Annotated in this window: 53 protein-coding genes (1 of these 53 running past the window's edge); 29 read left to right on the top strand and 24 right to left on the bottom strand. The window is 68.1% G+C overall.

From position 1 onward, the window contains the following. The 11 genes from ACYVKR_RS15665 to ACYVKR_RS15615 form a co-directional block, all read right to left on the bottom strand. On the bottom strand, positions 1-752 hold the 5' portion of the coding sequence (locus ACYVKR_RS15665; protein WP_460481869.1) for an ABC transporter permease. It extends 337 nt beyond the left edge of the window; the window shows 752 of its 1,089 coding nt (coding positions 1-752); it begins with the start codon at positions 750-752; its stop codon lies off the left edge, out of view. Beyond that, positions 745-2,343, bottom strand: a complete 1,599-nt coding sequence (locus ACYVKR_RS15660) for an ABC transporter ATP-binding protein (RefSeq protein ID WP_460481868.1) — start codon at positions 2,341-2,343, stop codon at positions 745-747. Before ACYVKR_RS15660 ends, ACYVKR_RS15665 begins: the two co-directional genes overlap by 8 nt. 1 nt (position 2,344) lies before the next feature. After that, entirely contained in the window at positions 2,345-3,748 is a 1,404-nt protein-coding gene (locus tag ACYVKR_RS15655) for a nucleobase:cation symporter-2 family protein (RefSeq protein ID WP_460481867.1), read from the bottom strand. Positions 3,749-3,840: 92 nt separating this feature from the next. Beyond that, positions 3,841-5,238 (bottom strand): UbiD family decarboxylase, encoded by a 1,398-nt coding sequence (locus ACYVKR_RS15650; RefSeq protein ID WP_460481866.1) that lies wholly within the window; start codon positions 5,236-5,238, stop codon positions 3,841-3,843. Positions 5,239-5,337: 99 nt separating this feature from the next. After that, positions 5,338-6,252 (bottom strand): amidohydrolase family protein, encoded by a 915-nt coding sequence (locus tag ACYVKR_RS15645; RefSeq protein ID WP_460481865.1) that lies wholly within the window; start codon positions 6,250-6,252, stop codon positions 5,338-5,340. A gap of 21 nt (positions 6,253-6,273) precedes the next feature. Continuing rightward, the gene (locus ACYVKR_RS15640) at positions 6,274-7,209 is read right to left on the bottom strand and encodes an amidohydrolase family protein (protein WP_460481864.1); all 936 of its coding nucleotides are present in this window, start codon (positions 7,207-7,209) and stop codon (positions 6,274-6,276) included. 51 nt (positions 7,210-7,260) lie between these two features. Continuing rightward, positions 7,261-8,415 carry a CobW family GTP-binding protein gene (locus tag ACYVKR_RS15635; RefSeq protein WP_460481863.1) on the bottom strand — a complete coding sequence of 385 codons (1,155 nt, stop codon included), beginning with the start codon at positions 8,413-8,415 and terminating at the stop codon, positions 7,261-7,263. Beyond that, positions 8,412-10,700 (bottom strand): xanthine dehydrogenase family protein molybdopterin-binding subunit, encoded by a 2,289-nt coding sequence (locus ACYVKR_RS15630; protein WP_460481862.1) that lies wholly within the window; start codon positions 10,698-10,700, stop codon positions 8,412-8,414. Before ACYVKR_RS15630 ends, ACYVKR_RS15635 begins: the two co-directional genes overlap by 4 nt. After that, positions 10,697-11,188, bottom strand: coding sequence for a (2Fe-2S)-binding protein (locus ACYVKR_RS15625; RefSeq protein ID WP_460481861.1), 492 nt, complete (start codon positions 11,186-11,188; stop codon positions 10,697-10,699). Before ACYVKR_RS15625 ends, ACYVKR_RS15630 begins: the two co-directional genes overlap by 4 nt. Continuing rightward, complete coding sequence (locus tag ACYVKR_RS15620) at positions 11,185-12,054, bottom strand: FAD binding domain-containing protein (RefSeq protein WP_460481860.1); 870 nt, start codon at positions 12,052-12,054, stop codon at positions 11,185-11,187. Before ACYVKR_RS15620 ends, ACYVKR_RS15625 begins: the two co-directional genes overlap by 4 nt. 3 nt (positions 12,055-12,057) lie before the next feature. Continuing rightward, complete coding sequence (locus ACYVKR_RS15615; protein WP_460481859.1) at positions 12,058-12,669, bottom strand: UbiX family flavin prenyltransferase; 612 nt, start codon at positions 12,667-12,669, stop codon at positions 12,058-12,060. 26 nt (positions 12,670-12,695) lie between these two features. Here ACYVKR_RS15615 and ACYVKR_RS15610 point away from each other — a divergent pair, with 26 nt between their 5' ends. Continuing rightward, entirely contained in the window at positions 12,696-13,055 is a 360-nt protein-coding gene (locus ACYVKR_RS15610) for a TIGR02444 family protein (RefSeq protein WP_460481858.1), read from the top strand. 211 nt (positions 13,056-13,266) lie between these two features. After that, positions 13,267-14,244 (top strand): LysR family transcriptional regulator, encoded by a 978-nt coding sequence (locus tag ACYVKR_RS15605; RefSeq protein WP_460481857.1) that lies wholly within the window; start codon positions 13,267-13,269, stop codon positions 14,242-14,244. Positions 14,245-14,325: 81 nt separating this feature from the next. Here ACYVKR_RS15605 and ACYVKR_RS15600 read toward each other — a convergent pair whose 3' ends face one another. Then, positions 14,326-15,252 (bottom strand): LysR family transcriptional regulator, encoded by a 927-nt coding sequence (locus ACYVKR_RS15600; protein WP_460481856.1) that lies wholly within the window; start codon positions 15,250-15,252, stop codon positions 14,326-14,328. 71 nt (positions 15,253-15,323) lie between these two features. Here ACYVKR_RS15600 and ACYVKR_RS15595 point away from each other — a divergent pair, with 71 nt between their 5' ends. Both ACYVKR_RS15595 and ACYVKR_RS15590 read left to right on the top strand, forming a co-directional pair. Continuing rightward, positions 15,324-16,502, top strand: a complete 1,179-nt coding sequence (locus ACYVKR_RS15595; RefSeq protein WP_460481855.1) for a PALP domain-containing protein — start codon at positions 15,324-15,326, stop codon at positions 16,500-16,502. 18 nt (positions 16,503-16,520) lie between these two features. Beyond that, a complete protein-coding gene (locus ACYVKR_RS15590) occupies positions 16,521-17,486 on the top strand; it encodes a tripartite tricarboxylate transporter substrate binding protein (protein ID WP_460481854.1) in 966 nt (321 codons plus the stop codon). An 86-nt stretch (positions 17,487-17,572) separates the two neighbouring features. Here the strand turns inward: ACYVKR_RS15590 and rsmI are convergent, their stop codons facing one another. After that, positions 17,573-18,481, bottom strand: a complete 909-nt coding sequence (rsmI, locus tag ACYVKR_RS15585; protein WP_460481853.1) for a 16S rRNA (cytidine(1402)-2'-O)-methyltransferase — start codon at positions 18,479-18,481, stop codon at positions 17,573-17,575. Between rsmI and ACYVKR_RS15580 the strand changes: the two genes are divergently transcribed. The 3 genes from ACYVKR_RS15580 (at position 18,472) to ACYVKR_RS15570 (ending at position 20,627) form a co-directional block, all read left to right on the top strand. Next, positions 18,472-18,879 (top strand): YraN family protein, encoded by a 408-nt coding sequence (locus ACYVKR_RS15580; protein ID WP_460481852.1) that lies wholly within the window; start codon positions 18,472-18,474, stop codon positions 18,877-18,879. The two genes, rsmI and ACYVKR_RS15580, sit on opposite strands and share 10 nt — an antisense overlap. A gap of 330 nt (positions 18,880-19,209) precedes the next feature. Next, on the top strand, positions 19,210-19,809 hold the full coding sequence (locus ACYVKR_RS15575) for a phosphoheptose isomerase family protein (protein ID WP_460481851.1): 600 nt from the start codon (positions 19,210-19,212) through the stop codon (positions 19,807-19,809). Then, a complete protein-coding gene (locus ACYVKR_RS15570) occupies positions 19,806-20,627 on the top strand; it encodes a BON domain-containing protein (protein ID WP_460481850.1) in 822 nt (273 codons plus the stop codon). The genes ACYVKR_RS15575 and ACYVKR_RS15570 overlap by 4 nt, the downstream gene beginning before the upstream one ends. Before the next feature lie 43 nt (positions 20,628-20,670). On the opposite strand, the gene ACYVKR_RS15565 is transcribed toward ACYVKR_RS15570, so the two are convergent. The 3 genes from ACYVKR_RS15565 to ACYVKR_RS15555 all read right to left on the bottom strand — a co-directional run bounded on the left by ACYVKR_RS15565 (position 20,671) and on the right by ACYVKR_RS15555 (position 23,904). Beyond that, positions 20,671-21,594, bottom strand: a complete 924-nt coding sequence (locus ACYVKR_RS15565) for an NAD(P)-dependent oxidoreductase (RefSeq protein WP_460481849.1) — start codon at positions 21,592-21,594, stop codon at positions 20,671-20,673. Positions 21,595-21,707: 113 nt separating this feature from the next. Next, positions 21,708-22,844, bottom strand: coding sequence for a PilT/PilU family type 4a pilus ATPase (locus ACYVKR_RS15560; RefSeq protein ID WP_460481848.1), 1,137 nt, complete (start codon positions 22,842-22,844; stop codon positions 21,708-21,710). A gap of 16 nt (positions 22,845-22,860) precedes the next feature. Then, complete coding sequence (locus tag ACYVKR_RS15555; RefSeq protein ID WP_460481847.1) at positions 22,861-23,904, bottom strand: type IV pilus twitching motility protein PilT; 1,044 nt, start codon at positions 23,902-23,904, stop codon at positions 22,861-22,863. Between the two features lie 38 nt (positions 23,905-23,942). Here ACYVKR_RS15555 and ACYVKR_RS15550 point away from each other — a divergent pair, with 38 nt between their 5' ends. Genes ACYVKR_RS15550 through ACYVKR_RS15540 form a run of 3 tightly spaced genes read left to right on the top strand, consistent with a single transcriptional unit; the run spans position 23,943 to position 26,263 of the window. Continuing rightward, positions 23,943-24,659, top strand: a complete 717-nt coding sequence (locus ACYVKR_RS15550; protein ID WP_460481846.1) for a YggS family pyridoxal phosphate-dependent enzyme — start codon at positions 23,943-23,945, stop codon at positions 24,657-24,659. Between the two features lie 43 nt (positions 24,660-24,702). Further along, positions 24,703-25,836, top strand: a complete 1,134-nt coding sequence (locus tag ACYVKR_RS15545; protein ID WP_460481845.1) for a pyridoxal-phosphate-dependent aminotransferase family protein — start codon at positions 24,703-24,705, stop codon at positions 25,834-25,836. 19 nt (positions 25,837-25,855) lie between these two features. Continuing rightward, complete coding sequence (locus tag ACYVKR_RS15540; RefSeq protein ID WP_460481844.1) at positions 25,856-26,263, top strand: FKBP-type peptidyl-prolyl cis-trans isomerase; 408 nt, start codon at positions 25,856-25,858, stop codon at positions 26,261-26,263. Between the two features lie 21 nt (positions 26,264-26,284). Here the strand turns inward: ACYVKR_RS15540 and ACYVKR_RS15535 are convergent, their stop codons facing one another. Both ACYVKR_RS15535 and norR read right to left on the bottom strand, forming a co-directional pair. Further along, positions 26,285-26,533: a DUF3297 family protein gene (locus tag ACYVKR_RS15535; protein ID WP_460481843.1), complete on the bottom strand. Its 249-nt coding sequence runs from the start codon at positions 26,531-26,533 to the stop codon at positions 26,285-26,287. After that, positions 26,530-28,134, bottom strand: a complete 1,605-nt coding sequence (norR, locus tag ACYVKR_RS15530; RefSeq protein WP_460481842.1) for a nitric oxide reductase transcriptional regulator NorR — start codon at positions 28,132-28,134, stop codon at positions 26,530-26,532. The genes ACYVKR_RS15535 and norR overlap by 4 nt, the downstream gene beginning before the upstream one ends. Before the next feature lie 147 nt (positions 28,135-28,281). On the opposite strand from norR, the gene hmpA reads away from it, so the two are divergent. Then, a complete protein-coding gene (hmpA, locus tag ACYVKR_RS15525; RefSeq protein WP_460481841.1) occupies positions 28,282-29,460 on the top strand; it encodes an NO-inducible flavohemoprotein in 1,179 nt (392 codons plus the stop codon). Positions 29,461-29,573: 113 nt separating this feature from the next. Then, positions 29,574-30,878, top strand: a complete 1,305-nt coding sequence (locus ACYVKR_RS15520; RefSeq protein ID WP_460481840.1) for a DUF445 domain-containing protein — start codon at positions 29,574-29,576, stop codon at positions 30,876-30,878. Positions 30,879-30,929: 51 nt separating this feature from the next. Here the strand turns inward: ACYVKR_RS15520 and ACYVKR_RS15515 are convergent, their stop codons facing one another. Both ACYVKR_RS15515 and ACYVKR_RS15510 read right to left on the bottom strand, forming a co-directional pair. Then, complete coding sequence (locus tag ACYVKR_RS15515; protein ID WP_460481839.1) at positions 30,930-31,658, bottom strand: OmpW/AlkL family protein; 729 nt, start codon at positions 31,656-31,658, stop codon at positions 30,930-30,932. A 178-nt stretch (positions 31,659-31,836) separates the two neighbouring features. Next, the gene (locus tag ACYVKR_RS15510; RefSeq protein WP_460481838.1) at positions 31,837-32,757 is read right to left on the bottom strand and encodes a phosphoribosylaminoimidazolesuccinocarboxamide synthase; all 921 of its coding nucleotides are present in this window, start codon (positions 32,755-32,757) and stop codon (positions 31,837-31,839) included. A gap of 450 nt (positions 32,758-33,207) precedes the next feature. Here ACYVKR_RS15510 and hpf point away from each other — a divergent pair, with 450 nt between their 5' ends. The 3 genes from hpf (at position 33,208) to hprK (ending at position 35,277) form a co-directional block, all read left to right on the top strand. After that, a complete protein-coding gene (hpf, locus tag ACYVKR_RS15505) occupies positions 33,208-33,540 on the top strand; it encodes an HPF/RaiA family ribosome-associated protein (RefSeq protein ID WP_460481837.1) in 333 nt (110 codons plus the stop codon). A 137-nt stretch (positions 33,541-33,677) separates the two neighbouring features. After that, the gene (locus ACYVKR_RS15500; RefSeq protein WP_460481836.1) at positions 33,678-34,166 is read left to right on the top strand and encodes a PTS sugar transporter subunit IIA; all 489 of its coding nucleotides are present in this window, start codon (positions 33,678-33,680) and stop codon (positions 34,164-34,166) included. 154 nt (positions 34,167-34,320) lie between these two features. Beyond that, positions 34,321-35,277 carry an HPr kinase/phosphorylase gene (gene hprK, locus ACYVKR_RS15495; RefSeq protein WP_460481835.1) on the top strand — a complete coding sequence of 319 codons (957 nt, stop codon included), beginning with the start codon at positions 34,321-34,323 and terminating at the stop codon, positions 35,275-35,277. 70 nt (positions 35,278-35,347) lie between these two features. Here the strand turns inward: hprK and fur are convergent, their stop codons facing one another. Continuing rightward, positions 35,348-35,776: a transcriptional repressor gene (gene fur / locus ACYVKR_RS15490; protein WP_460481834.1), complete on the bottom strand. Its 429-nt coding sequence runs from the start codon at positions 35,774-35,776 to the stop codon at positions 35,348-35,350. Positions 35,777-35,852: 76 nt separating this feature from the next. Here fur and ACYVKR_RS15485 point away from each other — a divergent pair, with 76 nt between their 5' ends. The 4 genes from ACYVKR_RS15485 to ACYVKR_RS15470 all read left to right on the top strand — a co-directional run bounded on the left by ACYVKR_RS15485 (position 35,853) and on the right by ACYVKR_RS15470 (position 38,488). Next, positions 35,853-36,425, top strand: a complete 573-nt coding sequence (locus tag ACYVKR_RS15485) for an outer membrane protein assembly factor BamE (RefSeq protein ID WP_460481833.1) — start codon at positions 35,853-35,855, stop codon at positions 36,423-36,425. Positions 36,426-36,488: 63 nt separating this feature from the next. Beyond that, the gene (dapB, locus tag ACYVKR_RS15480; RefSeq protein ID WP_460481832.1) at positions 36,489-37,313 is read left to right on the top strand and encodes a 4-hydroxy-tetrahydrodipicolinate reductase; all 825 of its coding nucleotides are present in this window, start codon (positions 36,489-36,491) and stop codon (positions 37,311-37,313) included. Between the two features lie 8 nt (positions 37,314-37,321). Beyond that, positions 37,322-38,047 carry a MotA/TolQ/ExbB proton channel family protein gene (locus ACYVKR_RS15475; RefSeq protein WP_460481831.1) on the top strand — a complete coding sequence of 242 codons (726 nt, stop codon included), beginning with the start codon at positions 37,322-37,324 and terminating at the stop codon, positions 38,045-38,047. Between the two features lie 12 nt (positions 38,048-38,059). Further along, positions 38,060-38,488 carry an ExbD/TolR family protein gene (locus tag ACYVKR_RS15470; protein ID WP_460481830.1) on the top strand — a complete coding sequence of 143 codons (429 nt, stop codon included), beginning with the start codon at positions 38,060-38,062 and terminating at the stop codon, positions 38,486-38,488. Positions 38,489-38,573: 85 nt separating this feature from the next. Here ACYVKR_RS15470 and ACYVKR_RS15465 read toward each other — a convergent pair whose 3' ends face one another. Continuing rightward, on the bottom strand, positions 38,574-39,803 hold the full coding sequence (locus ACYVKR_RS15465; RefSeq protein ID WP_460481899.1) for a mechanosensitive ion channel family protein: 1,230 nt from the start codon (positions 39,801-39,803) through the stop codon (positions 38,574-38,576). 380 nt (positions 39,804-40,183) lie between these two features. Between ACYVKR_RS15465 and leuS the strand changes: the two genes are divergently transcribed. From leuS to holA, 3 genes are read left to right on the top strand one after another with little or no spacing between them, the layout of a single operon-like run. Further along, positions 40,184-42,892 carry a leucine--tRNA ligase gene (gene leuS, locus ACYVKR_RS15460; RefSeq protein WP_460481829.1) on the top strand — a complete coding sequence of 903 codons (2,709 nt, stop codon included), beginning with the start codon at positions 40,184-40,186 and terminating at the stop codon, positions 42,890-42,892. A 5-nt stretch (positions 42,893-42,897) separates the two neighbouring features. Then, on the top strand, positions 42,898-43,410 hold the full coding sequence (locus tag ACYVKR_RS15455) for an LPS-assembly lipoprotein LptE (RefSeq protein WP_460481828.1): 513 nt from the start codon (positions 42,898-42,900) through the stop codon (positions 43,408-43,410). After that, on the top strand, positions 43,410-44,456 hold the full coding sequence (gene holA, locus ACYVKR_RS15450) for a DNA polymerase III subunit delta (RefSeq protein ID WP_460481827.1): 1,047 nt from the start codon (positions 43,410-43,412) through the stop codon (positions 44,454-44,456). The genes ACYVKR_RS15455 and holA overlap by 1 nt, the downstream gene beginning before the upstream one ends. A gap of 48 nt (positions 44,457-44,504) precedes the next feature. Here the strand turns inward: holA and ACYVKR_RS15445 are convergent, their stop codons facing one another. Next, complete coding sequence (locus ACYVKR_RS15445; RefSeq protein ID WP_460481826.1) at positions 44,505-44,798, bottom strand: hypothetical protein; 294 nt, start codon at positions 44,796-44,798, stop codon at positions 44,505-44,507. Between the two features lie 47 nt (positions 44,799-44,845). On the opposite strand from ACYVKR_RS15445, the gene ACYVKR_RS15440 reads away from it, so the two are divergent. From ACYVKR_RS15440 to gshB, 7 genes are all read left to right on the top strand, one after another. Beyond that, a complete protein-coding gene (locus tag ACYVKR_RS15440; RefSeq protein ID WP_460481825.1) occupies positions 44,846-46,126 on the top strand; it encodes a glutamate-5-semialdehyde dehydrogenase in 1,281 nt (426 codons plus the stop codon). Positions 46,127-46,238: 112 nt separating this feature from the next. Next, positions 46,239-47,732, top strand: coding sequence for a Trk system potassium transport protein TrkA (gene trkA / locus ACYVKR_RS15435; protein ID WP_460481824.1), 1,494 nt, complete (start codon positions 46,239-46,241; stop codon positions 47,730-47,732). 11 nt (positions 47,733-47,743) lie between these two features. Beyond that, entirely contained in the window at positions 47,744-49,210 is a 1,467-nt protein-coding gene (locus ACYVKR_RS15430; RefSeq protein WP_460481823.1) for a TrkH family potassium uptake protein, read from the top strand. Positions 49,211-49,348: 138 nt separating this feature from the next. Further along, positions 49,349-50,638 carry a glutamate--cysteine ligase gene (gene gshA / locus ACYVKR_RS15425; RefSeq protein WP_460481822.1) on the top strand — a complete coding sequence of 430 codons (1,290 nt, stop codon included), beginning with the start codon at positions 49,349-49,351 and terminating at the stop codon, positions 50,636-50,638. Positions 50,639-50,837: 199 nt separating this feature from the next. Further along, positions 50,838-52,712, top strand: a complete 1,875-nt coding sequence (locus ACYVKR_RS15420) for a potassium transporter Kup (protein ID WP_460481821.1) — start codon at positions 50,838-50,840, stop codon at positions 52,710-52,712. A gap of 89 nt (positions 52,713-52,801) precedes the next feature. Then, positions 52,802-53,989 carry a benzoate/H(+) symporter BenE family transporter gene (locus ACYVKR_RS15415; RefSeq protein ID WP_460481820.1) on the top strand — a complete coding sequence of 396 codons (1,188 nt, stop codon included), beginning with the start codon at positions 52,802-52,804 and terminating at the stop codon, positions 53,987-53,989. A gap of 17 nt (positions 53,990-54,006) precedes the next feature. Next, the gene (gshB, locus tag ACYVKR_RS15410) at positions 54,007-54,957 is read left to right on the top strand and encodes a glutathione synthase (protein WP_460481819.1); all 951 of its coding nucleotides are present in this window, start codon (positions 54,007-54,009) and stop codon (positions 54,955-54,957) included. A 94-nt stretch (positions 54,958-55,051) separates the two neighbouring features. Here the strand turns inward: gshB and ACYVKR_RS15405 are convergent. Beyond that, positions 55,052-55,253 (bottom strand): hypothetical protein (locus tag ACYVKR_RS15405; RefSeq protein ID WP_460481818.1); only part of this gene is annotated, 202 nt, incomplete at its 5' end.

Raw genomic sequence — 55,253 nt, 5'->3', positions numbered from 1 at the left:
CCCAGCAGCCCGAACCAGATGGCGCGGTTGGCCGAGAAGCCCGCGTAGCGCGCCGCATCGGGCGCCTGGCCGCCCACCTGCATCTGGAAGCCCTGGAAGCTGCGCTGCAAAAACACATAGCCCGCGAGCAGCACCACCAGCGCCAGCACGAAGCCCGCATGCAGCCGCGTGCCCTCGATCAGCAGCGGCAGCAGCGCGCTGTCGCCGAAGTTGCGCGTCTGCGGGAAGTTGTAGCCGTCGGGGTCCTTCCAGGGTCCGTAGATCAGCCACGAGGCCAGCAGCTGCGCCACGTACACCAGCATCAGCGAGACCAGGATCTCGTTGGTGCCGAAGCGCGTGCGCAGCCAGGCCGGGATGGCCGCCCACAGCGCGCCGCCGATGGCGCCGGCCACCACCATCGCCGGGATGGCCCAGGGCGCGGACTGGTCGCCCACCTGCAGCGCGATGCCGGTGGCGAAGACCGCGCCGCAGATGAACTGCCCCTCGGCGCCGATGTTCCACACGCCGGCGCGAAAGCCCACGGCCAGGCCCACGCCGATCAGCATCAGCGGCGTGGCCTTGAGCAGCAACTCGCTCACGCCATACAGGTCGTTCACCGGCTGCAGGAAGAACACGCGCAGCCCCTGCAGCGGGTTCTGGCCCAGCGCCGCGAACAGCGCCACGCCGCCCAGCAGCGTGAGCGCCACCGCCAACAGCGGCGACAGCCAGCGCATGCGGCGCGAGGCCTCGGGACGCGCTTCGAGCTTAAGCATGGGACACCTTCCTTTCGTCGGCCTCGGCGGCGGGCGCCGGCACCTTGCCGTCCTCGGGCCACAGGCCGCTCATCCACAGGCCAATGGTTTCCACATCGGTCTGCTGCGTGGGCACGGCGGGCGACAGGCGCCCGTCGGCGATCACCGCGATGCGGTCGCAGACCTCGAACAGCTCGTCCAGTTCCTCGGACACGACCAGCACCGCCGCGCCCGCGTCGCGCAGCGCCACCAGGGCCTGGCGGATGAAGGCCGCGGCCCCCACGTCCACGCCCCAGGTGGGCTGCGCGGCCACCAGCACGCTGGGCGTCTGCAGCAGCTCGCGCCCGACGATGAACTTCTGCAGGTTGCCGCCCGACAGCGAGTTGGCCGGCGCCTGCGCGCCGCCGCACTTGACCTTGAAGTCGGCGATGCAGCGCTCGGCAAAGGCGCGCACCGCGCCCTGCTTGATCAGCCCGCGCTGCAGCAGGCCCTGGCGGTGGGCGGTGAGCAGGGCGTTGTCCGACAGGCTCATCGCCGGCACGGCGCCGCGGCCCAGCCGCTCCTCGGGCACGAAGCCCAGGCCCAGCACGCGCCGCGTGGCGCTGCCCAGGTGGCCGACGGGCTGGTCGTCGAGCCGCACCATGGCCGCGTTGCCGCGCGGCAGCGGCGCCTCGCCGGAGATGGCCTGCAGCAGCTCCTGCTGGCCGTTGCCCGAGACGCCGGCGATGCCGACGATCTCGCCGGCACGCACCTGCAGGTCGATGTGCTTGAGCGTGGTGCCGAAGGGGTGCGAGGCCGGCTGGCTCAGGCCCTGCAGCGCGAGGCGCGCCGCGCCGGGCGTGGCGGGCGCGCCGCGCTGGCAGGCCACCAGCTCCTTGCCGATCATCAGCCGCGCCATCGAGGCCGGGGTCTCGCGGCTAGGCGTGCAGTGGCCGGTGACCCGGCCGTTGCGCAGCACGGTGGCGGCGTGGCACAGCTCGCGCACCTCGTCGAGCTTGTGGCTGATGTAGAGAATGCTGCAGCCCTCATCCGAGAGCTGGCGCAGCGTCTCGAACAGCTTGCGCACGGCCTGCGGCGTGAGCACCGAGGTGGGCTCGTCCATGATCAGCAGGCGCGGGTTCTGCAGCAGGCAGCGGATGATCTCCACGCGCTGGCGCTCGCCCACCGACAGCGTGTGCACCAGGCGCACCGGGTCCACCGGCAGGCCATAGCGGCGGCCCACGGCGTCGATGCGCTGGGCCAGGTCCTCCAGGTCGGGCTTGCCGGGCAGGGCCAGCGCCACGTTCTGCACCACGGTGAGGGTCTCGAACAGCTGGAAGTGCTGGAACACCATGCCTATGCCGAGGCTGCGTGCATGGTTGGGGCTGGCGACGTTGACCGGCTCGCCGCGCCAGCGGATCTCGCCCGAGGTGGGGGCCGTCACGCCGTAGATGATCTTCATCAGCGTGGACTTGCCGGCGCCGTTCTCGCCGAGGATGGCGTGGATCTCGCCGGGCTGCACCACGAGGTCGATGCCGTCGTTCGCCACCACGGAGGCGTAGACCTTGCGGATGCCTTTCAGCTCCAGCTGCGGCGGCGTCGCGCCGCCGGTGTTGCGCAGGTTGGCTGCCATGTCAGGCCGCCTTGCCTTCTGCGGGGGCGATGGCCGTATCTTCGGCCGGCGCTTTTTCGTGCGCATGGAACAGTACGTTCAGCAACACGGCGGTGAAGGTGCCCAGCAGGATGCCGTTCTGGCAGAACTTGGCCAGCAGCTCGGGCAGCTGCGAGAAGAAGCGGTCGGCGACCAGCGGGATCATGCCCAGCGCCAGGCTGATGGCGACGATGTAGGCGTTCTTGCGGTTGTTCACGAAGTCCACATGGCTCAGGATGCGCACGCCGGTGGCGGCCACCATGCCGAACATCACCAGCGCCGCGCCGCCCAGCACGTACTGCGGGATCGAGGCCGCGATGAACGAGATCTTGGGAAAGCTGCTGAGCACGATCAGCATGGCGCCGGCCGCCACGCAGACCCAGCGGCTGCGCACGCCGGTGACCTGCACCAGGCCGATGTTCTGGGCGTACGAGGTGTAGGTGAAGGTGTTGAAGACGCCGCCGATGATGGCGCCCAGGCCATCGGCGCGCAGACCGCGCGCGATGTCGTCCTTGGCCAGCGGGCGCTCCACCACCTCGGCCAGTGCCAGGAACTGGCCCACGCCCTCGATCATGATGACGATCATCACCACGCACAGCGTGACGATGGTCATCGGGTCGAAGGTTGGCATGCCGAAGTGGAAGGGCGTGATGAGCTGGAACCAGCCAGTGGACTTCATGCCCACGAAGTTGACCTGGCCCAGCGCCAACGTGATGAGGAAGCCGGTGACGATGCCGATCAGCACCGCGATGTTCGACAGAAAGCCCTTGCAGTAGGCGATGATGAACAGGATGGTCAGCAGCACGATGCCCGAGATGGCCAGGTGCGAGGGGATGCCGTAGTTCGGGTTGGCGATGGGGCCGCTCGGGCCGGGGATCGTCGGGTTGCCGCCCGCGGCCCAGTTGATGCCCACGCGCATCAGCGACAGGCCGATGATCAGCACCACCGAGCCCGTGACCACCGGCGGAAACCAGCGCAGCAGCCGGCTCACGTAGGGCGCTACCAGCAGGGTGAAGACGCCTGCGGCCATCACACCGCCGAAGACGGCGGGCAGGCCCAGCTGGGGATTGGAGCCGGTGGCGATGATGGGGGCGACCGCGGTGAAGGTCACGCCCATCATCATCGGCAGGCGGATGCCGATCTTGCCGATGCCCAGGCTCTGGATGATGGTCACCAGGCCGCAGCAGAACAGGTCGGCGGCGATCAGGAAGGCGATGTCTTCCTTGGTGAGCTTGAGCGCGCCGCCGATGATGAGCGGCACGGCGATGGCGCCGGCATACATCACGAGCACATGCTGCAGGCCCAGGGCCGCGAGCTTGGGAAGCGGCAGCTTCTCATCCACCGGATGAACCTCGGACCTGCCTGGGGATGTGGTGCTGGTTGTCATGGTCTGTCTCCTGATCTTGTGTGGGGGAGAGAAAGACTGCTGCGGTATGGCTCCGCTTGGATGGGTGCAGTCTTTCGGCGGGGCAGGCCGCGCTAGCGCAGGCCGCCTGGCTGCAGCCAGGCCTGGGCGCGCGCCATGGCCTCGGGGCTGATGCGGGCGCGCACGCCGTCGAAGCGCGGGCCGCGGGTGGCGTCCAGTCCCAGGCGCGAGGTCGTGCCATCGGTGGACGACGAGGGATCGAGCGCGCTGCCGGGCAGGCCGTCGACGATGAACATATCCTGGTGCGGCTGGAAGTGCGTGGCCATGGCCCAGAGCACCTCCTCGTCGCGCGTCACGTCCACGTCCTCGTCCACGGCGATCACGGTCTTCAGGTAGGGGTCCCAGCCGAGCAGGCCCATCATCACCTGGCGCGCCTCGCCCGGGCGGCTCTGCTTGAGCGCGACGTAGGCATGGAAGTGCGTGCCCGAGCTGGGGTAGTGCACGGCGGTGACGCCGGGGAAGCGCTCCTTGAGCTTTTCCACCATCTCGGACTCGCGCGGGATGCGGCCCAGGTTCAGGTGCTCGGCCGAGTTGCCGCCGACCACGTCGAGCAGCCAGGCGTCGTTGCGGCGCAGCAGCGTCTCGACCTTCAGCACGTTGTTGGTCGAGCGGTCCGACGAGTAGCCGGTGAATTCGCCGAACGGGCCTTCCTCGGCGCGGGCGGCCGGGTCGATCACGCCCTCGATCACGAACTCGGCATGCGCCGGCACGGCGATGCCGTACTTGGGCGTGCGCACCACCTCGAGCGGCGCGCCGAACAGGCCGCCGGCCAGGTCGCGCTCGTCCACGCCATAGGGCAGGCGGCCCGCGCCGGCCAGCATGAACAGCGGGTGCGCGCCGATGACCATGGCCACCGGCAGCGGCCGGCCCTTGGCCTCGGCCGCGCGCAGCATGCGCCACAGGTGGCCGCGCGAATGCAGGCTGGTGGCGATCTCGGTGGGCGAATGCACCATCGAGCGGTGGTAGCTCACGTTGCCTATGCCCTCGTCGCGGTCCTCGGCCACGATGACGGCGTTGGTGATGTAGGGGCCGCGGTCGGTGGCGAAGTGGCGGATGGTCGGGATGTCGCGGTTGAGGTCGATGCCGCTGGTCTTGAGCTGCTGCGTCACCGCGCCGGACTGCAGCTCGCGCGGTGCCACCAGGCGCCGGCTGCGGGCCTGGTACTCGGCATGGATGCCGGCGGGCGACACGCCGCCGAGCATGCGCCCCACGCGTTCGCGGGAGGCAAAGAGATTGGTCACCAGGGGCGTCTGCAGCCCGTCGATGCGGTTGAACTTGAGGGCGGGGTGGCGGCCCTGGGCGGCCAGCGACCAGACGGTGGCGGTCACATCCTCGTCGCGGCTGACGGCGTGGTCCACCGTGAGCACGTCGTCGGGGTAAAGGGATTCATAGGCTGCGAAAAACCGGTGCAAATCCTGGCCGGTATCTTCCAGCATGGCTTTCGAATTCATCAGGCAACTCCTGAACAGGTTCCAAAGACGCGGTGCGCGTTGCGGGCTGAACTCCATCCATGCCCCGCCGCCCCGCAGCCGCGGGCGGCGGGGTGGCGCTTACTTCACGCCGGCGTAGGTGTCGGCCAGGCGCGCCTGGGCGTCGGCCGCGTCACGCGGCGGCGGCGTGGTCTTGATGCCGCACAGCCGGGCGATGTTGTTGCCCAGGTAGTCCTCCAGCGTGTTCTCGTCGAGGTTGATGCCGTGGGGCGCGGGCTGGCACAGGTTCTCCAGCTCGCGCAGCCACATGCCGGGCTCGTTGGGCGGGCTGTCGGTGCCGAACACCAGCTTGTTCTTCGGCAGCTCCTTGGCGAACTCGGCGATGCGGGCCTGGAAGCACCAGCCGGACTCGACGTACACGTTGGGCGTGTCCATCGCCATCCAGAAGGTCTCGAACGAGTAGTTGCCGCCGGTCTGGATGCCGAAGTGCGCGATCACGAAGTTCACCATCGGGAACTCGCGGATGATCGGGTAGAACATCGTCGGGATGGTGAACGGGCCGTCGCCGGTGTGGATCAGCACCACGGTGCCGTACTTGGCGCAGACCTTCATCGCGGGGCGCAGCCAGTCCAACGCGCGGTCAGGCCGGTAGCCATGCATGTTGGCGTGCAGCTTGATCATCTTGAAGCCGTATTCCTTGATGTGGAATTCCAGCTCGGCGGCGCCGTTCTCGGGGCCCCAGCGCGGGTTGTAGGTGAAGTTGCCGATGAAACGGTCGGGGTACTTCTGGCACAGCTCGGCGATGTAGGCCATGTAATCGCGGATGCCTTCGCGCCCGCGGCGGTTGCCGTCGCGGTAGCCGGTGTTGCCGGGCGGCGGCTGGATGAAGCCCATGTCAATGCGGCGCGGCTTGCCGTTGATCATGTAGGGGCCGTCCATCAGCTTGAGCATGCGCTCGCCGTTGAAGGGCGTGCCGGTGTGGCGCCAGGCCTCGTCGACCAGGTTGGTGGGGTGCAGATGGGTGTCAATGATCATGTTCTTATCTCCAATTCGTCATCAGTACAGGCCGATCACCGGATGGCGCTCCACCTTGCGGCCCAGCTGCGCTTCGGCTTCCTCGAAAGTCTTCGGGTAGGGGGTCGGCTCGATGCCGACCATGCGGGCGATGTTGTTGCCCAGGTAGTCTTCGAGCGTCTCCTCGTCCAGGTTCAGGCCCTGGGGCGGGTTGGTGCACAGCACTTCCAGCAGGCGGATCCACATGCCGGGCTCGTTGGGCGGCGTGTCGGTGCCGAAGATGATCTTGCTGGGGTGCAGGACCTTGGCGAACTCCACGATGCGCGACTGCAGGCACCAGCCGGACTCGCAGAACACGTTGGGCAGCTCCTGCGCCCACTGGAAGGGCTCGAAGCAGTAGACGCCGCCGGTCTGCACGCCGAAGTGGGCCATGATGAAGTTCACGGTGGGGAACTCCTTGATCATCGGCACCCATTCGGTCGGGATGCTGTAGGGGCCGTCGCCGGTGTGCAGCTTGACCGGCACGCCCAGCTCGGCGCACTTCTGCAGGGCCGGGCGCACCCAGTCCAGCGCGCGGTCGGGGCGGTAGGCGTGCATGTTGGCCTGCAGCTGCACCATCTTGAAGCCATGCTCCTTGACGTAGCGCTCGATGGCCTCGACGCCGTTCTTCACGCCGCAGCGCGGGTTGTAGACGAAGCAGCCGATCAGGCGGTCGGGGTGCTCCTGCACGCACTTGAGCGTGTAGGCCATGTAGGCGTCGATGGACTCGCGGCCATCCTTCTCGCCATCGGTCCAGGTATAGATGGTGTTGCCCTGCGGCGGCTGGATGAAGGCCTTGTCGATGCGGCGCGGCTTGCCGTTGACGTAGTAGGGGCCGTCCATGGTGGCCAGCAGGCGTTCCACGGTGTAGGCCTCGCCCTCGGGCCACCACGCCAGGTCGGCCTGGTCGGTGGGGTAGCAGGTAATGTCGATGATCATGAATGCAGTCTCCTTTGTGGATGACGGGTTGAAGCGCTTTAGGACGTGTGTCTAGGCGGCTTCCAGGGCCTCGTGGGAAACATGGGCAGAGGTGGTGCAGGCGGCGAGCCGCGCGCGCAGCGCATCGGCCTGCAGGTTGCGGCCGATGAAGACCAGCTTGCTGCCCGGGGTCTCGTCCCACCAGGGGATGGAGGCCTTGAGCTCGAGCAGGCGGTGCACGCCCTGCAGCACGTGGCGGCGGTCGTCGCCCTGTGCATGCAGGATGCCCTTGACGCGGTAGATGTCGTCGCCATCCACGGCCAGCAGCTCGTTCAGCGACTGCATCAGGCGCGCGGTGTCGAAAGGCCGGTCGAACAGCAGCGAGACCGAGCCGACGGACGGGTCGTGCGTGTGCGGAGCGAGCATGGCGGCGACCTCGTGCGAGTGCTGCGTGGCCTGCGGGTGGTAGCCGTGGTCGTGCTGGCATTGCTCGCCGCAGACATGGCCATGGTCGTGGTGATCGTGGCCGTGGTGGCCGTCGAGGAAATGCGGGTCCGTCGAGTTCAGCGCATCGCATTCGAAGGACTGCAGGCCGAGGATCTGCGACAGATCGACCTTGGCCTGCACGGTGTGCAGGATGGGGGCGTTGCAGTTCAGCGCGCGGATCCGGCCCTCCAGGTCGGCCAGCTCGGGCGGCGCCACCAGGTCGGTCTTGTTCAGCAGGATGCGGTCGGCAACCACGATCTGCTGCACGGCCTGGTTGTCGTGCTCGGCCAGCGCCGGGTCGTCCAGATGGGGCTGCACGTGTAGCGCGTCGACCAGCGTGACCACGCCGTCGAGCACCACCTGCTTGGCGACCTCGTTGTCCATGAAGAAGGTCGCGGCCACCGGCGTGGGGTCGGCCAGGCCACTGGTCTCGACCAGGATGTGGTCGAACTGGTCCTGGCGCTCCAGCAGCATCTGCAGGGTCTTGACCAGGTCGTTGCGCACGTCCACGGTGCAGCAGATGCAGCCGTTGACGATCTGGAAGATCTCTTCGTCCGAGTTGGCCATCACCAGGTCGGAGTCCACGTCCACCTCGCCGAACTCGTTCTCGATCACCGCGATGCGGTGGCCGTGCTTCTCGGTCAGGATGTGGTTGAGCAGCGTGGTCTTGCCGGCGCCGAGGAAGCCGGTGAGGATGGTGACCGGCACCGGCCTCTTGAGGGAAGTGGTGGATGCGTTCATGCGTTGGCTCCGGAAGTGGGGGTGGATTTCTCGCGCAGGGCTTGCAGCACCTGCTCGGGCTTGATGGGGTAGTGGCGGAAGCGCACGCCGATCGCGTCGTAGATGGCGTTGGCGATGGCCGGGCCGATGGCGACGATCGGGTCCTCGCCCACGCCCTTGGCGCCGAAGGGGCCGCCGGGGTCGGGCGCGGTTTCGAGGATCACCGTGCGGATGGGCGGCATGTCCATGGACAGCGGCATCTTGTAGTCGACGAAGTTGGCGTTCAGCGAACGGCCGGTCTGCATGTCGATCTGGTAGTCCTCGTACAGCGCGTGGCCTATGCCCTGCTGGATGCCGCCCTCGATCTGGCCGGCGGCCGCGATCGGGTGGATCACCTTGCCGATCTCGTGCACCGGCACCACCTGCAGCACGGAGACCTGGCCGGTCTCGGTGTCGACGTTGACCTCGACGAAATGCGCCGCGAACGAGTACGACTTGGTCGGGTGGTAGGTGGCGCTGCCGACGAACTGCGCGGCCGGGATGCCCTTGCGCGGCGCCACCGCGTCGCGGATGCTGAGGCTGCGGTCGGTGCCGCGCACGCGGATCACGCCACCCTCGGATTCCAGGTCCTCGGCCGCCACCTCGAGCTGGCCGGCGGCGCGCTCGTACAGCTGGCGCTTGATCTCCAGCGCCGCGAGCTGTGCCGCCTTGCCGCCCAGGTAGGTGGTGTGGCTGGCGAAGGCGCCGATGTCCCAGGGCACGACGTCGGTGTCGCCATGCGTGACCGAGACCGACTCGAATTGCAGGCCGATCTCCTCGGCCACGATCTGCGCCAGCGCGGTGTGCGCGCCGGTGCCCAGGCCGGCCGTTCCGGTGAGCAGCACCACGGTGCCGTCCTCGTTCATCTTGACGATGGCGTTGCCCTGCTCCTTGATGCCGGGGTAGGCGCTGCTGCCGTGCATCTCGCAGCCCAGGCCCCAGCCGCGGCGCTGCACGCCGGTGTCCTTGGGGCGCTGGCGCAGCGCGGCCCAGCCCACTTCTTCCATGCCGCGGCGGATGCAGTCCGGGAGGCCATGGCCGATCAGCGGGTGGCCCGAGGGCGCGATGTCGCCCTCGCGCACCGCGTTCTTCAGCTTCAGCTCGGCTGGGTCCATGCCCAGCTTCTCGGCAGCCTCGTCCATCTGCGTGTCGATGGCGTAGTAGGTCTGCACCACACCGTAGCCGCGGAAGGCACCAGCGATCGGGCTGTTGGTATACAGGCACCGGCCTTCCAGCTCGATGTTCTCGCAGCGGTACAGCGAGGTCATGGCCGTGGTGCCGACAATGGTCACGCCCGGGCCGTGCGAGCCGTAGGCGCCCGAGTTGAACACCACGCGCGCCTGGCGGGCGGTGAGGGTGCCGTCCTTCTTAAAGCCCTGCTTGAGCCAGATCTTGGCCGGGTGCCGCGTGCGGCCGCCCAGGAAGGTCTCCTCGCGGGTGTACTCCATGCGCACCGGGCGGCGCGTCTGCCTGGCCAGCAGCGCGCACAGGAACTCGCTCTGGAACAGGTCCTGCTTGGCGCCGAAGCCGCCGCCCATGTGGTCGACCAGCACGCGCACCTTGTGCAGCGGCAGGCCCAGCACCTCGGCCATGATGCCGCGCACCATGAAGGCGGTCTGGGTGGAGATCCACACCGTCAGGTTGCCGTTGCCGTCCCACTGGCACATGCAGGCATTGGGCTCCATGTAGGCGGGGGTGGGGCGGCCGCCCTCGTACTCGCCCTCGACGATCAGGTCGGCCTCGGCAAAGCCCTTCTCGATGTCGCCGCGGCTCACCTTCACCGGCGGCAGCACCAGGTTACCGCCGGGCTCGCGGTCGTGGATCAGCGGGGCGTCCGCCCGCGCGGCGTCCTCGGTGGTGAACACGGCCGGCAGCGGCTCGTATTCCACGTCGATCAGGTCCAGCGCGGCCTCGGCGATCTCCTCGCTGGTGGCGGCCACCACGGCCACGGTCTCGCCCCAGTAGCGCACCTTGCTGTCCAGGATGTACTGGTCGGGCGTGACCGAGGCCGAGCGCGGGTGCGGCGAGCCGGCGTGCAGCACGCGCGGCACGTTCTCGTGCGTGAGCACGGCCTTCACGCCCGGCAGCGCCAGCGCGCGGCTGGTGTCGATGCGGCGGATGTTGGCGTGCGCGATGTTGCTGCGCTTGCTGCGCGCATACAGCAGGCCGGGCTGGTGCATGTCGGCCACGTACTGGGCGGTGCCGGTCACCTTAGCCAGCAGGTCGGCGCGCTTGACGCTCTTGCCGATGATGGTGCTCTGGCTCATTGCGCGGCCTCCTTTTCAGCCACAGGTTCGGCGGCCATGGCGATGGCGTCGATGATCTTGGTGTAGCCGGTGCAGCGGCAGATGTTGCCGGCGATGGCGAAGCGGATCTCGTCCACCGTGGGATGGGGGTTCTCGTCCAGCAGCGCCTTGGCCTGCACCAGGATGCCGGGCGTGCAGAAGCCGCACTGCGCGGCGCCGCACTGCATAAAGCATTCCTGCAGCCGGTGGGGCGTGCCGTCGTCGGCCTGCAGGCCTTCGACGGTGGTGATCTCGGCGCCTTCGGCCTCGTACGCCAGCACCAGGCAGGAGTTGACCGGCTTGCCGTTCATGATGACGGTGCAGGAGCCGCACTCGCCCACGTCGCAGCCCTTCTTGCAGCCGGTCAGGCCCGCTTCGCTGCGCAGCGCGTCGAGCAGGCTGCGGTTGGGGCTGGTCACCATGTCGCGGGCTTCGCCGTTGACGGTGAAGGAAACGATCTTCTTGCTCATTGCTGTGCCTCCTGCAAGGCTTGCTCCAGCGCGCGCCGCGTCAGCACGCGCACCATGTCGCGGCGGTAGGCGGCACTGCCGCGCACGTCGCCGATGGGGCGGGATTCATCGCTCGCGGCCTGGGCCGTGGCGGCCAGCAGCTCGGGCGTGGGCTGCTGGCCGAGCAGCAGCGCTTCGGCCTGCGCGGCGCGCAGCGGCGTGGGGGCGACGGCGGCGAGCACGATGGCCAGGTCGGCCACTTCGCCGCCGGCGCCCAGCGTCACGCGCACCGCGACGCCCACCGTGGCCAGCTCCATCTGCGAGCGGCGGCCATGCTTGATGTAGGCCTTGCCGGTGCGCGGCGCGGGCGCCGGGATCTCGATGTGGGTGACGATCTCGTCGCCGGCGAGCACGGTGCGGCCGGGGCCGGTGCAGAAGTCCTGCACCGCCACGCGGCGCTGGCCGCCACCGCCGTGGATGCGCAGCACCGCGCCGTCGGCGATCAGCGCCGGCAGCGTGTCGGCCGAAGGCGAGGCGCGGCAGACATTGCCCACCACGGTGGCGCGGTTGCGCACCTGGATGGAGGCGAAGTCGGTGGCCGCCTTGGCCAGGCTGGCGTAGTGCTTTTGCGTGATCGGCGAGGTCTCGACCTGCCGGGTGGTCACCAGCGCGCCCAGCAGCAGCCCGTGCGACTGGGTGAACGCGAATTCATCCATGCCGGGAATCTTCTTGATGTTGATCACCTGCGCCGGCTGGCGCACGTGCTCCTTTATCTGCACCATCAGGTCGGTGCCTCCGGCGATCAGGCTGGCCGGGGCGGGGCCGCTGCGCAGCAGCGCCACCGCCTCGTCCAGCGAGGCCGGCTCGCTGTAGTCGAAGTGTTTCATGCTTCAGTCCCTTGCTTCTTCGGAAGAACGCCCCGAAGCGGGCCCCGTCCAGCGCCTTACCGCGCCCACGTCGATGTCGAAAAGGTCCAGCACCCGGCCGAGGGTGTGGTCCACCATGTCGTCCAGGCTCTTGGGCATGGCATAAAAGGCCGGCACCGGCGGCGCGACGATGGCGCCCATCTCGGTGACGGTGGTCATGTTGCGCAAGTGCGAGAGCGTCAGCGGCGTCTCGCGCGCCAGCATCACCAGGCGGCGGCGCTCCTTGAGCATCACGTCGGCGGCGCGCGTGACCAGCGAGCTGCCGATGCCGTTGGCGATCTCGCCCAGCGTCTTCATCGAGCACGGCGCGATCACCATGCCCAGCGTGCGGTACGAGCCGCTGGCGATGCAGGCGCCGATGTCCTCGTTCTTGTGCACCTGGGCGGCCAGCGCGGTCAGGTCCGACATGCGCAGCGTGGTCTCGCAGGCCATGGTGATCTGCGCGGCGCGGCTGACGATCAGGTGGACCTCGATGCCGGCCGTGTGCAGCATCTGCAGCAGGCGGTAGCCATAGACGAAGCCCGAGGCGCCGGTGATGGCGACGATGAGGCGGGAGCGGACGGCTGGCGCGTTCATGCGGCGCTCCTATATAGTGCGGCGCCATGGAAGCCGAAACCGCCTGGAACGACATCGTCGCGCTTTACGCCGACCCCGCACTGGCCCGCGAACTGCTGCGGCGCCAGGACGAGGAGGGGCTGGACGTGGTGCTGCACCTGTTCGCGCTGTGGGCCGAGCGCCAGGGTCGCCCGCTCGATGGCGCGGCGCTGGCCGAGGCCGCGGCGGCCGTGGCCGGCTGGCGCGAACAGGTGATCGCCCCGCTGCGCACCCTGCGGCGCGCGATGAAGACCATGGAGGCCGACCCCGTGCTGCGCGACGGCGTGCGCAGCCAGGTGCAGGTGGCGGAGCTGGCCGCGGAGCGGGCCCAGGTGACGATGTTGTGCGATTGGCTGCGGGCGCGATGAGGTTGGGCGAAGCGACCAACCGGTGGGCGTCGAGGCCGGCACATCCCCTGAGAATGCGAGGGATTGGCTCAGCATCTTGGCCTCCTTGAACTGAAGGGCCAACCCGACGAATCCAGTTCCGTCACGGGCATGGCTGCATCCTGACAGATGGCCCTGCTTTCAGAAACCACTGGATCGCTATATATTCGGCCTGCATTTATCCGAATCCACGATGAATCCGAACGTCACCTTGCGCCAACTCGGCGTGTTCATTGCCGTGGCCGACGCGCAGACCATCACGCGCGCGGCGGACGACCTGGGTTTACCCCAGTCGTCGGTCAGCACCCAGTTGCGGGAGCTGGAGGAGGCGCTCGGCCTGCGCCTGTTCGACCGCCATACCCGCATGCTGCGCCTGACCCAGGCCGGCGGCGAGATCCTGCCGCTGGCGCGCAAGACCCTGGCCGACCTCGATGCCATGGTGGGCAGCTCGGCCCAGCTCAAGACGCTGGAGCGCGGCCGCGTGTCGATCGCCGCGTCGTCGCTGCAGGCAGCGCTGGTGCTGCCGCGCATGGTGCGGCACTTCTCGGCGGCGCACCCGGGCATCAAGGTGGAACTGCTCGACGTGGCCCAGGACGAGGTGCTCAGCATGGTGCAGAGCGGGGCGGTGGATTTTGGCGTGGGCACGGCCTTTGGCGAGCATTCGGGCCTGGCCATGCGGCCGCTGTGGGTCGAGCCTTTCTACGCGGTGCTGCCGCCGGGCCATGCGCTGCAGGCCAAGCCCAAGCTGTCGTGGCAGGACCTGCAGAAGGAGCAATTGATAGGCTCGCGGCGCGGCAACCCGGTGCGCACACAGCTCGATTTCGCGCTGGCCAGCGTGGGCATCTCGCTGACCTTCAGCCACGAGACCTCGCTGCCGCTGACCACCGCCGGCATGGTCGCCGGCGGGCTGGGCGTGGGCGTGCTGACCAGTTCGTCGCGCCAGGTGGCCGAGGCGCTGGGCCTGGTGTTCCGGCCCGTCGGCCCGCCGGCCATCGAGCGCGGCGTGGTGCTGGTGCTGCACCCCGGGCGCTCGCTGTCGCCCGCGGCCAAGAAGTTCACCGAGGAGTTGCAGGAATGGGTCGCCACCATGCTCGACCCCGACATGCGGCCGCGCCAGCACGACACCTTCTGCACCGTCTGCTACCAGTTCGATTGCCACACGGTGCACTGATTGTTTGCTATTTAAATAATAGCTATTGGCGCTTGCTGCATAAGCGCTGAAGGCCGATTTGGCTTGAAATGGCCGGGCGGCCTAGCGGGCGGCGAGCAGTTCGCGCACCTGCTGCTCCTCGTCGCGCAACTGGTGGCGCATGGCCGCGAGGCAGTGCTTCGCGGTGCCCGATAGCGGCTGCCCGGCCGGCAGCGCCAGCAGGCAGGTGAAGTCCACCTCCACCGCCAGCCGGCGGATCACCAGCCCGCGCGCCGCGTAGTCCAGCGTGGTGATCGGGTTGACCACCCCCACGCCCAGCCCCTGCAGCGCCATCTCGCAGACGCTGGCCGAGTACGGCGTGTGCACCGACACCGACAGGCCCACGCCCTGCGCAGCCAGCGCCGCTTCCAGCCGGCGGCGCGATGCATCCTCGGGGTTCAGCGCGAGGAAGGGCAGCTCGGCGAGCTGCTCGGGCTGCACCGCCCGGTGCCGCGCCAGCGGATGGCCCCGGCGCATCACCACCACGCCGGGCAGGTGGGCGAACACCGAGGTCTCCAGGCCCTCCAGCGAGGCCTCGTCGGCCATCAGGCCGAAGTCCGCCTGGCCCGACAGCACGCACTCGCGCACCTGCGGCGAGCTGAGCACCTGCAGCGACACCTGGGGCTGCGGCGCGGCCGGGGCGGCGTCGGCCAGGCGGCGCAGCGCGCGCGGCACGAAGCCCAGGCCGAAGGCCGGGTAGCAGGCGAGTTGCAGCCGGTCCATGCCGTACTCGCGCAGGCTTTTGAGGCGATGCTCGATGGCGCTGAGGCCGACGAACATGCGCTCGACCTCGGCCAGCAGCGCGCGCGCCTCGGGCGTGGGCTGAAGGCGGCCGCGCAGGCGCAGGAACAGCGCAAAGCCCGCCTCGGCCTCCAGGCGCTTGAGCGACTGGCTCACGGCCGGCTGCGTCACCCCCAGCAGCGCCGCGGCCTTGCGCGCCGAGCCGCTGTTCATGATGGCGCGGAAGGTTTCTATCTCGGTCACTCGCATATAAGTTTCTGTTATCCACTGATAAGGAGATTATTCAATCTTTTATCGGTGCGTTCCTAGAATCCAGATCCATGCCCCACCACGCACCTTCCTCCAGGCCCCTGTACAACCCGCGCCTTGCCGGGCTGCGCTGCATCTCGTGCGGGCACACGGTGGACATCGGCGACCATCCGCGCGGCTGCCCGGCCTGCGAGGCGCGGGGCCAGCCGTCGAGCTTCGAGGCGGTGTATGCCAGCCTGCCGCGGGCGCTGCGTCCGGCCGCCTCCGGCTTCGCCTGGGGCGACTGGCTGCCTTTCATCGACGGCGTTTCGCTGGCCGAAGGCGGCACGCCCTGCCTGCCGCTGCCGGCCCTCGCCCGCGAACTGGGGGTCGCGCGGCTCAGCGCCAAGCACGAGGGCCTGAACCCGACCGGCTCGCACAAGGACCGCATGTCGGCGCAGGCGGTGAGCCGGGCGCTGGAGGTGGGCGCCGACTCCGTCGTGCTGGCCTCGAGCGGCAACGCCGCCGTGTCGGCCGCGGCCTATTGCGCGGCGGCGGGCCTGCGCTGCGAGGTGGCCACCTACCAGAGCCTGCCGGCGGTGTTCGCCACGGCGCTGCAGCGCCTGGGGGCGCGGCGCGTGGCCTTCGAGCACGGCGCCCAGCGCTGGGAGCACGTGCGCCGCCGCGTCGAGGACGACGGCGCCTTCGCGCTGACCAACTACTGCCGCCCGGCCGTGGGCAGCCCGGTGCTCGGCGTAGAAGGCTACCGGGCCGTGGCGTTGGAGTGCGCGGCCGACGGCTGCGTGCCCGACCATGTCCTGGTGCCGACCGCGCGCGGCGACCTGCTGTGGGGCGTGTACAGCGGCTTCCGCGACCTGCAGGCCGCCGGCCTGGTGGACCGCCTGCCGCGCATCTGGGCGGTCGAGCCCTTCCCACGCCTGGCCCGGGTGCTGCAGGGGGCATCGGCCCAGGCCGAGTTCGCGGGCGCGACGGGGCAGTTCTCCATCGCCGGCGACACGGTGACGCTGCAGCAGGTCCACGCCACCCGCCGCAGCGGCGGCGGCGCCGTGGTGGTGGATGACCGCCAGGCCCACCGCGGCGCGCTGCGGCTGGCGCAGGCCGGCCTGTGGGTGGAGCTGTGCGCCGGCGCCGGCCTGGCCGCGCTGGCCGAGCTGCGGGCCGACGGCCGCGTCGCGGCCCACGAGCATGCGCTGCTGCTGCTCACCGCCAAGGGCGACCGCGATCCGTTCGACCCCGCCTCCCTGCATTGACCCCGAAAGGAGCCCGCCATGCGCAAGTGCCTGACCTCTCTCTTTCTTGCCGCGGGCCTGGCGCTCGCCGGCGCCGCTCACGCGGCCTACCCGGACAAGCCGGTGCGCCTGATCGTGCCCTGGGCGCCGGGCGGCAGCACCGATGCGATCGCCCGCGCCATCGCCCAGCGCATGGGCGCGACGATGGAGCAGAGCGTGGTGGTGGACAACCGCTCGGGTGCGTCCGGCCAGATCGGCACCGACGCGGCGGCCAAGGCCGCGCCGGACGGCTACACCATCGCCATCGTCGAGCTGCCGCATGCGATCCAGCCGGCGGTGGTCGCCAAGCTGCCCTACGACCTGCTGCGCGACTTCACGCCGGTGAGCCTGGTCGGCACCTCGCCGCTGGTGCTGTTCGCCACGCCGGGCGAATTCCAGGCCGGCGGCATGCGGGGCTTCGTGCAGCGCGCCAAGAGCGCCCCCGCGCAGCTGTCGATCGCGCACAGCGGCGCCGGCTCCAGCAGCCACCTCGCGGCCGAGGTGCTGGCGGCCAAGGCGGGCTTCCGCTACGTGGCCGTGCCCTACCGCGGCTCGGCCCCGGCGCTGACCGACGTGGCCGCCGGCACCGTGGCCGGGCACTTCGCCACGCTGGCCAGCGGCAGTTCGCTGTACGGCTCGGGCCGGCTGGCGCCGCTGATGGTCACCGGCCCGGCGCGGCTTGCGGCGCTGCCCCATGTGCCGACCGCGCGCGAGGCGGGCATAGAGGGCATGGACTTCCAGCAATGGTGGGCGGTGGTGGCGCCGGCCACGACGCCGGCGCCGGTGATCGAGCGGCTGCGCACCGAGATCGCCGCGGCGCTGGCCCATCCCGCCACGCGCGAGCGCCTGGGCACGCTGGGCATTGCGCTCGAAGGCTCCACCAGCGGCGAGCTGCGCGCCTTCCTTCGCAGCGAGGTCGAGCGCTGGGGCGCCATCGCGCGCCAGGCCGGGATCCAGCCCGAATGACGCGCGGCATCAGGTGTTGATGCTATTTAAATAATAGCTGTCAGCGCTTTCTGGATGGGCGCTGGAGGCCAATTTGGCTTGAAGCGCTATTCGCGCTTGAGCTCCAGCGCCGCGTCGTACAGCTCGTTGCGCGACTGGCCGGTGATCTCGGCCGCCAGCCGCACGGCGGTCTTCAGCGGCAGCTCGGGCAGCAGCAGCTGCAGCACGCGCAGGTCCAGGCCCGCGCTGGCGGCCTTGGGCTGCGGGTGCACCAGCACCGCGAACTCGCCCTTGGCGCGGTTGCCGTCGGCCGCCAGCCAGGCGGCCAGCTCCTGCGCCGGGCAGGTGGCCAGCTCCTCGAACTGCTTGGTCAGCTCGCGCCCCAGCGTCACCAGCCGCTCGCCCAGCGCCGCCAGCGCCTGGGCCAGCGCGGCGATGCGGTGCGGCGCCTCCAGCAGCACCTGGCAGCGCGCGTCGCGGCCGATGGCCTCGACCGCCTGCTGGCGCTCCCTGGCCTTGGTGGGCAGGAAGCCGATGAAGCTGAAGCCGCTGTCGTCGCCGGGCGCCACCGCGCCAGCGCAGCTCAGCAGCGCCGTCACGCTGCTGGCGCCGGGCAGCGGGCTGATGCGCAGGCCGGCGGCGCGCACCGCGGCGCACAGGCGCGCGCCCGGGTCGCTCACGCCAGGCGTGCCGGCGTCGCTCACATAGGCCACGCGCTGGCCTTGCTGCAGCCGCGCGATCACCTGCTGCGCGGCCTCGGCCTCGTTGTGCTGGTGCACGGCCAGCAGCTGCGCGCCGCCCTTGTCGATGCCATAGGCGCGCAGCAGCGTATGGGTGTGGCGCGTGTCCTCGCAGGCGATGGCATCGGCCAGGCGCAGCAGGTGCAGCGTGCGCAGGCTGATGTCGGCCAGGTTGCCGATGGGCGTGGCCGCCACGTACAGGCAGGCCTGCGGATAATGCTGGGAGCCGGCGGCGTCCTGGGCAGCCTGCAATGCGAGGGAAAAAGATGCGCTCACCGAGGGAGATCCTTGAAAAAATGCGGGGCCTGGCAGCGGCCGTGCCCACCACGCGCGCGGCCGGACAGGCGGCCGAGGACGCGGCCCTGCATTATCTCCAACGCCAGGGCCTGCGCCTCGTGGCGCGCAACTGGCGCACGCCGGGGCGAGGCGGCGGCGAGATCGACCTCATCGTGCAGGAGGCGGACGGCACCGTGGTCTTCGTCGAGGTGCGCCAGCGCCGGCGCGCGGACCACGGCGGCGCCGGCGGCAGCATAGGCGTGGTGAAGCAGCGGCGCATCGTGCTCGCGGCCCGCCACTGGCTGGCGCAGCAGCCCCGCCTGCCGCCCTGCCGCTTCGACGCGGTGCTGCTGGAGCCGGAGATCCGCTGGCTGAAGGCGGCCTTCGATGCCGAATAGGGCCTGCTCGCCTCAAACTGGGAGATGCGTTGCCCCGCCGTGGGGATGGATGCGCGAAGCCCGGTATGCCCCATAGCCGTAGCTATGGGGCATACCGGGCGACAAAGCAGGCGCCCCACGGCGGGGCAACCCGAAGGGAAGGACGAATGCCGACCTGGGCGGCCCCGGCGGATCGCGGTGTTGCGGCACCCAACCAATAGCTGCGGCTATTGGCTGGGCACCGCGCCTAGCGCTGCATCCCGGCATCCGTCCTTCGCACTCCCAGTTTGAGGTGAGCAGGCCCTTATGCTTCATGAAAGGCCAAACTGGCACGGTTATCATCGGGCCTCCATGCTAGAGCAATACATCCAACAGCAATTCATCGACAGCGCCGATCTGCAATACCAGGTAGCCCAGGAGATGGGCGAGGGCATTGCCAACGCCGTCCATGTGCTGCTGGCCTGCGTCACCAGCGGCAACAAGATCCTGTGCAGCGGCAACGGCCTGTCGGCCGCGCAGGCGGCGCAGTTCGCCGCGATCTGCGTGGGCGGCCTGTCGCGCGAGCGGCCCGAACTGGCGGCCGTGGCGCTCGACACCGGCGCGCTGGCCTGCACGCAGCAGGGTCTGAACCTGTCGCTGGACCTGGCGCCCTGGGCGCTGGCGCGCCAGGTGCGCGTGCTGGGGCAGGTGGGCGATGTGCTGCTGGTCATCTCGGTGGACGGCGACGACGCCTCGCTGCTGTATGCGGTGCAGGCCGCGCACGAGCGCGAGATGTCGGTGCTGGCGCTGACGGGCCGCACCGGCGGCGCGCTGGCCGATATCTTGATCGAAACCGATGTCCTGCTGTGCGTGCCGCACGATGCCATGGCCCGGGTGCGCGAGGTGCACCAGCTGGTCCTGCATTGCCTGGCCGACGGCATCGACATGCAATTGTTAGGAGAAGAGGAATGAGGTCTGTCCCCGTTGCTTCGCTGAAGCGTCTCACTTGGCTGCTGGCCGCTGCCGGCGCGCTGGCTGGCGCCGTGTCCGGCTGCGTCCCCGTCGTGGTGGGCGGCGCCGCGGCGGCCGGCACCGTGATGGCGGTGGACCGCCGCACCACCGGCTCGCAGGTGGAGGACGAGGGCATCGAGCTGCGCGCCGGCAACCGCATCAACGAGGCGGCAGGCCAGGGCGGCCACATCAACATCACCAGCTACAACCGCCAGGTGCTGCTGACCGGCGAGGTGCCGAACGAGGCCTTCAAGCAGAAGGCGCAGGCCGCCGTGGCCGGCACGCAGAACGTCAGCTCGGTGGTGAACGAGCTGGCGGTGATGGAAAGCTCGACGCTGTCGCAGCGCTCGGAGGACGCCTACATCACCGGCAAGGTCAAGGCCAGCCTGATCGACGCCAAGGACCTGTCGGCCAGCACCATCAAGGTGGTGACCGAGCGCAAGGTGGTCTACCTGATGGGCCGGGTGACCGAGCGCGAATCCAAGCGTGCGGCCGAGATCGCCCGCGGCGTGAGCGGCGTGGTGAAGGTGGTGCGCGTGTTCGAGATCCTGTCGGAGCAAGAGCTCAAGCAGATCAGCGTCAACCGCACGACTGGCACGAACGCCGCGCCGGTGATCACCGACACCAGCGCCGGCCCGGTGGGCGGCGCGAAGGCGGCGCCTGCCACCGTGGTCCCGGCACCCGCTGCTGCACCGGCCACGAGCACGGGCGTGACCACGTCGCCGGTGACCAGCTCGCCGGTCAAGCCGACGAACGACGGCTTCACCACCAAGCCCTGAGCGGCGCAAGCGCCCGAAAAAAAGGCCGCTGCTGCGGCCTTTTTCATTTCTTGCCCAGGCGGGCGATGAGGCTGGAGGTGTCCCAGCGGTTGCCGCCCATCTGCTGCACGTCGGCGTAGAACTGGTCGACCAGCGCGGTCACCGGCAGGCGCGAGCCGTTGTGCTTGGCCTCGTCGAGCACCAGGCCCAGGTCCTTGCGCATCCAGTCCACCGCGAAGCCGAAGTCGAACTTGCCCTGCAGCATGGTGGGGCCGCGGTTGTCGAGCTGCCAGCTCTGCGCCGCGCCCTTGCCGATCACGTCGAGCACCTGGGCCATGTCCAGGCCCGCGTTCTGGCCGAAGGCGATGGCCTCGGACAGGCCCTGCACCAGGCCGGCGATGCTGATTTGGTTCACCATCTTGGTGAGCTGGCCGGCGCCGCTGGCGCCCATCAGCGTGAAGGCGCGGGCGAAGGCCATGCCCACGGGGCGGGCCAGCTCGAAGGCCTCGGCATCGCCGCCGCACATCACCGTGAGCTGGCCGTTCTGCGCGCCGGCCTGGCCGCCGGAGACCGGCGCATCGACGAAATGCAGGTCCAGCCGGCGGGCCTCGGCGTGCAGCTCGCGCGCCACCTCGGCCGAGGCGGTGGTGTGGTCGACCAGCACTGCGCCGGGCCGCATGCCGGCAAAGGCGCCGTCCGCGCCCAGCACCACCGAGCGCAGGTCGTCGTCGTTGCCCACGCAGCAGAACACCAGGTCGGCGCCCGCGGCGGCCTCGCGCGGCGTGGCGGCGGCGCGGTGGGTGCCGGTGGCGCCAAATTCATCCACCCACTGCTGCGCCTTGGCGGCCGTGCGGTTGTAGACCGTGACGCTGTGGCCCGCCAGCGCCAGGTGGCCGGCCATGGGGTGGCCCATCACGCCCAGGCCCAGGAAGGCCACGGTGCGCGCGGGAGTGGGTTCGTAGCTGCGGGCGTTGGTGCTGGAGGTCATGGGTCTTTCAAAAAAGTGAGCTGCTGGCGCTAATGTATCAATGCTTTCGAATGGTTTTGTATTGAAAGCGTAATAGGGACGAGCGCTGGCAGCTATCGTATTGGAACCATGTCTCAGACGATGGTCAGGTGCTCGGTGCCCTCGGCCAGGTCGGAGCGCTTGGCGCGCTGGCTGTTAAGCTTGATCTGCAGGCGCAGGTCGTTGACCGAGTCGGCGTTGCGCAGCGCGTCTTCATAGGTGACGAGGTTGGCCTCGTACAGGTCGAACAGCGCCTGGTCGAAGGTCTGCATACCGAGGTTGCGGCTCTTCTTCATGATCTCCTTGATCTCGGCCACCTCGCCCTTGAAGATCAGGTCCGAGATCAGCGGCGTGTTCAGCATGATCTCGACCGCGGCCACGCGGCCCTTGCCGTCCTGGCGCGGCAGCAGGCGCTGCGACACCATGCCGCGCAGGTTCAGCGACAGGTCCATCAGCAGCTGCGCGCGCCGCTCCTCGGGGAAGAAGTTGATGATGCGGTCCAGCGCCTGGTTGGCGCTGTTGGCATGCAGCGTGGCCAGGCACAGGTGGCCGGTCTCGGCGAAGGCCACGGCGTGCTCCATGGTCTCGCGGTCGCGGATCTCGCCCATCAGGATCACATCGGGCGCCTGGCGCAGCGTGTTCTTCAGCGCCGCGCCCCAGTCGTCGGTGTCGATGCCGATCTCGCGCTGGGTGACGATGCAGTTCTTGTGCGGGTGCACGAACTCGATCGGGTCCTCGACCGTGATGATGTGGCCGAACGAGTTCTCGTTGCGCCAGTCCACGATCGCCGCCAGCGTGGTCGACTTGCCCGAGCCGGTGGCGCCGACCATGATGCACAGGCCGCGCTTGGACACGGCCACTTCCTTGAGCACCTGCGGCACGCCCAGTCCGTCGATGGTGGGCACCGTCAGCGGGATGGTGCGCAGCACCATGCCGACCTGGCCCTGCTGCATGAAGGTGTTGACGCGGAAGCGTCCGATGCCCGCGGGCGAGATCGCGAAGTTGCACTCCTTGCTGCGCTCGAACTCCGCCACCTGCTTGTCGCCCATGATGGAGCGCGCCAGCGCCAGCGTGTGCGAGCCGCTCAGCGGCTGGTTCGATACCTTGGTGACCTTGCCGTCGATCTTGATCGCGGGCGGGAATTCGGCGGTGATGAACAGGTCGCTGCCGCCGCGGCTGACCATCAGCCGCAGCAGGTCGTTGATGAACTGGCTGGCCTTGTCTCTTTCCATGGTGTCTCTCCTTCGCTCAGCCGGGGAAGTTCTCGGGCGCCTTGGCCTTGCCGCGCGCCTCGGCGGCGCTGATGACGTTGCGGCGCACCAGCTCGGTCAGGTTCTGGTCCAGCGTCTGCATGCCCACGTTCTGGCTGGTCTGAATGGTGGAGTACATCTGCGCCACCTTGGCCTCGCGGATCAGGTTGCGGATGGCCGGCGTGCCCAGCATGATCTCGTGCGCCGCCACGCGGCCCTGGCCGTCCTTGGTCTTGCACAGGGTCTGCGAGATCACGGCCTGCAGCGATTCGGACAGCATCGCGCGCACCATCTCTTTTTCTTCGGCGGGGAAGACGTCGATGATACGGTCGATGGTCTTGGCGGCGCTGCTGGTGTGCAGCGTGCCGAACACCAGGTGGCCGGTCTCGGCGGCGGTCATCGCCAGGCGGATGGTCTCCAGGTCGCGCATTTCGCCGACCAGGATCGCGTCCGGGTCCTCGCGCAGCGCCGAGCGCAGCGCGGCCGAGAACGAGTGCGTCTGCGGGCCGACCTCGCGCTGGTTGATGAGGCACTTCTTGGATTCGTGCACGAATTCGATCGGGTCCTCGACGGTGAGGATGTGGCCGTACTCGTTCTCGTTGAGGTAATTCACCATCGCCGCCAGCGTGGTCGACTTGCCCGAGCCCGTGGGGCCGGTCACCAGCACCAGGCCGCGCGGCTTGAGCGACAGCTCGGCGAAGATCTTGGGCGCGTTCAGCTGCTCCAGCGTCAGGATCTTGCTCGGGATGGTGCGGAACACGGCGCCCGCGCCGCGGTTCTGGTTGAAGGCGTTGACGCGGAAGCGCGCCAGCCCCTCGATCTCGAACGAGAAGTCCACCTCCAGGAATTCTTCATACACTTTGCGCTGCGCGTCGGTCATGATGTCGTAGACCATGGCGTGCACCGTCTTGTGGTCCAGCGGATCGACGTTGATGCGGCGCACGTCGCCATGCACCCGGATCATCGGCGGCAGGCCTGCGGACAGGTGCAGGTCCGATGCCTTGTTCTTGACGCTGAAGGCCAGCAATTGCGTGATATCCACTCTTTTCCCCCCTCGTTTTTGATACGCTGCGTTGCATTATGAACAGGATTTTGCAAAACATGGAGCAGGTGCGCCGGCTGATCGCCGACGCCTGCGCGCGAGCCGGGCGCGATCCCGCGGGCGTGCAGCTGCTGGCCGTCTCCAAGACCTTCGGCATCGAGGCGATCGCCGAGGCCATCGCCGCCGGCCAGCGCGCCTTCGGCGAGAACTACATCCAGGAGGCGGTCGAGAAGATCGTCCACTTCCGTGCGCAGCCCGAGGCGGCGGCGGGCCTGCAGTGGCACTGCATAGGCCCGATCCAGAGCAACAAGACCCGGCTGGTGGCCGAGCACTTCGACTGGGTGCACACCATCGACCGGGCGAAGATCGCGCAGCGCCTGTCCGAACAGCGCCCGACGCACCTGCCGCCGCTGCAGGTCTGCCTGCAGATCAACCCCGACGGCGGCGCCACCAAGTCCGGCATCGCGCCGGCCGACGCGCCCGCGCTGCTGCGCGAGCTGCTGGCGCTGCCGCGGCTGCAGTGGCGCGGCGTGATGAGCATTCCCGATATTGCTCCTGATTTTGAAGCGCAATGCGCTGTTCACAAGCGCGTCAGAGCCGTTTTTGACCAAATCGCCGCGCTGGGCCTGCCGGGCCTGGAGCGCTGGGACACGGTCTCGCTCGGCATGACGGCCGACCTGCAGGCCGCGATCAGCGCCGGCAGCACCATGGTGCGCGTGGGCACCGGTATCTTCGGACAGCGCCACTACGCCTAGGCGTGCTAAGCTGCGACGCGAAAATTTTTCAGGAGTGATGCATATGCCCGGCTTGCTGCCCGATGTCGATCCCGATGGCCTGCTCGAGTTCTCGGTGGTCTACACCGACCGCGCGCTGAACCACATGTCCAAGCGCTTTGCCGGCGTGATGCAGGACATCCTCGGCATGCTCAAGGAGGTCTACCACGCCCACACCGCCGTGCTGGTGCCGGGCAGCGGCACCTTCGGCATGGAGGCCGTGGCGCGCCAGTTCGCCAACCGCGAGAAGGTGCTGATCGTGCGCAATGGCTGGTTCAGCTACCGCTGGACGCAGATCTTCGACGAAGGCGCGCTCGGCGGCGGCTCGGTGGTCTGCAAGGCCCGCCAGCAGGGCGACGGCCCGCAGGCGCCCTGGGCGCCGTGCCCGGCGCAAGAGGTGGCGGCCGCCATCCGCGCCGAGAAGCCCAAGGTGGTGTTCGCGCCGCACGTGGAGACGGCCAGCGGCATCATCCTGTCCGACGACTACCTGCGCGCCGTGGCCGATGCCGCGCACGAGGTGGGCGCGCTGTTCGTGCTGGACTGCGTGGCCTCGGGCGCGATGTGGGTGGACATGGAGAAGACCGGCGTGGACGTGCTCATCAGCGCGCCGCAGAAGGGCTGGAGCAGCTCGCCGTGCTGCGCCATGGTCATGCTCTCGGCGCGCGCCCGCGAGGCCATCGAGCACACGCGCAGCTCCAGCTTCTCGTGCGACCTGAAGAAGTGGATGCAGATCGCCGAAGGCTACGAAAAAGGCCAGCACGCCTACCACACGACCATGCCGACCGACGCGCTGGTGCGCCTGCGCGACGTGATGCTGGAGACCCGCGAGTACGGGTTCGCCAAGGTGCGCGAGGAGCAGATGGCCCTGGGTGCCCAGGTGCGCGCGCTGCTCGAGTCGCGCGGCTTCCCTAGCGTGGCCGCCGAAGGCTGGAAGGCGCCCGGTGTGGTGGTGAGCTACACCATCGATCCCGGCATCCAGAGCGGCAAGAAATTCCTCGACGTGGGCCTGCAGACCGCCGCCGGCGTGCCGTTGCAGTGCGACGAAGGACCAGATTTCAAGACCTTCCGCATCGGCCTGTTCGGGCTGGAGAAATGGCACAACGTGGAGCGCACCGTCGGCCAGTTGCGCACCGCGCTCGACACCATCGCCAAGGCTTGATGCAACAGGAATCCAAGAAATGAGCAAAACCCTATTCGCCCTCGCGGCCTGCGCGCTGCTGGCCGGCACGGCCCATGCCGCCGAACCCGTCAAGACCGCCAGCGGCCTGGTCTATGAAAGCCTGAAGGACGGCACGGGCGACAGCCCCAAGGCCAGCGATACCGTGAAGGTGCACTACCGCGGCTGGTTCCCCGAATCGGGCAAGGAGTTCGACAGCTCGATCGCGCGCGGCCAGCCCATCGAGTTTCCGCTGTCGGGCGTGATCGCCTGCTGGACCGAGGGCGTGCAGAAGATGAAGGTGGGCGGCAAGGCCAAGCTTACCTGCCCGCCGGCCATCGCCTACGGCAGCCGCGGCGCCGGCGGCGTGATCCCGCCCAACGCCACGCTGAACTTCGAGGTCGAGCTGCTGGGCATCAAGGGGCGCTGAGCCCCATGATGCGGGGGCCGGTCAGCGGTAATACGCCTCGACCGTGCCCTTGAGCTTGATCAGCAGCGGGCGGCCCTTGCGGTCCAGGGTCTTGCCGGCGGGCACCTTGACCCAGCCTTCGCTGACGCAGTATTCCTCCACGTCGAAGCGCTCCTTGCCGTTGAAGCGGATGCCGATGTCGTGCTCGAACACGGCGGCCACGTGGTGCGGGCTCCTGGGGTCGATGCTCAGGTGGTCGGGCAGTTCGGGGCGCTCGGCGGTGTCGGTCATGCTCGGGGTTCTCCGTTGGGCAAAGGCGCCATTGTCCCGGATTTGCGCGGCCCCGGCGGCGTGATGCCCAGGCGCCGCGCCAGGCGCTGCAGGTTGGCGCGGTCCAGGCGCAGCTCGCGCGCGGCCGCCGCCCAGTTGCCGGCATGGCGCTGCAGGCTGGCCTCGACCAGGCCGCGCTCATAGGTATCGACGGCCTCGCGCAGGCCCTGCTGCGGCGCGGCCTCGGGTACGGGAGCCGCCAGCGGCGCAGCCGCGGCGGAAGGGAGCGCATCCCACAGGTCGCCCAGGCCCAGCGTGACGATGCGCGGCCGTGTGGACGGGCCGTGCGGCGCCCGGCTCAGCGCCTTGAGCACGCCGCGGCTCAGCAGGTGCTCCAGCTCGCGCACATTGCCCGGCCAGGGCTGGGCCAGCAGCGCGGCCTGCGCGGCGGCATCGAGCCGCAGACCGCCGAGCTGCAGGCGCGAGCGGTTGTCCTCCAGAAAGAAGCCGGCCAGCAGCAGCACGTCGCTGTCGCGCTCGCGCAGCGGCGGCACGGTCAGCGGGTAGACGCTGAGGCGGTGGTAGAAGTCGGCGCGCATGCGGCCGGCCTGCACCTCGGCGGCGAGGTCGCGGTTGGTGGCGGCGATCACGCGCACGTCCACGTGGTGCTCGCGGTCCGAGCCCAGGCGCTGCAGCTGGCCGCTTTGCAGCACGCGCAGCAGCTTGGCCTGCACCGGCAGCGAGAGCTCGCCCACCTCGTCGAGGAACAGCGTGCCCTGGTGCGCCTGCTCGAACTTGCCGCGCCGCTCGGCCAGTGCGCCGGTGAAGGCGCCGCGCACATGGCCGAACAGCTCGCTCTCGACCAGGTTGTCGGGCAGGGCCGCGCAGTTGATGCTGACCAGCGGCCGGCCGGCGCGCGCCGACTGCGCGTGCACCGCCTGGGCGACCAGCTCCTTGCCGGTGCCGGTCTCGCCGCTGATGAGCACGCTCAGCTCGCTGGCGGCCACGAGCGCGATGTCCTTCTGCAGCTGGCGCATGGCCGGGCTGTGGCCCAGCAGCGGGCGCAGGCCGGCCGGCGAGGGTTCGGGCGCCGGCGCGGGGCGGGCCTGCGCCAGCGCGCGCAGGCGCTCGGCCGTGGTGACGGTGGCGGCCGCCAGGTTGCTGAAGGCCTGCAGCGCGGCCAGCGAGGCCGGGTCGGCAAAGCGGCCGGCGTCGAGCGCATCCAGCGTCAGCAGCCCCCAGGGCAGGCCGCCGGCATGCAGCACGCAGCCCATGCAGTCGTGCACGTGCAGCACGGCATCGGGCTGGGCGATGAGGCCGTCGTACGGGTCGGGCAGCGGGCTGTCGGGCGCGAAGCGCATGGCCTGGCCGGCCGCCAGCAGTTGGGCGAAGCGCGGGTGCTCGGCGAGGCGAAAGCGCCGGCCCAGCGTGTCGGGCACCAGGCCGTCGATGGCCACGGGGCGCAGCCATTCGCCGTCCAGCCGCAGCAGCGCCGCGGCGTCGGCCGGCAGCACGGCGCGCAGCGCGGCCAGCAGGCGGCGGAAGCGCTCGCGCTCGGGCAGGTCCTGCGCCAGGTCGGCCACCAGCGGAACCAGTGCATGCAGCATGGCGGATGTGGTCATTTTGACTTTGTTTGAGTCAGAAGGACTGCATTTTAAATGGGTTGATTTGACTCGTTACCTTGCAAGTGATTGATCTGCAAGCGGCGGCATCCTGGCACGGGGCTTGCAGTAAGGAAAGAGAGTCCATTGACCGCAAGGAGCTTTTCTGTGCTGACCGACCAACAACGCGCCATCGTCAAATCCACCGTACCGCTGCTCGAGACCGGCGGCGAGGCGCTGATCACCCATTTCTACAACACCATGCTGGGCGAGCACCCCGAGGTGCGTCCGCTGTTCAACCAGGCCCACCAGCAAAGCGGCGCCCAGCCGCGCGCGCTGGCCTTCAGCGTGCTGATGTACGCCAAGCACATCGACAAACTCGAAGCCCTGGGCGACCTGCCCGCGCAGATCGTGAACAAGCACGTGGCGCTGCAGGTGCAGGCCGAGCACTATCCCATCGTCGGCGCCTGTTTGCTGCGCGCCATCCGTGAGGTGCTGGGCGCAGAGATCGCCACCGACGAGGTGCTGGCCGCCTGGGGCGCGGCCTACCAGCAGCTGGCCGACATCCTGATCGCCGCCGAGCGCAGCGTCTATGACCGCACGGCCGAGGCCGAGGGCGGCTGGCGCGGCGAGCGCGCCTTCACCGTCGAGAAGAAGGTGCAGGAAAGCGCCGAGATCACCTCGTTCTACCTGGTGCCCGCCGACGGCGGCACGGTGATCGCCCACCTGCCGGGCCAGTACATCGGCCTGCGCGCGGTGGTGGACGGCGAGGAGCAGCGCCGCAACTATTCGCTGTCGGCGCCGGCCAACGGCCGCAGCCTGCGCATCAGCGTCAAGCGCGAGGCGGGCGGCAAGGTGTCCAACTTTTTGCACGACCAGGTGCAGGTGGGCGGCACGCTGCAGCTCTTTCCTCCGGCCGGCCACTTCACGCTGCAGGACAGCGACAAGCCGCTGGTGCTGATCAGCGGCGGCGTCGGCATCACGCCCACGCTGCCCATGCTGGCCACGGCCCTGGCGGCCAAGCGGCCCGTGACCTTCATCCACTGCGCGCGCGAGCGCTCGGTCCATGCCTTCCGCGAGCGCATCGACCAGTTGGCCGCCGAGCACCCGCAGCTCACGCGCTACTACTGCTACGACCGCGCCGTGCCCGAGGACCAGGTCGACGCCGAAGGCTACCTGACCGAAGAGCGCCTGGGCCAATGGCTGCCGGCCTCGCGCGATGCCGACGTCTACTTCCTCGGCCCGCGTCCGTTCATGCATGTGCTCAAGCGCTCGCTCAGGAACCTGGGCGTGCCCGACAAGCAGGTGCGCTACGAGTTCTTCGGCCCGGCCGAGGCGCTGGCCTGATAAATGGATAGCTGCTGGCGCTTGCTGTGCAATGCTTTCAAATATGAAAGGCATTGAAGTGCATATGTAGCAAGCGCTGGCAGCTATTGTTTTTGCTGGCCTATAGTGGCGGCATGCTGACCGCCGAACAACAAACCCTGTTGCGCCGCGCCAAGCGCGTGCCGCTGTTGCTGCTGCTGGCCGCGGCCGCGCTCTTCCTCGGCGTGAGCTGGCTGCTGCCGCAGCCCGGCGTGCAGGCGCCGTCGTGGCAACTGGCCCTGCGCTGCACCAAGGCCGTGGCCGAGGCGGCCATGGTCGGCGCGCTGGCCGACTGGTTCGCGGTGGCGGCGCTGTTCCGCCACATCCCCATCCCCTGGATACAGCGGCACACGGCCATCATCCCGCGCAACAAGGACCGTATCGGCGAGAACCTCGCCACCTTCGTGCGCGACAAGTTCCTCGACGCCGACTCGCTGGTGCGCCTCATCCGCCAGCACAGCCCGGCCGACAAGTTGGCGCAGTGGCTCAAGAGCCCCGCCAACGCCGAGCTGCTGGGCCACCAGGTGGCGCGGCTGGCCGCGGCCGCGCTCGACACGGCGCAGGACCAGCAGGTCGAGCGCTTCATCAAGACCGCGCTGCGCACCCTGCTCGGGCAGATGGACCTGTCGCAGACCCTCTCGAAAGTGCTGGCCGCGCTGACCCAGGACGGCCGTCATCAGGTGCTGCTGGAGCAGGCGCTGGGCAAACTCATGGAACTGCTGCACGAGGCCGAGACCCGCACGCTGATCGCCCAGACCATCGCCCACTGGCTCAAGACCGAGCACCCGTGGAAGGAAAAGATGCTGCCCACCGACTGGCTCAGCGGCAAGGGCTCGGACATGGTGGCCAGTGCGCTGGAATCGCTGCTCGAAGCCATCGCCGACAACCCGCAGCACCTGCTGCGCGCCAAGTTCGACGCCAGCATGCACGAATGGGTGGACCGCCTCGCGAACGACCCGGCGTGGCTGGCCAAGGGCGAGGAACTGCGCCGCTACCTGCAGCACGATCCGCAGGTGGGAGCCTACGTGCAGGCGCTGTGGCAGAGCCTGCGCGCCGGCCTGCAGCGCGACCTGGCGAGCGAGAACTCGATGCTGGCGCGCAACGTGCGCGCCATGGGCCTGTGGCTGGGCCGCTCGCTGGCCGGCGACGAGGCGCTGCGCCGCTCGCTGAACCAGCGCATGGAACTCTGGGTGCAGGGGCTGGCGCCCGATATCTCGCAGTTCCTGGCCGCGCACATCCAGGAAACCGTCAAGCGCTGGGATGCGCGCGAGCTGAGCGACCTGGTCGAATGGAACATCGGCCGCGACCTGCAGTTCATCCGCATCAACGGCACGCTGGTGGGCGGGCTGATCGGGCTGGTGCTGTTCTGGGTCGACCAGGCGATCAAGCACCTGATGTAGGCAAAAAAAGGCGCCCCGCAGGGCGCCTGAATCTCCGCTCCAGTTGAACGTTCAGAACTTGTAGGTCAGGTACAGGAAGGGGACGATGGGGTCCAGCGTCACGCGCGTCTTCGAGACCGCCACTTCCTTGCCGCCAACCCGGGTGGTCAGGGTGGCATCGGTCTTCATCGGGATGTAGGACACCGAGAAGGTCAGGCCCCAGTTCTTGTCGAAGGCATAGTTCGCGCCCACGTTCAGCACCGGTGACCACTTGGCATCGATCTTCGCCGTCGTGCTCGATGCGCCCGGCGGCAGCCGGAGCGCGCCACCCAGCGTGTTCTGCAAACCATTGGTCAGGCTGACGCTGTGGAAGGAGGTATAGGTGAGACCGGCGCCGACCGACAGGCGGAACTTGTCGTCGGCATTGCCGAAGAAGTACTTGGCCAGCACCGACGGCGCATACAGCCTGGCGCTGCCGAGTTCGCCGATCGGCGCCAGCGTGCCGGCGCCCTCGATCTTGATCTTGGGCGGCACGCCCAGCACGCCTTCGATGGCCCAGTTGTCGGTCAGGAAGTAGTGCACGTTCAGGCCCAGCGTCGTAGCGCTCTTCACGTCCGCGCCCGAACCGGGGATCTCGCGTTCGAAGGGGCTCACGAAGCGCAGCGGCGTGGTGCTGTCCTGCGGCGCGTAGACCAGCGCGCCGCCGCCGACCACCCAGTCTCCGGCCTTCTGGGCATAGGCGCTGCCTGCAGTGGCAGCCAGCAGTGCGAGGCCAACGGCCCGGGTTTTGGAAAATTTCATTGGCTTGTCTCCTTGCTTGGTGAATGGGTTATGGAGCTATTTTCAACCGAGCTTGCAGAAAAAAGCACGACCGTTCGTATCAGATGTGTATAAAAAAGTACATTCGTTCGAATTTGTCGCTTGTTCAAAAAAAAACCTGCCGGGCAGGCAGGTTTTGCTGTATTTGGAAGCGAGGGGCTCAGGCCAGCAGGCGCTGCAGGGCCTCGCGGTACTTGGCGGCGGTCTTCTCGATCACGTCTTGCGGCAGGCGGGGCGCCGGCGCGGTCTTGTCCCAGGGCTTGCCGTTCACCTTGGCCTGCTCCAGCCAGTCGCGCACGAACTGCTTGTCGTAGCTCGGCGGGTTGGCGCCCTGGGCCAGCGCGTCGGCGTAGCCCTCGACCGGCCAGTAGCGCGAACTGTCGGGCGTCAGCACCTCGTCCATCAGCACCAGCTGGTTGTTCTCGTCCAGGCCGAACTCGAACTTGGTGTCGGCAATGATCATGCCCTTTTCGAGCGCGATGGCCGCAGCCTTCTGGTAGATGGCGATGCTGATGTCGCGGATCTGGGCCGCCAACTCGGGGCCGACGATCTCGACCGTGCGCTCGAAGGTGATGTTCTCGTCGTGCTCGCCGGCCTCGGCCTTGGCCGCCGGCGTGTAGATGGGCTGGGGCAGCTTGGCCGCGTTCGTCAGCCCGGCGGGCAGGGGTACGCCGCAGACCGACTGCGAATCCTGGTATTCCTTCCAGCCGCTGCCGGCCAGGTAGCCGCGCACCACGGCCTCGATGGGCACGGGCTTCAGGCGCTTGACCAGCATGGAGCGGCCCTGCACCTGCGGCACCTCGGCGGGCGTGACCACGCTCTCGGGTGCATCGCCGGTCAGGTGGTTGGGGCAGATGTTGCCCAGCTTGTCGAACCAGTACAGCGCCATCTGCGTCAGCAGCGCGCCCTTGCCGGGAATGGGCTCGCCCATGATCACGTCGAAGGCCGACAGCCGGTCGGAGGCCACCATCAGGATGCGATCCGTGCCCACCGCATAGTTGTCGCGCACCTTTCCGCGCGCAAGCAGCGGCAGCGAGGTGATCTTGGAAGTGTGCAGTGCGGTCGTGGTGGCTTGGGTCATGGTCGGGAAGAGGGCTCGATTGCGGAGGTCTGGCCAAGGCTGGCGCGGACCCAACAGGGGATTTTAGTCGCCAACGGATAGATGCCTGCCGCAGGTGGCCTTGTACCGGGGCAGGGCGGCCGGCCTGCGCAGCAAAGCACGTAGTCCGATAAGTGAAAAGCAACGGCCCGGGCCTGCTGGGAGCCTGCACTTTTAGGAGCGGCACAGGCCATGCCCATCACGGCCAGAACACAATTGCTTGCAGGCCGTCGGCCACGGTTTTGTAACAAACGCGACCGTAGCCGAAGCAAGGGGCCGGGCAATACCCGATCCACAGCACTGTCATGGGCTTGCAATTTTGCAGAGCCGGGCGCATAGTGGTTTCCACGCATGCATGTGTTTCCGCCCTCGTAATGCCTCGGTTTTTTCAAAATCGGCGCATGTTTCTGTCCTGCAGAAGGAGACTTGTTCATGAATCTGACGATCAGCGGTCACCACTTGGCCGTCACCCCCGCGCTGCGCGAATATGTAACAGCCAAGCTGTCTCGCGTGACGCGCCATTTCGACCAGGTGGTGGATGCAAAGGTTTTGCTTTCCGTCGAGAAACAGAAGGAAAAGGAGAAGCGGCAGCGAGTGGTTTGCAACCTGCGCGTGAAGGGCGACGACCTGTGCGTGCAATGCAGCCACCACGATCTCTATGCGGCCGTCGATGCACTGGTCGACCGTCTCGACCGCATGGTGAACCGTCACAAGCAGCGTGTTCAATCCCACCACAGCGATGCCCTCCGGCAAGCCATGGCATGAGCCTTCCTACGGGCGTTAAAGCCGAGTAAAAAGCTTGAACGATCCGTATCCGATAATACGGGGCAGCTACGCCACTGCTGTGGCGTAGCTGCGTTTGTCCGAGCATGCCGCGCCGATTGCCAGCTGACACACACTCCATGAACTGTCTTGCCTCCATATTGCCTCCCGCCCAAGTGTTAGTGAGCGTTGATGTCACCAGCAAAAAACGCGCATTCGAGGAAGCTGGCCTCCTGTTTGAAAGCCTGCATGGGCTGTCGCGCGCCCTCGTCACGGACAGCCTGTTTGCCCGTGAACGCCTGGGATCGACCGGCCTCGGGCATGGCGTGGCCATTCCGCATGGCCGCATCAAGGGGCTGAAGTCGCCGATGGCGGCGGTGTTCCAACTGGCGCGTCCCATCGGCTTCGATGCACCGGACGAGCAGCCGGTCAGCCTGCTCATCTTCCTGCTGGTGCCCGAGGCGGCCACCCAGCAGCACCTGGAAATCCTGGGCGAGATCGCCGAGTTGCTGAGCAATGGCGCACTGCGCGACCAGATGAAGGTGACCGCCAATGCCCAGGAACTGCACGACATGATTGCCCACTGGCAGTCGGCCTCCCACGTTTCCTCCCACCAGGTATCCGCCTGAGCTCTGCACGGCTTGCGCCCATCCAGCCCGGGCCAGGCGTCTGCCCTGGGTAAATGCCATGGGCGCCTTCTTGTGGGCGGAAGTCCTGCTCTGTTAACCTCGGCGGCATGCCTGCGCGCGGCCCGCGGCAGGTTGAATCGGAAGGATCCGGATCGTGAAACCCAATGTCGTCAGTGCCGACGTCCTGTTCGAGGCGTTCCGCAGTTCCCTGCGCTGGGAGTGGCTCGCCGGCCTGGGCGCGTCGGAGCGGCGCTTCGACGAGGTGGCGGTGCGCAGCGCGCGCTCCAGCGCCGACCTCGTCGGCTACCTGAACTACATCCATCCCTACCGGGCCCAGGTGCTGGGTGAGCGCGAGATCGCCTACCTCACCAATTCCACCACCGAGGACTGCAAGCGGCGCATCGCCCGCATCGTGACGCTGGAGCCGCCGGTGCTGGTGCTGGCCGACGGCCAGGGCGCGCCGCAGGAACTGCTGTCGATGTGCGAGCGGGCGCAGATCCCGATGTTCTCCACGCAGGAGTCGGCCGCTTTCGTCATCGATGTGCTGCGCGCCTACCTGTCCAAGCATTTCGCCGACCGCACGACCATGCACGGCGTGTTCATGGACATCCTGGGGCTGGGGGTGCTGATCACCGGCGAATCGGGCCTGGGCAAGAGCGAGCTGGGGCTGGAGCTGATCACCCGCGGCAACGGCCTGGTGGCCGACGACGCGGTCGACCTGTACCGCATCAACCAGACCACGATCGAGGGCAAGTGCCCCGATTTGCTGCAGAACCTGCTCGAGGTGCGCGGCATCGGCCTGCTCGACATCCGCGCGATCTTCGGCGAGACGGCGGTGCGGCGCAAGATGCGGCTCAAGCTCATCGTGCACCTGGTGCGCAAGGAAACCATGGAGCGCGACTACGAGCGCCTGCCGTCGGCGCCGCTGACGCAGGACGTGCTGGGCATCCCGGTGCTCAAGGTCGTGATCCAGGTGGTGGCCGGCCGCAACATCGCCGTGCTGGTCGAAGCCGCGGTGCGCAACACTATTTTGCAACTGCGCGGTATTGATACCTACCAGGAATTCGTCGACCGCCACCGCAAGGCCATGGCGCGCGGCGTCGAGATTTAAATACCCATAAAAATAGCTGCCAGCGCTTATCCATTAAGCGCTGGCAGCTATTTATTTGGTAGTGAATGGGCTAGCGGTGCAGCTTGGCTGCGCACTCGGCGCACTGGCCGTACAGCGCCATGGCGTGGTCGTGCACCGTCCAGCCCTTCTGCTGGGCGATCAGCTGCTGGCGCTTTTCGATCTCGGGGTCGAAAAACTCTTCCACCTTGCCGCAGGTCGTGCAGATGAAGTGATCGTGGTGCTGGCCTTCGTTCAGCTCGTAGACGGCCTTGCCGCCCTCGAAGTTGCTGCGGATCAGAATGCCGGCCTGCTCGAATTGCGTGAGCACGCGGTACACGGTGGCCAGACCGATGTCGGAGCGCTCTTCCAGCAGCACGCGGAACACGTCTTCGGCCGTCATGTGGCGCTGGCTGCCGGTCTGGAAGATGTCGAGGATCTTCAGTCGTGGCAGGGTCGCCTTGAGGCCGGTGCTCTTGAGTTCGTCGATATGGTTGTTCATGGCTCCTGGAGTGTTTGCGGGGCTTGGCGACAGGCCTGCCGCTACAATGGCCGATCATATCGCTATGTATATAACCATGCCCGTTCAAGTCACCTCCAGCGTCCGCCTCGCACTGATGCTGGCGCTCGGAGCCAGCGTCGCGGCCTGCGGCACCTTCAACGATGCCAGCCGCAAATTCGCCAGTGCCATCACGCCCTACAAGGTCGAAGTGGTGCAGGGCAACGTCGTGACCAAGCAGCAGGTCGAGGCCTTGCAGCAGGGCATGAGCCGCCAGCAGGTCAAGGATGTGCTGGGCACGCCGCTGCTGACCAGCGTTTTCCATGCCGACCGCTGGGACTACGTCTTCACCATCAAGCGTCCCGGCGTGGCCGAGCAGACCCGCAAGTTCTCGGTCTTCTTCAAGGAAGACGCGCTCGACCGCTTCGAGGGCGACGAGATGCCGAGCGAGGAGGAGTTCGTCGCCTCGCTGACCACGGCTATCAAGAACCCCAAGGTGCCGGTGCTCGAGGCCACGCCCGAGCAGCTGGCCAAGCACAGCAGCAAACCGGCTGCCGAGGGCGATGCCGAGGCCGCGGACGCCGCCAAGCCCGATGCGCCCACGGGCGTGCGGCCCAGCAGCTACCCGCCGCTGGAAACCCCGGCGCGATAGGCAAGTTGGGGCAGGGCCCGTGCAGGCCCTGCATGAGCATTGATTGACCAGGCGATCTCCAGAATGACCACTTCTTCCACTTCCGCCCGCCGCATTGCCGTGGCCGGCGCCGGCGGCCGCATGGGCCGCATGCTGATCGAGGCCATCGTCCAGGCGGAAGGCCTGGTGCTGGCCGGCGCGCTCGACGTGCCGCAAAGCCCTTTGCTGGGCAGCGATGCCGCGGGCTTCCTGGGCAAGACCAGCGGCGTGGCCATCACCGCCGACCTGCAGCAGGGCCTGGCCCAGGCCGACGTGCTGATCGACTTCACCCGCCCCGAGGGCACGCTGGCCCACCTGGCCGTGTGCGCCGAGCGCGGCGTGCAGGTGGTGATCGGCACCACCGGCTTCAGCGAGGCGCAGAAGGCCGAGATCGCCCGCTTCGCCGAGAAGACGGCCATCGTCTTCGCGCCGAACATGAGCGTGGGCGTGAACGTGACCATGAAGCTGCTGGAGATGGCGGCCAAGGCGCTGGATGCCGGCTACGACGTCGAGATCGTCGAGGCCCACCACAAGCACAAGGTGGATGCGCCTTCGGGCACCGCGCTGAAGATGGGCGAGGTGATCGCCGAGGCCCAGGGCACGCGGCTGGCCGACCGTGCCGTGTACGAGCGCTATGGCGACACCGGCGCGCGCGTCGACGGCAGCATTGGCTTTGCCACCGTGCGCGGTGGCGACATCGTGGGCGAGCACTCGGTGATGTTCATCGGCAGCGGCGAGCGCATCGAGATCGCGCACAAGTCCAACAGCCGCGCCGGCTACGTGCAGGGCAGCCTGCGGGCCGCGCGCTTCCTGGCGGCACACCGCACCGGGCAGTTCGACATGTACGACGTACTGGGCCTGAACGACTAGGCAAGACCATGACCCCCGTGCAATGGCTGGCGCAAACGGACTGGGTGAGCCGCTGCACGGCCGGCGTGCTGCTGGCCATGTCGGTGGCGAGCTGGGTGGTGATCGCCGCCAAGTGGTGGTGGCTGGCGCGGGCCGGGCGCGATACGCCGCGCGCCATCCACGCCTTCTGGCAGGCACCTGACTGGGCGCAGGCCGCGCAACAGGCCTCCAGCCTCGACCGCAGCGGCATCGTCGGCCCCGCGGTCGCCGCGATGCAGGGATTGAGCGCCGGCGCCACCGGCCTGGCGGCCGCCAGCGGCACGCCGGTGCAGGCCACGCGCGTGCTGCGCGATGCGCTGCTGGCCGCGGCGCGGCAGTTGCAGTGGGGCCAGACCCTGCTGGCCACCATCGGCGCCACGGCGCCCTTCGTCGGGCTGCTGGGCACGGTCTGGGGCATCCACCAGGCGCTGGTGGCGCTGGCCGGCACGGCACGCATCAGCATCGAGCAGCTGGCCGGCCCGGTGGGCGAGGCCCTGGTCATGACGGCCGCGGGCCTGGCCGTGGCGATTCCCGCCGTGCTGGCCTACAACCTGCTGGGCCGCCGGACGGCCCTGGTCGAGGAGCAGCTCGAAGGCCTGGCGCACGACCTGTGCGAATGGGCCAAGGGGCGCATGGACGCGGAGGACCCGCTCGCATCCCCCGCCGGCGGCATGCCGGGGGCACACCAAAATCTGGCGTCGGTGGGCGCACGCTGAAGGGGGCTGGCCATGGCATTCGGGCGCTTACGGGCATCGCAGGCCGCGCAGCCGATCAGCGCCATCAACGTCACGCCGCTGGTGGACGTGATGCTGGTGCTGGTGGTGATCTTCATCCTGGCGGCGCCGCTGCTGGCGGCCTCCTTGCGGCTGGACCTGCCGCAGGCGCGCTCGGCCACGCCCAGCGATGCGCCGGCGGCCATCGCCGTGCAGATCGATGCCGAAGGCCGGCTCTTTGCCGACGGCGAGGCCACCGACCTGCCGGCGCTGCAGGCACGGCTCAAGCAGGTGGGCGCGAGCCGGCCCGATACCGAGGTGCAACTGAGCGTGGACCGCGCCGTGCCCTACGGCAGCGTGGTCGGCGTCATGGATGCGGCCCACTCCGCCGGGCTGAGCCGGCTCGGCTTTGTGGCGCAGCCGGCCGAGGGATCGAAAAAATAGGAGCTACTGGCGATTGCTGCATGGGTGTTTGCTATTGAAAGATAGCTGAATTCCTCATGCAACAAGCGCTGGCAGCTCCTTTTTTTCATTGCGAAATGCTACCCGGTCGCAGCGCCAGCGCCAGATCGCTGCCCGAGGGGTTCTGGAAGGCGCGCAGCCCGAACTCGGGCAGGATGGCCACGAGGTGGTCGAAGATATCGGCCTGGATGGCTTCGTACTCCGTCCACGCCGTGGTCGCGGTGAAGGCGTAGATCTCGATGGGCATGCCGTTCTCGGTGGGCTGCAGCATGCGCGCCATCAGCGTCATGTCCTGGCGCAGGCGCGGGTGGGCGCGCAGGTAGGCGTTGACGTAGGCGCGAAAGGTGCCGATGTTGGTGAGCGCGCGCAGGTTCACGATCTCGTGCGCCATGTCGGGTGACTGGCGGGCGAAGTCGGCGTTGTAGGCGGCGATGTCGGCGCGCACCTGGGTCAGGTAGGGACGCAGCAGCGCGATCTGGCCCAGCGCGTCGATCTCGGCGGGCGTGAGGAAGCGCGCGGTGCCGGCGTCCAGGTTCAGCGCGCGCTTGATGCGGCGCCCGCCCGATTCGGACATGCCGCGCCAGTTGCGGAAGCTCTCGCTCATCAGCCGCCAGGTGGGGATGGTGGTGATGGTGTTGTCCCAGTTGCGGATCTTCACCGTGTTCAGCGCCATGTCCACCACCGCGCCGTCGGCGCCGACCTGGTCCATCTGCAGCCAGTCGCCCACGCGCAGCATGTCGTTGCCCGCGAGCTGCACGCCGGCGGTGAAGGACAGGATGGTGTCCTTGAACACCAGCATCAGCACCGCCGACATCGCGCCCAGCCCAGACAGCAGGATCAGCGGCGAGCGGTCGATCAGCGTCGCCACCACCACCACGCCGGCCACCAGCAGGATGACGAGCTTGCCCAGCTGCACATAGCTCTTGATGGAGCGCGTGGGGGCGCCCGTGTCGCGCGCCGCGGCGATCGATGCCTGGTTGTAGTGCTCCAGCGCATCCAGCAGCGCGGTCAGCACCCGTGCCGCCTGCAGCACGGTGACGGCCACCGCCACGTTGCGGATCACGGTGGTGGCCACCGGGTGCAGGTGCGGTACCGCGAAGATGCCGGCCTGGATCACCAGCGACGGCACCAGCTGCGACAGCCGCGTGAGCACCGCGTCGCCCAGCAGCGCCTGCAGCCAGCCGGCGGGCAGGCCGCGCCGAAAGCGCGGCACGGCGCGCAGCAGCACCAGGCGCACTGCCCAGCGCAGCGCGTAGGCCAGCAGCACCAGCGCGGCCAGCGCGATGGCGGTCTGCATCCAGGGATCGAAGGCGTGGAGGGAAGCGAAAACGTCAAAGCTCACGGGGGCGTGTTCCTGAGGTTGGGGGAGGGCGGGCATGCCGGGGCCAGCGCGGGCCGGGCGCGGAGAGTGCTCTTGAAACAAGAGCTGCTTACGCAATACAGGCAAGCGCTATCGATGGATTTGACGGGTATTTTGACAGCGCGGCCAAAAACCCGGCGCCGCACTGCGTTTTCGGCGCCGCCGCGCATACCATGGCGCCGTGGTTGCATTGGCCGAAGCGCCTACAATCTTCGACCAATTCGGGACGCGCTCCAGCGATGGCCGCGGCCCGCCTGTTTTTTTGCGGGACGCGCCCCCTGCCGGTGGCGCGTCCGCCTGTTTTTCCGAGCCGTTCCATGCAAGACAAATACAACCATATCGAAGTCGAGCGCGCCGCGCAGGCCCACTGGGCCGCGGGCGACGCCTACCGCGTCACCGAAGACAAGACCAAGCCCAAGTTCTACGCCTGCTCCATGCTGCCCTACCCCAGCGGCAAGCTGCACATGGGCCACGTGCGCAACTACACCATCAACGACATGCTCACGCGCCAGCTGCGCATGAAGGGCTACAACGTGTTGATGCCCATGGGCTGGGACGCCTTCGGCCTGCCGGCCGAGAACGCCGCGCTCAAGAACAAGGTGCCGCCGGCCAAGTGGACGTACGAGAACATCGCGTACATGAAAAAGCAGATGCAGGCCATGGGCCTGGCCATCGACTGGAGCCGCGAAGTCGCCACCTGCGATCCCGACTACTACCGCTGGAACCAGTGGCTGTTCCTCAAGATGCTGGACAAGGGCATCGCCTACCGCAAGACCCAGGTCGTGAACTGGGATCCGGTGGACCAGACCGTGCTGGCCAACGAGCAGGTGATCGACGGCCGCGGCTGGCGCACCGGCGCGCTGGTGGAAAAGCGCGAGATCCCCGGCTACTACCTGGCCATCACCGGCTACGCGCAGGAGCTGCTCGACCACGTGCAGCTCGGCGGCGACAAGGCAACCCTGACTGGCTGGCCCGACAAGGTGCGCCTGATGCAGGAGAACTGGATCGGCAAGAGCGCCGGCGTGCGCTTCGCGTTCACGCACGACATCAAGAGTGCCCAAGGCGAACTGATCGGCGACGGCAAGATGTTCGTCTTCACCACGCGCGCCGACACCATCATGGGCGTGACCTTCTGCGCCGTGGCGCCCGAGCACCCGCTGGCGCTGCACGCCGCCGCGACCAACCCCAAGCTCGCTGCCTTCATCGAGGAATGCAAGAAGGGCGGCACGACCGAGGCCGAACTCGCACTCAAGGAAAAGGAAGGCCTGCCCACGGGCCTGTTCGTCACGCACCCGGTCACGGGCGCCCAGGTCGAGGTCTGGGTCGGCAACTACGTGCTGATGAGCTACGGCGATGGCGCCGTGATGGGCGTGCCCGCGCACGACGAGCGCGATTTCGCCTTTGCCAACAAGTACGGCCTGCCGATCAAGCAGGTCGTGGCCGTGGAAGGCCAGGGCGCCTACGACGACAAGCAGTGGCATGACTGGTACGGCGACAAGGAACGCGGCGTGCTGATCCACTCCGGCGAGTTCGACGGCCTGAACCACAAGGATGCCGTGGCCGCCGTGGCCCGCCTGCTGGGCGACAAGGGCCTGGGCGAGCTCAAGACCACCTGGCGCCTGCGCGACTGGGGCATCAGCCGCCAGCGCTACTGGGGCACGCCGATCCCGATCATCCACTGCGAGGACTGCGGCCCGCAGCCCGTGCCCGAGAAGGATCTGCCCGTGGTGCTGCCGCAGGACCTGGTGCCCGATGGCTCGGGCAACCCGCTGGTCAAGAGCGAAGCCTTCCACGCCGGCGTGGTCTGCCCCTGCTGCGGCAAGAGCGCGCGCCGCGAGACCGACACCATGGACACCTTCGTGGACTCGTCCTGGTATTTCATGCGCTACTGCGACGCCAAGAACGGCGAGCAGATGGTGGCCGAGGGCGCCGACTACTGGATGCCGATGGACCAGTACATCGGCGGCGTGGAGCACGCCATCCTGCACCTGCTGTACGCGCGCTTCTGGACCAAGGTCATGCGCGACCTGGGCCTGCTCAAGATCGACGAGCCCTTCACCAAGCTGCTGACGCAGGGCATGGTGCTCAACCACATCTACAGCCGCCGCACGGCCAAGGGCGCCAAGGAATACTTCTGGCCCAAGGACGTGGAGCACGTGATGGGCGATGACGGCAAGATCGTCGGCGCCAGGCTCAAGACGGCCGTGGACAGCGCCGACGGCCTGCTGCCCGCGGGCACCGAGATCGACTACGAGGGCGTGGGCACCATGTCCAAGTCCAAGAACAACGGCATCGATCCGCAGGAGCTGATCGAGAAGTACGGCGCCGACACGGCCCGCCTGTACACCATGTTCACCGCGCCGCCCGAGCTGACGCTGGAGTGGAACGACGCCGCCGTCGAGGGCAGCTACCGCTTCCTGCGCCGCGTCTACAACTACGGCGTCAAGCTGTCTGCTCCTGAATTCGAAGCTGCTCGCGCAAGCGTGGCGGGCTCTGAAGGCGTAAAAGGCATCAAGTTCGGCAAAGAGGCCAAGGCGCTGCGCCTGGAAGTGCACACCGTGCTCAAGCAGGTGGACTACGACTACCAGCGCATGCAGTACAACACCGTGGTCTCCGGCGCGATGAAGATGATCAACGCGCTCGAGGACTTCAAGGCGCTGGACAGCGAAGGCGGCCGCGAGGCCGCGGTCGAGTGCTTCGGCGTGCTGCTGCGCGCGCTGTACCCGGCCACGCCGCACCTGTCCCATGCGCTGTGGAGCGAGCTGGGCTATGCCAAGGCGCAGGGCGAGCTGCTCGACGCGCCCTGGCCCGTGGTCGATCCCGAGGCCCTGGTGCAGGACGAGATCGAGCTGATGCTGCAGGTCAACGGCAAGCTGCGCGGCGCGATCCGCGTGCCCGCGGCGGCCGACAAGGCCGCCATCGAGGCCGCGGCGCTGGCCAGCGAGGACTTCCAGAAATTCGCCAATGGCGCGGCGCCCAAGAAGGTGATCGTGGTGCCGGGCCGCCTGGTCAACGTGGTAGTCTAGGTCCCATGCAAAGACGCACGCTATTGACTCTGGGCGCCTCGCTGCCGCTGGCGGCGTGCGGCTTCAAACTGCGCGGCTCGGTGGACTTCGCATTCCGCTCGATCTACCTCGCCGGCGCGGCCAACTCCGACTTCCTGAAGGAGCTGCAGCGCAACCTCGAGGCCTCGGGCAGCGGCCTGCAGGTGCTGCGCGACCCGAACGATGCCACCAAGGCCGAGGCCATCTACGACGACCTGGGCCAGCGCCGCCAGCGCGTGATCATCTCGCGCAACGCCTCGGGCCAGGTGCGCGAGCTGCAGGTGCGCCTGCTGGCCAAGTTCCGGCTGCGCACCCAGGGCGGCGCCGAGTACATCGGCGAGACCGAGCTGATGCAGTACCGCGAGATCAGCTACGTGGAAACCTACGCGCTGTCCAAGGCCTCCGAAGAGGAAATGCTCTACCGCAACATGCAGACCGACCTGGTGCAACAGATCGTGCGCCGCCTGTCGACGGTCAAGCAAGCCAAGCCCGTGGACTGATGCAGATTGCACTGAACCAGCTGCCCGCGCAACTGGCCAAGGGCCTGCGCGGGCTCTACACCCTGTATGGCGACGAGCCCCTGCTGCTGCAGGAGGCGGCCGACGCCATCCGCGCGGCGGCTCGCCAGGCGGGCTACACCGAACGCAGCAGCTTCACCGTGGCCGGCGCGCATTTCGACTGGAGCGCGGTGCTGGCAGCGGGCGGCTCGCTCAGCCTGTTCGCCGACAAGCAGGTGGTCGAGGTGCGCATCCCCTCGGGCAAGCCCGGCAAGGACGGCGCGGTCGCGCTGCAGCAGCTCGCGGCCTCGGCCGAGGGCAACGACAGCACGCTGACCCTCGTCACGCTGCCGCGGCTGGACAAGGCCGCCAAGTCCAGCGCCTGGTTCGGCGCGCTCGACGGCGCGGGCCTGTCGGTGCAGATCGACAGCATCGAACGCCAGGCGCTGCCGCAGTGGATCGCGCAGCGGCTCGCGCTGCAGAACCAGCGCGTGGCCGGCGGCGACGAGGGCCTGCGCACGCTGCAGTTCTTTGCCGACCGGGTCGAAGGCAACCTGCTGGCCGCGCACCAGGAGATCCAGAAACTGGCGCTGCTGCACCCGGCCGGCGAGCTGGGCTTCGAGCAGGTGGAGCAGGCGGTGCTGAACGTGGCGCGCTACGACGTGTTCAAGCTGTCGGATGCGGTGCTGTCGGGGCAGGGGATGCGCGTGGCGCGCATGCTCGGCGGCCTGCAGGCCGAGGGCGAGGCCGAGGTGCTGGTGCATTGGGCGCTGGCCGAGGACATCCGGGCGCTCAAGCGCGTCAAGGACGCGATGCAGGCCGGCAAGCCGCTGCCGATGGCGCTGCGCGAGAACCGCATCTGGGGCGCGAAGGAGCGCCATTTCGAGCGCATCGCGCCGCGCCTGAACGACGCCACCGCGTCGCGCCTGCTGCACTCCGCCCATGTGGTGGACGGCATCGTCAAGGGCCTCAAGCACCCCGACTGGCCGCAGGACGGCTGGCGTGCACTGCACCTGCTGGCCCAGCAATGCTGCAAGGCCTACCGCTGAGGCCCTGGGGCCTCGCTGGTGGCCCGGGCAGGCGACTTTTCCGTCGCCCTACAGCCTGGCCCGAGCCTTGTCCGCCCACAGGCGCAGGCTGTCGAGCAGGTCCTTCTGGCTGAAGGAACAGCTCTCCTCGCTGAACAGCGCGCTGGACTCCAGCCGGTCCAGCAGCTGCAGCAGCACGGTCTCGAACTGCGGCGGCAGCGCCGCCAGCAAATCGCCCTGCGCGCGGGCCTGGGTGCTCAGCGCCTGGGCGCTGAGTTCGCCCGCGTCAAACTGCCGCAGCGCGGCGTGCAGGGCATCCAATTGGTCGGTGGCGGTGCTTGTCAAGGAAGGGTCTCCGGTCATTCTGGGCAGCGGCGCTGCGCTGCAGCAAATACGTCACAATGGCGGGCATGAACGCCCTGAACATCGCCGACTATACGCACACGCTGGGTCTGCAGGCCAAAACGGCCGCTGCCGAGATGGCCAAAGCGTCTGCCGCCACCAAGAACCGCGCCCTGCTGGCGCTGGCGCGCCTGCTGCGCGAGCAGGTGGAGCCGCTGCAGGCGGACAATGCCCGCGACCTGGAACGCGCGGTGGCGAACGGCCTGTCGGCGCCGATGGTGGACCGCCTGCGCCTGACGCCCAAGGTGCTCGAGACCTGCGCCCAGGGCTGCGAGCAGTTGGCGGCGATGGCCGACGTGATCGGCGAGGTCACGTCACTGCGCCAGATGCCCAGCGGCATCCGCGTGGGCCAGATGCGCGTGCCGATCGGCGTGTTCGGCATGATCTACGAGAGCCGCCCCAACGTGACCATCGAGGCGGCCAGCCTGTCGATCAAGAGCGGCAATGCCTGTATCCTGCGCGGCGGCTCCGAGGCCATCGACTCGAACAAGGTGCTGGCCAAGCTGGTGGCCCAGGCGCTGGCCGAGGCCGGCCTGCCCGAGCACGGCGTGCAGCTGGTGCAGACCACCGACCGCGAGGCCGTGGGCCAGCTCATCGCCATGCCCGAGTATGTGGACGTCATCATCCCGCGCGGCGGCAAGGGCCTGATCGAGCGCATCAGCCGCGAGGCCAAGGTGCCAGTCATCAAGCACCTGGACGGCAACTGCCACACCTACGTGGACGATCCCTGCGACATCGCCATGGCCGTGACCGTGGCCGACAACGCCAAGACCCACAAGTACAGCCCCTGCAACGCCAGCGAGGGCCTGCTGGTGGCGCGCGGCGTGGCGGCCGAGTTCCTGCCGCAAATCGGCGCGGTCTACGCCGCCAAGGGCGTGGAGATGCGCTGCGATCCCGAGGCGCTGGCCATCCTGCAGGGCGTGCAGGGCGCCAAGCTGGTGCCTGCCACCGAGCAGGACTGGGGCGAGGAGTACCTGGCGCCCATCATCAGCGTGAAGGTGGTGGCGGGTGTCGACGAGGCCATCGCGCACATCAACCGTTATTCCAGCCACCACACCGACGCCATCCTGACGCGCGACCACATGCATGCGCAGCAGTTCCTGCGCGAGGTGGACTCGGCCAGCTGCATGGTTAACACCAGCACGCGTTTTGCCGACGGCTTCGAGTACGGCCTGGGCGCCGAGATCGGCATCAGCACCGACAAGTTCCACGCCCGCGGCCCGGTGGGCATCGAGGGCCTGACCTCGCTGAAATATGTGGTGCTGGGCAACGGCGAAGTGCGGGTTTAAGCAAAATTGGCCTCCAGCGCTTATGCAGTAAGCGCTGGCAGCTATATTTTTTGAGAATCGCCATGGCGGCCGGGCGCGGTATGATGCGCCAGCATCCATCGCTGCTACCGCTATGAAAATCATCATCCTGGGCGCCGGCCGCGTGGGCGAGAGCGTGGCCGACAACCTGATCGGCGAGAAGAACGACATCACCGTCATCGACACCGACGCCTCGCGCCTGCGCGAGCTGGAGAGCCGGTTCGACCTGCGCGGCGTGGTGGGCGACGGCATCGACCCCGCGGTGCTGGCCGAGGCCGGCGCGCGCGATGCCGACATGCTCATCGCCTGCGCGCCGCAGGACGACACCAACCTGGTCTGCTGCAAGCTGGCCAAGATGCTCTACAACATCCCCACGCGCATCGCGCGCGTGCGCAACACGGCGCTGCGCAGCCAGCCCGAGCTGCTGGCGGACGAGGGCTTCGCCGTCAGCCGGGCCTTCTGCCCCGAAGAATCGCTGATGAACTACATCGGCAAGCTGGTCGAGCACCCCGAGGCCCTGCAGGTGCGCGAGTTCTCGCTGGGCCACGCCTGCCTGGTGTCGGTGCGCGCGCGCGGCGGCGCGCCGGTGGTGGGGCTGTCGATCTCCGACGTGCGCCAGGGCGTGCCCGACGTGCCCATGCGCGTGGTCGGCATCTACCGGCGCTTCCTGCACGAGGCCGACCGCTTCGTGCCCTGCGAGAACAGCACCCGCATCGAGCCGGGCGACGAGGTCTTCATCCTCTCGGCGCGCCAGCAGGTCGACCAGGTGCTGGCGGCCTTCCACCGGCAGGTGGGCGAGCGCGAGCGGCCAATGCGCCGCATCATGATCGCCGGCGGCGGCCGCGTGGGCTTCCGGCTGGCGCGGCACCTGAGCGGCATGGGCGACTTCCAGATCAAGATCCTCGAGAAGAACGAGGACCGCTGCGTCTACCTCGCGTCGCAGCTGCCGTCCAACGTGCTGGTGCTGCGCGGCGACGCCACCGACGAGCACCTGATCGAGGGCGAGAGCATCGAGGACGTGGACATGTTCCTGTCGCTGACCAGCGACGACGAGGACAACATCATGGCCAGCCTGCTGGCCAAGAAGCTGGGCGCGAGCCGGGTGCTGGCGCTGATCAACCGCCGCAGCTATGCCGAGCTGATGCACGGCACGCAGATCGACATCGCGCTCGCGCCCGCCCAGGCGGTGCTGGGCGAGCTGCTGGCCTACGTGCGCCAGGGCGACGTGCAGGCAGTGCACAGCCTGCGCCGCGGCGTGGCCGAGGCGCTGGAGATCGTGGTGCGCGGCGATGCGCGCACCTGCAAGGTGGTGGGGCGGCGCGTGGGCAGCCTGCACCTGCCGCACCAGGTGCATGTGGGCCTGATCGTGCGCGGCCTGCCGGCGCCCGATTCGCGCAGCACCAACGGCAGCGGCGTCGACGATGCCGAGGCGGATGACCCCGGCGCGCCGCCGGTGGTGCCCGAGGTGATCGTGCCCACGAACAGCACCGTGCTGCAGCCGGGCGACCATGTGATCCTCTTCCTGCCGAACAAGCGCCTGGTGCACCAGGTGGAATCGCTGTTCAGCGTCGGCGCCACTTTCTTCTAGGCGTCCACACCATGGCCGATTTCCTCCCCGTCCTGCGCGTGCTTGGCGTGCTGCTGATGCTGTTCGGCGGCGTCATGCTGGTGCCGGCCGGCGTGTCGTACGCGATGGACGACGGCGTGTTCTGGATCTACCCGCAGGCCATGGCGCTGGCCGGCATCGCGGGCGCCATGCTCTGGTGGCTGGGCCGCCGCAGCCGGCGCGAGCTGCAGGCGCGGCACGGCGTGATGCTGGTGGCCTTCGTGTGGATGGCGCTGCCGGTGGTGGCCTGCGTGCCGCTGCTGCTGGGGTATGCGCAGATCGGCCGGCCGCTGACCTGGGTGCATGCCTATTTCGAGGCCGTCTCGGGGCTGACGACCACCGGCGCCACCGTGCTCAACCATGTCGACACGCTGCCGGTGTCGCTGAACGTATGGCGCACCTTCCTGCAGTGGCTGGGCGGCATGGGCATCCTGATCCTGGCGGTGGCGGTGCTGCCGCTGCTGGGCGTGGGCGGCAGCCAGCTGTTCCGCGCCGAGGCCGCGGGCCCGATCAAGGACACCAAGCTCACGCCGCGCGTGGCCGAGACGGCCAAGGGCCTGTGGGGCGTGTACGGCGTGTTCTCGCTGCTGTGCGCGCTGGCCTACTGGCTGGGCGGCATGACGCCGCTGGACGCGCTGATGCACATGTTCGCCACGGTGAGCCTGGGCGGCCTCGCGCCGCACGACGCGAGCTTCGCCTATTTCTCGTCGCCGCTGCTCGAGGGCATCTGCATCGTCTTCATGCTGCTGGCCAGCTGCAACTTCGCGCTGTACTTCGTGGCGGTGCGCAAGCGCCGGCTCAACTGCCTGCACCAGGACCCGGAAATGCGCGCCACCATCCTGACCCTGCTCGGCAGCGGCCTGCTGGTGGCCGGCCTGCTGTGGTTCAAGGGCGTGTACGGCCCCATGGAGGCGCTGCGCCTGGGCATGTTCCACGCCATCTCGGTGGCCACGACCACGGGTTTCGCTACGGTGGACTACCTGCAGTGGCCGGTGTTCGCGCCGGTGCTGATGCTGCTGCTGTCGGGCGTGGCCACCAGCGCGGGCTCGACCGGCGGCGGCATCAAGATGGCGCGCATGATCCTGCTGCTCAAGCAGACCCGCCGCGAGATGACGCGCCTGGTGCACCCGCAGGCCGTGCAGCCGGTGACCATGGGCGGCGCCGTGGTGCCCGACCGCATGATCTTCGCGGTGCTGGCCTTCATGCTGGTGTATGGCGCCACGATCACCGGGCTGACCATGGTGCTGCTGCTGACCGACATGGACCCGCTGACGGCCTTCTCTGCCGCGCTGGCCAGCGTGCACTGCACCGGGCCGGGGCTGGGCGCGCTCGGGCCGGCCAACAACTATGCGGGGCTGACGGACTTCCAGCTCGGCGTGTGCACCCTCGCCATGCTGATGGGGCGGCTGGAGATCCTGAGCTTCATGGCGCTGCTGACGCCGGCTTTCTGGCGGCGCTGAGCAGGTGTTCACGCGCCTGTCGAGCACAATAGACAGCAAGGTGCTATTGAAAAGCCGAATGTCCGACTCCAATTCTCTACAATTGCCGGTCGACTGACCTCGCTCGCCGCGTGGCGGGCCCACGAAGAATACATACCTATGGTCCCGAACCTCATCACCGCCCTGACCGGGCCCATCGATGAACTGGAGCAGCGCATGCTGGACTCCATGCCTGCGATCGAGCGCTGGTTCCGCCTGGAGTGGATGGAGCACACGCCGCCGCTGTACTCGTCGGTGGACATCCGCAACGCCGGCTTCAAGGTCGCGCCGGTGGACACCAACCTGTTCCCCGGCGGCTGGCAGCACCTCACGCCCGAGATGGTGCCGCTGGCAGTGCAGGCGGCGATGGCGGCGATCGAGAAGATCTGCCCCGAGGCCCGCAACCTGCTCATCATCCCCGAGAACCAGACGCCCAGCCCGCAGTACCTGGCCAACCTGCTGCAGCTGCAGCACATCTTCGGCATGGCGGGCCTGAACGTGCGCATCGGCTCCATCGACCCAGAAATCAAGGACGCGGTGAAGCTGAAGGTGGGCAAGCAGGAGCTGGTGCTCGAACCCGCGCTGCGCCAGGGGCGCCGCGTGGGGCTGCGGCATTTCGACCCCTGTACGATCCTGCTGAACAACGACCTGTCGGCGGGCGCGCCGGGCATCCTCGAAGAGGTCTACGAGCAGTTCGTGCTGCCGCCGCTGCACGCCGGCTGGAGCGTGCGCCGCAAGAGCCGCCACTTCCAGAGCTACGAGGAGGTGGTCAAGCGCTTCGGCAAGCTGATGGGCATCGATCCCTGGCTGCTCAACCCCATGTTCAGCCGCCTGGGCAATGTCAACTTTCTCGACGACGCCGACCCCGGCATGCAGGAGCTGGGCGAGAGCGTGGACGCGCTGCTGACCAAGGTGCGGCGCAAGTACAAGGAATACGGCATCAACGAGAAGCCCTTCGTCGTGGTCAAGGCCGACAACGGCACCAACGGCCTGGGCGTGATGACGGTGCACGACGCGAAGGAACTGCAGTCCGTGAGCGCCAAGGTGCGCAGCCAGATGGCCACGGGCAAGGGCGGCGTGCCGGTGCACGACGTGATCATCCAGGAAGGCGTGCAGACCATCGAGCGCATGCAGGACGAGGCCGCCGAGCCGGTGGTCTACATGATCGACCGCTACGTGGTGGGCGGCTACTACCGCGCCCACTCCGACAAGGGGCGCGAGGAGAACCTCAACGTGCCGGGTGCCCACTTCATCCCGCTGGCCTTTGAGCACGGCATCTCGCCCGGCGACTCGGTGGGGGCCAGCGCGCCCAACCGCTTCTACATGTATGGCGTGGTGGCGCGCCTGGCCATGCTGGCCGCCAGCTACGAGCTGGAGGCGACCGACCCCGAGGCCGAAACCTACGACTGATTCCGCAGCCGGGTTGAAGTATTTGCTATTAAAAATATAGCTTCTGGCGCTTGCTGCATAAGCGCTGGAGGCTGTTTTTGTTCAAAAAGCAGACGACCCGCTGTCAAGTGGTACTGTCCCGCATTCAAAATCCGCCGGATGGCGCACAATCGACACCCAATAAGAAGGCCATGCCAACGCATGGTGGCAAAGGTTTGACGTGCAAAGCAGCTCAAAATCTTCGCTCGGCGCTCTGACGCTGGGCGCAGTCGGTGTGGTGTATGGCGATATAGGCACCAGCGTGCTCTATTCGGTGAAAGAGGTTTTCGGCTCGGGGCATGTGCCCTTCACCCATGCCAACGTCTATGGCGTGCTGTCCATCCTGTTCTGGACGCTGACGCTCATCGTGTCGCTCAAGTACGTGGTGCTGGTACTGCGCGCCGACAACAACGGCGAGGGCGGCCTGATCGCCATGCTGGCGCTGGCCTCGCAGGCGGTGAAGGACCAGCCGAGGCTGCGCGCCACGCTGATGATGGTGGGCATCTTCGGCACCTGTTTGTTCTATGGCGACGGCGTCATCACGCCGGCCATCTCGGTGCTGTCGGCCGTCGAGGGCCTGGAGGTGGTGTCGCCGCGCTTCAAGGGCGCCGTCATCCCGCTGACGCTGGTGGTGCTGACCGGGCTCTTCCTGATCCAGAAGCGCGGCACGGCCGACGTGGGGCGCTTCTTCGGCCCCATCATGGTGCTGTGGTTCATCAGCATCGCCTTGCTGGGGCTGTGGAACCTGGTCGGGCATCCGACCATCCTGTGGGCGTTGAGCCCGCACCACGCGCTGCGCTTCATCATCGACAACCCCGGCATCAGCTTCATCATCCTCGGCGCCGTGGTGCTGTGCGTTACCGGGGCCGAGGCGCTGTACGCCGACATGGGCCACTTCGGGCGCAGGCCCATCCGCATTGCCTGGTTCTCCATCGCCATGCCCGCGCTGACGCTGAACTACTTCGGCCAGGGCGCGCTGCTGCTGGAGAACCCCGAGGCGGTGAAGAACCCCTTCTTCATGCTCGGCCCCGACTGGGCCACGCTGCCGGTGGTGGTGCTGGCGACCATGGCGACGGTGATCGCGTCGCAGGCCCTGATCACCGGCGCCTTCAGCGTCACCAAGCAGGTGATCCAGCTGGGCTACCTGCCGCGCCTGAGCATCGAGCACACCAGCGTGCGCGACACCGGGCAGATCTACATCCCCTTCATCAACTGGGGGCTGTGCGTGGCGATCGCGCTCGCGGTGCTGCTGTTCCGCTCCAGCAGCAACCTGGCCGCGGCCTACGGCATCGCCGTCACGCTGGACATGACCATCACCACCGTGCTCACCTTCTTCGTGCTGCACAAGGGCTGGAAGTACCCGCTGTGGCTGGCGCTGACGCCCACGGCCTTCTTCTTCGTGATCGACATCACCTTCTTCAGCTCCAATGCGCTCAAGCTGTTCGACGGCGGCTGGTTCCCGCTGGCCATCGGCCTGTGCATGTTCACGCTGATGACCACCTGGAAGCGGGGGCGCGACCTGGTGCACGAAAAGCTGCACGCCGACGGCATCGAGCTCAAGGGTTTCCTGCAGATGGTGCTGCAGCAGCCGCTGACCCGCGTGCCGGGCACGGCGGTGTTCCTGACGGCCGACCCGAACGTGGTGCCCACGGCGCTGCTGCACAACCTCAAGCACAACAAGGTGCTGCACGAGCAGAACATCTTCCTCACCATCGTCAACCACGAGGTGCCGTGGATCGGCCTGGACAAGCGGGTGCAGATGCAGGCGCTGGGCAGCAACTGCTGGAGCGCGCAGATCAACTACGGCTTCAAGAACGACCCGGACGTGCCCGCCGCGCTGCAGGTGCTGCGCGGGCGCGGCTGCGAGATGGAAAGCATGGCTACCAGCTATTTCCTGTCGCGCGACGTGTTCGTGCCCTCGGAGAAGAACGTGGGCATGGCGCCCTGGCGCCAGAAGCTGTTCGCGCAGATGCACCACAACGCGGCCGGCGTGGGCGACTTCCTGCTGCTGCCCAGCAACAGCCTGGTCGAGCTGGGCTCCAAGGTCGAGGTATAGGCGCTGCTGCTTCCGCGGCAGCGGGCCGGGCCGATTGCTGGTAGGCTGCGGGCTTTTGTGCCCGTGCGCCCGCCGCATCGCCTTGCCCCATGCAGTTCTTCCGTGACTGGAGCCCCTCGGCCTTCGTGGCCGGTTTCGTGGCCGTGCTGGTCGGCCTGACCAGCTCCATCGCCATCGTCTTCCAGGCCGCGCAGGCCTTCGGTGCCACGCCCGAGCAGGTCTCGTCCTGGGTCTGGGCATTGGGCATCGGCATGGGCCTGTGCTCGTGGCTGCCATCCATGTGGCTGCGCAAGCCGGTGATGGTGGCCTGGTCCACGCCCGGTGCGGCCGTGCTGGCCACGGCTGGGGCTGCGGGCGGCTTCTCCATGCCCGAGGCGGTCGGCGCCTTCATGGTCAGTGCCGCGCTCATTACGCTGGCCGGTGCCACCGGCTGGTTCGAGCGGCTGATGGACCGCATCCCGCTGGCCATCGCCTCGGCCCTGCTGGCCGGGGTGCTCACGCGCTTCGGCCTCGACGCCTTTGCCGCCGCCACAGGCAACCTGTGGCTGGTGGTGGCCATGCTGCTAGGCTACCTGGTGGCGCGGCGCTGGTGGACGCGTTATGCCGTCATGGTCACCCTGCTGATCGGCATTGGCGTGGCCCTGGGGCAGGGGCGCATCGTCTGGTCGGCCGTGCATGGCGCCTGGACCTGGCCGGTGTTCACCATGCCCAGCTTCAGCTTCTCGGCCGCGGTGAGCCTGGCGCTGCCGCTGTTCGTGGTCACCATGGCATCGCAGAACCTGCCGGGCGTGGCGGTCATCCGGGCCTCGGGCTACGACCTGCCCATCTCCAAGATCATCACCATGACCGGCGTGACCACCCTGCTGCTGGCGCCCTTCGGCGGCTATGCGTTCAACCTCAGCGCCATCACCGCCGCCATCTGCATGGGCGAAGAGGCGCACCCCGACCGCAAGCGCCGCTATACGGCCGCGGTGAGCTGCGGCGTGATCTATGTGGCGCTGGGCTGTTTTGGCGCGGTCATTGCCGGACTGCTGATGGCCTTCCCGCGCGAGCTGGTGGTGGCAATCGCCGGCATTGCCCTGCTGGGCACCATCGCCAACGGCCTGCTGGTGGCGCTGCGCGACGAGCAATATCGCGAGGCCGCGCTGGTTACTTTCCTGGTCACGCTCAGCGGTGTTTCTATAGCCGGAGTCGGCTCGGCGTTTTGGGGTGTGGTGGCCGGCAGCATCGCGCTTTTTGTGCAACAGTACGGGCAACTGCGCAAGCCGCGCGATTGAGATTGGACTGGACTCCCATGCATATTCTGTTCGTCGCCGACCCCCTGGAGGTCTTCAAGATCTATAAGGACAGCACCTTCGCCATGATGCGCAGCGCGCAGGCGAACGGCCACAGCATCAGCGCCTGCGAACCGCAGGACATGCAGTGGGTGAGCGGCGGCCAGGTCACGGCGCAGGTGCGCGACATCGTGCTGACCGGCGCTGACGACCCCTGGTTCACCGTCAGCCAGGAGCGGCGCGCGGCCATCGCCTCCTTCGATGCCGTCATCATGCGCAAGGATCCGCCGTTCGACAGCGAATACTTCTACGCCACCCATTTGCTCGAGCAGGCCGAGCGCGAAGGAGCCAAGGTCTTCAACAAACCGGCGGCGCTGCGCGACCACCCGGAGAAGCTGGCGGTGATGGAGTTCGCCCAGTTCGCGCCGCCCACGTTGGTCACGCGCCGTGCGCAGGACATCCGCGACTTCCACGCCCAGCACCAGGACATCATCCTCAAGCCGCTCGACGGCATGGGCGGCATGGGCATCTTCCGCGTGGGTGCCGATGGCATGAACCTCGGCAGCATCATCGAAACCCTGAACCAGGGTGGGGCGCAAAGCGTGATGGTGCAGAAATACCTGCCCGAGATCGTGGCCGGCGACAAGCGCGTGCTCATCATTGGCGGCGAACCGGTTCCTTATTGTTTGGCCCGCATCCCCCAGGGCAGCGAGATCCGCGGCAATCTGGCGGCCGGCGGCAAGGGCGTGGCCCAGCCGCTCACCCAGGAAGACCAGGACATCGCCCGCTATATAGGAGCACGGCTGGCGCCTCGTGGGCTGTTGCTGATCGGCCTCGACATCATTGGCCACAGCATCACTGAGATCAACGTCACCAGCCCCACCTGCTTCCAGGAAATCGAGCAGCAGGCAGGCTTCAAGGTGGCCGACATGTTCGTTGCCGCACTCGAAAAAGCGGTGCGTGAAGCCTAAGTGCTTGATTTGTCATAATTTGGACAAATAAGCTGGTTCAAATTGGAGATTTTTCTCAGGATTGTTCGGAAGGCCGGGAAAACCCCTGTATACTTCAGTCCATCGACAGCGCGGTGCTCCTGAGCTGATTGCCCCGAGGGGTAGGCAGTGAAGGAGTTAATTTTTTCTGTACTGTCGATTGCGAGAAGTTTCGGCGGTTTGAAAAGATCTTCAAAATTTCTCGCAAAGCACAAAAATCTGTGCTACAATGCAAGGCTTCGCTGATCGCAGCGAGGTTGATCGGAAAGACGGTCTGG

This window comes from Comamonas humi (assembly GCF_054782535.1).
Note: the sequence above shows the minus strand (reverse complement) of the source record. Positions and strands in the feature narration are given on the sequence as shown.

Coding starts and splice junctions, on each gene's coding strand:
- ACYVKR_RS15660 (WP_460481868.1), bottom strand. CDS start 2,343: ATGGCAGCCAACCTGCGCAACACCGGCGGCGCGACGCCGCCGCAGCTG.
- ACYVKR_RS15655 (WP_460481867.1), bottom strand. CDS start 3,748: ATGACAACCAGCACCACATCCCCAGGCAGGTCCGAGGTTCATCCGGTG.
- ACYVKR_RS15650 (WP_460481866.1), bottom strand. CDS start 5,238: ATGAATTCGAAAGCCATGCTGGAAGATACCGGCCAGGATTTGCACCGG.
- ACYVKR_RS15645 (WP_460481865.1), bottom strand. CDS start 6,252: ATGATCATTGACACCCATCTGCACCCCACCAACCTGGTCGACGAGGCC.
- ACYVKR_RS15640 (WP_460481864.1), bottom strand. CDS start 7,209: ATGATCATCGACATTACCTGCTACCCCACCGACCAGGCCGACCTGGCG.
- ACYVKR_RS15635 (WP_460481863.1), bottom strand. CDS start 8,415: ATGAACGCATCCACCACTTCCCTCAAGAGGCCGGTGCCGGTCACCATC.
- ACYVKR_RS15630 (WP_460481862.1), bottom strand. CDS start 10,700: ATGAGCCAGAGCACCATCATCGGCAAGAGCGTCAAGCGCGCCGACCTG.
- ACYVKR_RS15625 (WP_460481861.1), bottom strand. CDS start 11,188: ATGAGCAAGAAGATCGTTTCCTTCACCGTCAACGGCGAAGCCCGCGAC.
- ACYVKR_RS15620 (WP_460481860.1), bottom strand. CDS start 12,054: ATGAAACACTTCGACTACAGCGAGCCGGCCTCGCTGGACGAGGCGGTG.
- ACYVKR_RS15615 (WP_460481859.1), bottom strand. CDS start 12,669: ATGAACGCGCCAGCCGTCCGCTCCCGCCTCATCGTCGCCATCACCGGC.
- ACYVKR_RS15610 (WP_460481858.1), top strand. CDS start 12,696: ATGGAAGCCGAAACCGCCTGGAACGACATCGTCGCGCTTTACGCCGAC.
- ACYVKR_RS15605 (WP_460481857.1), top strand. CDS start 13,267: ATGAATCCGAACGTCACCTTGCGCCAACTCGGCGTGTTCATTGCCGTG.
- ACYVKR_RS15600 (WP_460481856.1), bottom strand. CDS start 15,252: ATGCGAGTGACCGAGATAGAAACCTTCCGCGCCATCATGAACAGCGGC.
- ACYVKR_RS15595 (WP_460481855.1), top strand. CDS start 15,324: ATGCCCCACCACGCACCTTCCTCCAGGCCCCTGTACAACCCGCGCCTT.
- ACYVKR_RS15590 (WP_460481854.1), top strand. CDS start 16,521: ATGCGCAAGTGCCTGACCTCTCTCTTTCTTGCCGCGGGCCTGGCGCTC.
- ACYVKR_RS15580 (WP_460481852.1), top strand. CDS start 18,472: ATGCGCTCACCGAGGGAGATCCTTGAAAAAATGCGGGGCCTGGCAGCG.
- ACYVKR_RS15575 (WP_460481851.1), top strand. CDS start 19,210: ATGCTAGAGCAATACATCCAACAGCAATTCATCGACAGCGCCGATCTG.
- ACYVKR_RS15570 (WP_460481850.1), top strand. CDS start 19,806: ATGAGGTCTGTCCCCGTTGCTTCGCTGAAGCGTCTCACTTGGCTGCTG.
- ACYVKR_RS15565 (WP_460481849.1), bottom strand. CDS start 21,594: ATGACCTCCAGCACCAACGCCCGCAGCTACGAACCCACTCCCGCGCGC.
- ACYVKR_RS15560 (WP_460481848.1), bottom strand. CDS start 22,844: ATGGAAAGAGACAAGGCCAGCCAGTTCATCAACGACCTGCTGCGGCTG.
- ACYVKR_RS15550 (WP_460481846.1), top strand. CDS start 23,943: ATGAACAGGATTTTGCAAAACATGGAGCAGGTGCGCCGGCTGATCGCC.
- ACYVKR_RS15545 (WP_460481845.1), top strand. CDS start 24,703: ATGCCCGGCTTGCTGCCCGATGTCGATCCCGATGGCCTGCTCGAGTTC.
- ACYVKR_RS15540 (WP_460481844.1), top strand. CDS start 25,856: ATGAGCAAAACCCTATTCGCCCTCGCGGCCTGCGCGCTGCTGGCCGGC.
- ACYVKR_RS15535 (WP_460481843.1), bottom strand. CDS start 26,533: ATGACCGACACCGCCGAGCGCCCCGAACTGCCCGACCACCTGAGCATC.
- norR (WP_460481842.1), bottom strand. CDS start 28,134: ATGACCACATCCGCCATGCTGCATGCACTGGTTCCGCTGGTGGCCGAC.
- ACYVKR_RS15520 (WP_460481840.1), top strand. CDS start 29,574: ATGCTGACCGCCGAACAACAAACCCTGTTGCGCCGCGCCAAGCGCGTG.
- ACYVKR_RS15515 (WP_460481839.1), bottom strand. CDS start 31,658: ATGAAATTTTCCAAAACCCGGGCCGTTGGCCTCGCACTGCTGGCTGCC.
- ACYVKR_RS15510 (WP_460481838.1), bottom strand. CDS start 32,757: ATGACCCAAGCCACCACGACCGCACTGCACACTTCCAAGATCACCTCG.
- hpf (WP_460481837.1), top strand. CDS start 33,208: ATGAATCTGACGATCAGCGGTCACCACTTGGCCGTCACCCCCGCGCTG.
- ACYVKR_RS15500 (WP_460481836.1), top strand. CDS start 33,678: ATGAACTGTCTTGCCTCCATATTGCCTCCCGCCCAAGTGTTAGTGAGC.
- fur (WP_460481834.1), bottom strand. CDS start 35,776: ATGAACAACCATATCGACGAACTCAAGAGCACCGGCCTCAAGGCGACC.
- ACYVKR_RS15485 (WP_460481833.1), top strand. CDS start 35,853: ATGCCCGTTCAAGTCACCTCCAGCGTCCGCCTCGCACTGATGCTGGCG.
- dapB (WP_460481832.1), top strand. CDS start 36,489: ATGACCACTTCTTCCACTTCCGCCCGCCGCATTGCCGTGGCCGGCGCC.
- ACYVKR_RS15475 (WP_460481831.1), top strand. CDS start 37,322: ATGACCCCCGTGCAATGGCTGGCGCAAACGGACTGGGTGAGCCGCTGC.
- ACYVKR_RS15470 (WP_460481830.1), top strand. CDS start 38,060: ATGGCATTCGGGCGCTTACGGGCATCGCAGGCCGCGCAGCCGATCAGC.
- ACYVKR_RS15465 (WP_460481899.1), bottom strand. CDS start 39,803: ATGCAGACCGCCATCGCGCTGGCCGCGCTGGTGCTGCTGGCCTACGCG.
- leuS (WP_460481829.1), top strand. CDS start 40,184: ATGCAAGACAAATACAACCATATCGAAGTCGAGCGCGCCGCGCAGGCC.
- ACYVKR_RS15455 (WP_460481828.1), top strand. CDS start 42,898: ATGCAAAGACGCACGCTATTGACTCTGGGCGCCTCGCTGCCGCTGGCG.
- holA (WP_460481827.1), top strand. CDS start 43,410: ATGCAGATTGCACTGAACCAGCTGCCCGCGCAACTGGCCAAGGGCCTG.
- ACYVKR_RS15445 (WP_460481826.1), bottom strand. CDS start 44,798: ATGACCGGAGACCCTTCCTTGACAAGCACCGCCACCGACCAATTGGAT.
- ACYVKR_RS15440 (WP_460481825.1), top strand. CDS start 44,846: ATGAACGCCCTGAACATCGCCGACTATACGCACACGCTGGGTCTGCAG.
- trkA (WP_460481824.1), top strand. CDS start 46,239: ATGAAAATCATCATCCTGGGCGCCGGCCGCGTGGGCGAGAGCGTGGCC.
- ACYVKR_RS15430 (WP_460481823.1), top strand. CDS start 47,744: ATGGCCGATTTCCTCCCCGTCCTGCGCGTGCTTGGCGTGCTGCTGATG.
- gshA (WP_460481822.1), top strand. CDS start 49,349: ATGGTCCCGAACCTCATCACCGCCCTGACCGGGCCCATCGATGAACTG.
- ACYVKR_RS15415 (WP_460481820.1), top strand. CDS start 52,802: ATGCAGTTCTTCCGTGACTGGAGCCCCTCGGCCTTCGTGGCCGGTTTC.
- gshB (WP_460481819.1), top strand. CDS start 54,007: ATGCATATTCTGTTCGTCGCCGACCCCCTGGAGGTCTTCAAGATCTAT.